Here is a 54,819-nt window from a genome sequence, read left to right on the forward strand (position 1 = left end):
GGTAGCGGCGCGGGAGGCCGTAGCCGTTCTGGCGCTGCTGGCGGCCCGCGGAGTAGGGCGAGGCAGCAAGTACGTGCGCCCAATGATGAGGCCGTTGCGCCTGGTGAGGTTGGCGCGGTTCAGTTGCTGAAACTGGCGCAGGTGCCGGCTCGGGCTCAGGCCGTTGCGGTAGAGGAGCGTGTTTACCCCGTCGCCCCGTTTGGCTACCACCCGCCGGTACCTGCTCTGGCCGAAGGCAAGCGTGGAAATCAGAAAGATCAGGACGAAGAAAGTAACTGAGCGCAAAAGCAGAGAAAATCTGGTGAGAAAAAGAAAAAGCAGCTGGCACGGCTAGCAACGCAGAACCAACGCCCGCTACCCGGCGCAGGAAGCCGCAACGCCCCTGGTACCGGGGCCCGCGCGCTACTACGCTACAAAAAAGGCGCTAAATCCTCAGAGTACGAATAAAAAAGCCGGGCAGCTAGCGTATTACCCCGCGCTAGCCTCATCTGTTAAGTGCTGGCGCGGGGTAAGGCCCTCTGCCGCCGCAAACTTCCGGTACGTGTCTTTTCAGCGCTGGGGCCATGCTGCCGGCGGCTAGCTGAAAAAATAGCCGCGTAACTAGTTGCAGTTTTTTTGCTTCTTCATGGCATGGCAACGACCCCGATTCCGAAGAAACTGCTGGCCCGTCAGCACGAAATAACGGCCGATTTCCTGCGGGCCGTAGACCAGCACCTCGAGGATGTGGTGACAGGCCGCGCCACGGAAATGCTTGAAATCCGGGACCTGGCCGACCAGCTGCATATTCATCCTACCCACCTGAGCAATACCATTAAGCTGACTACCGGGCACCCGCCCTGCTACTATTTTGAGGCGCGCATTATGGCCGTGGCCCGGGAGCAGCTGCGTGACCCCAGCCGCTCGGTAGCCACCATTGCGGCTGGCCTTACCTACGACCCTTCCAACTTCACGAAGTTCTTTAAGCGCTTTGCCGGCTGCACGCCCAAACAATACCGCGAGCAAGTGTGGGCTGCCGAGCGGGCTGCCGCTGCATCGGAAACTCTCACCATTTAAACTGAACTACTCACCATGCTTTCCGGTGCCAGAGGCAGCACTTTTGCACTGTTCACTTCAACCAAGAAAGCAATGAGTACTACCAAAATAGCCCTCGTTACCGGCGGCAGCCGCGGCCTGGGCAGAGACATGGCCCTGAGCCTGGCCCGCAAAGGCACCGACGTGCTGATTACCTACCACAGTCAGAAGGCCGAAGCTGACGCCGTCGTCGCGGAAATTCAGGGGTTGGGGTGCCGGGCCGCGGCGCTGCAGCTGAACGTAGCCGACAGCCACAGTTTCGACGAGTTTTTCGCGCAGGTGCGCACTACCCTGCACGACACCTTCCGGGCCGAGCAGTTTCATTTTCTCGTCAATAATGCGGGGGTAGGGCTACATGCGGCCTTCGCCGACACGACCGAAGCCCAGTTCGACGACATGGTGAACATTCACCTGAAAGGCCCCTTCTTCCTGACCCAGAAAGCGTTACCCCTACTGGTCGATGGCGGGCGCATTATTAATATCTCCTCGGGGTTGGCCCGCTTTGCGCTGCCCGGCTCCTCGGCTTACGCCAGCATGAAAGGCGCCGTGGAAGTGCTGACTCGCTACCAGGCCAAGGAGCTTGGGGCCCGCGGCATTGCCGCTAACGTAGTGGCGCCCGGGGCCATTGCCACCGATTTCGGCGGGGGCCGGGTGCGCGACGATGAGCACTTGCACGAATTTGTGGCCTCGCAAACGGCTCTGGGCCGGGTAGGGCAGCCCGAGGACATTGGCGGGGTAGTGGCCTTTTTGTGCTCGGAGGAAGGCCGCTGGCTGAATGCTCAGCGGCTGGAAGCCTCGGGTGGCATGTTTCTGTAGGAACGCCAGGCGGCCAGCCCCAGGCCAGATAGGCCGTAAAAAAAGCCTCCCAGGTTCACTCCGGGAGGCTTTTTTGCGTGGCTAATTGTGCGCTACACTAAGCGCGGAACAGGGGCCGCTCGGGGTTCCAGATGCCCCAGGGAATCATCACCAGCACAATTAGCAAGGCAATGAGAAACCAGGTGAAGGCTTTCTTGTGCTTTACAAGGGGGTCGGCGGCCTTTTTGGAGAGCGTGCGGCCAATCTGGGCGGCAACCACGGCCAGGACCATACCGGCCAAATGCTCCACGGCAAAAAAGCGGCTGCCAGCATCTTTCATTACGGCGCCTCCGGCCGTTTCAAAGGCTTTCAGGCCGTAGGGGCTCAAGCTGAAATACAGAATCAGGCCCAAGAGCAATTGCAGGTGCATGGAGCCCACAAAAGCGGCGCCCATGCCATTGTCGGCTCCCGTCCAAGGGCGACCCTGCCGGCCCGTAAAGGCGCGAAACACGGCAATCAGCCCGAAAATAAGTACGAGCCAGCGGGTCCAGGAGTGCAGGGCGAGGACGATGGAATAGGCAGTCATAAGCGAAAAAAGGTGAGTTGGAAGCCGTAAAGGTCGTAGCCCGGCCGGAAAATGCAAGCCCGCGCCGCCTTGTCTTGCAAGCAGCGGGCAGCCAACCGCCGAGTCGCCCCGGAGTACCTAGGCCTGCGACTCGAACAGGGTTGGCACCGGCTCGTTTTTGTGCCCTTCGAAGGTGAAAATCTTTTCCGGCACAAAACTCTCGCCCTCCTGGCGCAGAATCGCCAGGTTGTTGATGCTGATTTTCAGGTTGAACGTGTGCTGGTTCAGGTACTGCATAACCGGGCCCAGCAGTTCCGGGGTTGTATCGTGGAGGGCCAGGGAAATATGGGGCAGCCAGCAGTCGGGCCCGCTAAACTTGTCGGTGCGCAGGCACAGCGGCGCCGTGGCCCGCAGCACGCGCTGGTGCAGGTTGTTTAGCGCATCGGAGCGCAGCACCGGAATGTAAATAACCGGGTTCGGACCTGGAAAAACGCCCAGGCCGGTAGTAAACGCGGCGAAGGGCTGGGTGTGGCGTGCCACGTCGCGGAGCGCCTGCTTCAGCATAGACAGCTTGCGCACGCCGGCCAGCTGGTAGGTAATGTGCGGATCAGGGGTGGCCTGCACATCATCGAGGCCAAATTCGGCTTCCAGGTTCTTAATCAGGCGGTTGATCCGTTCCGCACTCTGCGGATTCAGAAGAGAAGTTATGGCCAGCATCGGTTCTTTAACTGAAAGCACTGCGGATTGGTTGGGCCGCGCCGGCACGCGGACATGAATATAATCTGGCCGCCCGGGGTAGGGTAGGCGCGGGGCGGCGGGCGGCGGCGGTGGCCGGACCCGTCAGGAGCGCCAAAATACAAGCCCCGCCAGACATGGCAAGCTGCCCGCCGCAGAAATGCCGCAGCTCACCAACAACTGGGCAGCCGGCAAAACCCTGGTTTTCGAACCTTGCCCTGGTGCTTCGCCGTAAGCCAAGCCGTGCTACTCTCCCGCGAACCAGCCGCTACGCTTGCGCCCGCCGCGCCCCGGCGCCACTGGGGGCGCTGGCTGCTGCTAGGGCTGGGCCTACTGGGGCTGCTTGCGGGCCTGGGTGTACCCTTTCTGCTGGACCCCTGGCTGCGCCGCACCCTGGAAGAGCAGGTATCCAAACGCAGCAAAGGCCGCTACCAACTGCGCGTTACGCAGTTACACACCAGCCTCTGGCGCCGCAGCGCCACCCTGCACGGCCTGCGCCTGCGCACCGCCACTACCTCATCCCCGGATTCACTCAGCCAACCCCGGCTGCAGCTGGCTTTGGGCCGGCTGAGCGTAAGCGGAGTGGGCTTGCTGGCGCTGCTGCAGCGGCATGAAGTCCTGGTTGACAGCATTACGCTTGACTCCCTGACGGTGCACCTGGCTGCCCTACCCCAGAGCAGGAGCCCGCAACCGTTGCATCGGCAGCTTCCCTTTGCGGGGTTGCGGCTCGGTCAGTTGGCCCTCCGCCACGTGCGCGCTACCTATGGCGCGGGCGCCCAAGCGCCGGTGCAGCTGGGAGAAAGTGCGCTGGTGCTTCAGGATGTATGGCTGAGTGCCGCTGGCGCGGCCGATCCGGGCCGGGTGGGTTACGCGAGGGCAGTGGCCGCGCAGGTGGCGGGTGCTGCCGTTCGGGTGCCGGGCCACGAGGTAAAGCTGGTGCGGGCCGCGTTTTCATCCGTCAGCCGGCAGCTGCGGCTTGATTCGGTGCTGGTGCATCCGCAGCAACCCATCAGCAGCACCCGTAGTCCAGCCCTGCGCGTGAGCCTAGCCTTGCCCCGGCTGGTGCTGAGCGGACTAGATGCGGCGCAACTGAGTCGGCGACGTTTCCGGGCTGATACGTTGGAGGTTACCCGTCCGCGTCTGGCCCTTACCTTGCCCGCCCGCCAGCCTCCGGCCCTGCATCAACTCCTGCAGCCTTACATGAAGGAGTGCCGGCTTACTAGCTTGCGCGTAACTGGTGGGCAGCTGCGCGTAGCTGGCCTGGCGCTGGCCCCGGCCCTGGCCGAGGTGGAACTAGCGGCCAGCGGCATTCAGGTGTTGCCGCGCCAGAAAGTACCCACCGATATTTACTATGCCCGTGCCTGGCAGGTGCGTACCGGCGCAGCCACAGCTAGCCTTGATGCGCCCTTCTACCACCTTTCCTGGCAGAGCCTGCAAGCCGACAGCCGGACTGGCCGGGTGCAGATCCGCCAAGTGCTGGCCCTGCCCACCATGAGCGTAGAGGCCTTGGCCCGGGGCAAAAAGCATCAGTCGGCCCACGTTTCCGTGCGCGTGCCGGAGGTGCTGCTCACGGGCCTCAATTTTCCGGCGGCCGCCAACCAGCAGCAGTTGCGCGCCACGGCTCTGCTCATCCGCAGCCCCCGCATCAGCACCCGCAGCGACGGCCGCTTCGCCACAAACCCCAACATTTCTGTGGTAACCCCCGAAATGCTGGGCCGCTTGCCGTTCCGGTTTGCCATTGCCCGCTTCGCAATTCAGAACGCCGCCCTTGCCATGTCCTTTCGCTCCCCGCGCGACCCGCAGCCGGGCATCATGAGCATTGACCGCCTCAGCGTCAGGCTGCGCAACCTCACCAACGACCCGCGCCGCATGCGTGCCGCTACCCCCCTGACGGGCGAGGCGACCGGCTGGCTTCAAAACCAGTGCGCGGCCCGGATTACCCTGCGCGCTAATCTACTGGACGCCAGTGGCCGGCACATGCTAACCGGCGAGTTTGGGGCCGCACCGCTTTCCATACTGAATTCTATGCTTGTACCCACCCGCGGCATTGCCATCCGCAGTGGCACAGTGCGCCGCATCCGGTTTCAGATGCAGCTAGACCGCACGGCCGCCCGGGGTACCATGTGGGGTGAGTACGCCGGCCTGAAGCTGCAGCTGCTCAACCAGCAGGAGCGGCCCGGCGTGCTGCACCGGGTTGGAACTTCGCTGGTTAACGGCATCTTTATCCGCGACAACAACCCGCGCAAGCCCGGCCAGCCCCTGCAAACCGGCACCATTGCCTCGAGCCGGGAGCGGCGCTACTCTGTTTTCTCACTTTGGCGCCAAGGCATGGTCAGTGGCCTGCTGAACAGCGCAGGCGTGCCCGCTGGTATGGCCAAAAAGCTCAGTGAAGCAGAGTAACATGTCAGATAATCTGCTTTCTATCAGCGCGGCTTAACAACGGTAGGCCGCCGCGCTCAGCGGAAGCCCATACGATAGATAGTGTGATATGGCAAATGCAGTGTATGCAAGCTACCGGCTCAGACTTGCATTAGAAATTAGAGTGGTTGTTTGCTAACCTACTGATTAGTATAATTTCACCTCTGTAGCCGGAGCCAGGCGTAAGCCGAGTCTATATCGTCGAATGTGACGACCAGGGGCTTCTCGATGTAGCGCCGCATTTCTTCACTGGCTTCGCGGCCCTGAAAATTGGGGGCGTACACCCAAGCCAGGTAACGCAGCCCGGCCGCATACATGTCGCGCAGCCAGGCAATTCCCCAGGCCGTAAGCTGCATGGCGGCCCGCGTGATGTTGGAGTTATCGTTCAGAATTTTTGCGGTGGGCCACTCACTTAATGCCTGCAAAATCAGGGAGCAGGCCGCCCTGGTAGACTCCTGGTTATGCTCGCCCCACCAGTTCACGTAAAGCCATTGGTTAAGGTAATCGTAGCTGATGGTGATACCCGGTGAATCAACGATAATATGCTGCATACATAAGAAAATAAGAAAGTAAACTACCGCTGCGTGGCAGCGGGCCCATTAACCAGCTAAGGGCAGAAGTGCTGGTATCATCGGCTGTGACCTGGAAAACAGCTAGCTACTACAGGGGTATTTTGAGGATACCAAGCTACGGCGGAATCTAGCCTGCTGGTTCATGTACCGACATAAATTGTTAGTCGCCCTCGATAACGCGCTTTTCGGCTTTTCCTTGTCTTATCAGCTCGTCCGACAGGGTGCGTAGGGCTAATTTTCCGCCGGGCTTGGTCCGGGGCGTACGATGCATTGGATTCCCCTCTATCTTGACGGGCGAAACCCCACTTTCTATGAACCGCCGACTATTTCTGCGCAACGGCTCTCTGGCCGGGCTGGCGCTGTCCTCGTTTTCCCTTGTGGCTTGCTCCGCGGGGTCTGAAAAAAATACTACCCCGGAAGGCGAAGCACCCACCGATGCTGCCGCGGCCACTAACTTTGAACTGCACGAGGCCACAGTAGCGGCTCTGCAGGAAAAAATGAAGAGCGGGCAGCTGACGGCGCGCCGGATTACGGAGCTGTACCTGGAGCGGATTGAATCCATTGATAAATCTGGGCCCCAGCTTCGGTCAGTTATTGAGGTCAACCCTGACGCGCTCAGCATTGCCGACACCCTGGACCAGGAACGCAAAAACGGCAAGCTACGCGGACCCCTGCACGGCATTCCGGTGTTGATCAAGGATAACATCGATACGGCCGACCAGCAGCAGACCACGGCGGGCTCTTTGGCCCTGGCCGGCCACAAAGCCACCCAGGACGCTTTTATCGTTAGGAAATTGCGCGAAGCGGGCGCTATTGTGCTGGGCAAAACCAATTTAAGCGAGTGGGCCAATTTCCGCTCCACCCGCTCGACCAGCGGCTGGAGCAGCCGGGGCGGCCAAACCAAGAACCCGTACATTCTGGACCGCACGCCCAGCGGCTCTAGCGCCGGCTCCGGGGCCGCGGCTTCGGCCAACCTGTGCGCCCTTGCCATTGGCACCGAAACCGATGGCTCCATTGTCTCGCCTTCTTCGTGCAGCGGGCTGGTAGGCTTTAAGCCGACGGTGGGCCTGTGGAGCCGCTCCGGCATCATCCCAATTTCAACCACCCAGGACACGGCCGGCCCCATGACCCGCACCGTGCAGGACGCGGCTATTCTGCTGGGCGCCTTGGCCGGGGAAGACGCCGCCGACGCCGTAACCAAGGAAAGCGCCGGCAAAACCCAGCCCGACTACACGAAATTCTTAGACCCCAGCGGGTTGAAAGGCAAGCGCCTCGGCGTAGAAAAAGGCCACCTGACTGGCGCCTCCGATGCCATTCCGCTGCTCAAGCAGGCAGTAGAGCTACTGAAAGCCCAGGGCGCTACGGTAGTGGAAGTAGAAGTGGAAAAGCTCACCGACCCGCTGGGTGAAGCCGAGTACGACGTGCTGCTCTACGAGTTCAAGGATGGCGTGAACAAGTACCTGGCAACGGCCGGCGCCGGCGTAAAAACCCTCACCGATGTTATTCGCTTCAACACCGAGAACAAGGCCAAGGCCATGCCTTTCTTCCAGCAGGAAATCCTGGAAACCTCCAACAAGCTGGAAGGCCTAAGCAGCGCCAAGTACCAGGCCGCCCTGCGCAAGTCGCACCAGGGCGCCCGCACGGCCATCGACTCGGTACTGCGCGAGCATAAGCTCGATGGCCTCGTGGCCATTACCAACGCCCCCGCCCGCTGCATCGACCTGATTAACGGCGACTCCGGTGGTGGCCCCGGCTTTTCCTCGCCAGCGGCCATGGCCGGCTACCCCCACATTACGGTGCCCATGGGCCAGGTGCACGGCCTGCCCGTTGGCCTGTCGTTCGTGGGCGGCGCCTACCAGGAAGGCCCCCTGCTAACCTTGGCTTACGCCTATGAGCAGGCGTCCAAAAAGCGGGTTGCCCCGGAGTTCAAGGCGCCGTTTGTGGGGTAGTGGTGGGCTGATGCCGGCACGAAAAACCGCCCGGTCCTAGTCGGTTTCGACTAAGGCCGGGCGGTTTCGGTAAAGCAGAATCAGAAGAATCAGGGCGGCCTAGCGCTGCTCTTCTTCCTGGTGCTCACCGCGGCTGGTGCGGGTGTTAGAAGACGTGGCGCTGCCGGAGCCGCCCTCGTCGCCGGCTTCGGCATCCAGGTTCAGCTCGTAGCCGCCGACTCCGTAGGTGGGGCGGCCCGAGGATTGGCCAACTGGGCTGCCGTCTTGCCGTCCTTGGGCGGCGCGCTCAGCGAAGTCGTCGTTTTCAGTCACGTTATTGGTGGGGTCGTTGGTTGCCATAGCAGTGGGTAGTTACATGAACAGATACGGCCTTATACGGTCCTAACTTCCCTGGCAGCCGAAATTCAGCTAAAAACCCGGTACTCGTCTGGCCGCCGTCAGGGCACGTACTGCTCCGTGACGCTGGTTACTACGTTCTGACGGGTCTCGACAATAAAGGGGGCGTAGCGAAATACATCCGTGCCCTGGGCTACTACCTCGGCCGGGGTAGCGTTGTACTGGCGCAGCTCGCCGGTTTTGTTCCAGAGCGTGAGCACGGCCTGGTCGCTGAGGCGGAAAGTGCGCTGGCGCGGATTGTCGTTCACGATGTAGTAATCGTTGAAGACCGAGTAAATCGTGTCGCCGTTCTGCACGTCCACTTGCGCGTCGCCCTTGCGCTGGGCCGCGGCCACGGCATCGGCCCCGTGCAGAAACTGGATATAGTCCACGGTGACGTAGTACTGCCCCTTTTCCTGGTAGAAACGACGGATGTAGCCATGGTTGCGGCCCGTAGCGCCTACCTTTTCTGTCGTCGACATCTCGCCTTTCACGGCGGCCGGCACGTTGTCGCGGGCCTCGGCCACGGAGGTTTCCTGCTCGGAGCGGCAAGCGGCAGTAAGGGTCAGGAGAACGGCAAAGGGGAGGAGGGAGCGAGAGTTCATGCCAGCGTGTACGGGGTAGGAGTGGAGCAGTTGACCGCAAAGAAGAGAAGAAACAGGCCTTCTTTGTACCTTTATTTCTATCCGCTCCCAGATTTTCCCGCGCTATGGCTCCCATCACGCACCTCTCCCAGCTCGACCTCTCCCGCCGCTATACTTACGCCGACTACCTGACCTGGCAGCTTACGGAGTGGGTAGAGCTGATTCGGGGCCGGGTGCGCCTGATGAGCCCCGCACCCAAGCGGCAGCACCAGGATATTTCCCGCAACATTAGCACCCCCATTGCGTGGTTTCTGCGCGGCCGCCAGTGCAAAACATACGTGGCCCCCTTCGATGTGCGCCTGACCCACGCTACCCCCAACGGCGACGCCAGCATTGAAACCGTGGTGCAGCCCGACATCTGCGTTATCTGCGACCCGCAGAAGCTCGACGACCGGGGCTGCCTCGGTGCCCCCGACTGGATTATCGAAATCCTGAGCCCCGGCAACGTCTCCCGCGACACCAAGGAGAAGTTCGACCTCTACGAGGAGGCCGGCGTGCGCGAATACTGGATAGTGACGCCCGAGCAGAAAAACGTGGTGGTGTACCTGCTGGGCGAAGCCGGCCGCTACGAGCTGCGCGGCGAATTCTACACCCCCGGCCTGATTCCAGTGGCCACCCTGCCGGAGCTGCCGATAGAGTGGGCAGAGGTGTTTGAGGAGGTGTAATATTTACACGCAAGTTGAATGTTCAACATTTGTTGAATATTTGTCCAACCTTCCCATCTTTGTAGCAGTTAAACGCAAAAATGGCAGGCAGCCAAACGGGCCACCTGCCACCACTTTACCGGTGTTCGAGCCAGTAGCTGACTACGGCTCTAATTACCGCTCCCAAAGCTGTTTTGCTCAGCTCTAGGAGAACAGGAAACCAACTGGCCTTGCCAGCTTGTTTCCCTTCCGTACGCACCTTCTTCATTTCCGAGTAGAAGTTAGGGTGTGCCAGCACCCGCTTCTTGAAACCCCGGTCTGCTCCAACAGCCGGGGTTTCGCCATTCATAGGCAACCGTGTTGGAGGGGTGTTTTCCGTACGTTGCCGGAAAGATAGAATCCGTCAGTACTGTCTGCAAAGCAAGATGAGCTTTTCATAGAAGCTCCTTCCGGAATACAAATACCCTCCTGGTAAACCCCTACCTTTGCAGCTTCATAGCAAAGTAGGATGATTTCCATTACTGACCTCGACTTTCATTTCGGCTCGCGTACGCTCTACGACAAGGCCAACCTGCATATCAAGCCCAAGGATAAGATTGGCCTCATTGGGCTCAACGGCCGGGGTAAATCCACGCTGCTGCGTATTCTGGTGGGTGAGTACAAGCCCGACGGTGGTAGCATCTCCATGAGCAAGGATGTGAGCCTGGGCTTTTTGAACCAGGATCTGCTCAGCTACGACTCCCACGAGTCCATCCTGGTAGTGGCCATGCAGGCTTTCGCGGAGGCGCTGGAGATTCAGAAGAAGATTGACGAGGTGCTGCTGGAGTTCGAAACTAACTACACCGACGACCTGGTAGAAAAGCTGGCCGCCCTGCAGGAGCGGTTCGAGGCCCTGGGCGGCTACACCATGCAGGCCCGCGCCGAGGAAATCCTGGAAGGCCTGGGCTTTACCACCGAGGAGCTGCAGCGCCCCCTGAAGCTGTTTTCGGGGGGCTGGCGCATGCGCGTGATGCTGGCCAAAATCCTGCTCCAGCAGCCTTCCCTGCTCCTGCTCGACGAACCCACCAACCACCTGGACTTGCCCTCCATCAAGTGGATTGAAAACTACCTGGCCGGCTACGAAGGTGCCGTTATCATCGTCTCGCACGACCGGGAATTCCTGGACCGCACCACCAACACCACCGTGGAAGTGACCGGCGGCAAGCTGGTGCCCTACGCCGGCAACTACTCGTTCTACCTCGAAGAAAAGGAGGAGCGCAACGCCATTCAGAAGGGCGCCTTTGAAAACCAGCAGGCCCAGATTCGGCAGGCGGAGCGCTTTATTGAGCGGTTCAAGGCCAAGGCCAGCAAAGCCAAGCAGGCCCAAAGCCGGGTGAAGATGCTGGATAAGCTGGAGCGCATCGACGACGTGGCCCAGGACGATGCCCGCGTGAACATCAAGTTCAACTTCACCGTCACGCCCGGTCGCCACATCCTGCGCATGGAGCACGTGGGCAAGAAGTACGGCGAGAAAACCATCTTCCGCGACACCCACGTGCACATTGAGCGCGGCGACAAAATTGCCCTCATCGGGGCCAACGGTAAGGGCAAGTCCACGCTGATGCGCTTGGTAGCGGGCTCCGAGGCCCCAACCACCGGCAACCACCAGCTGGGCCACAACGTCATCATGTCGTTCTACGCCCAGCACCAGCTCGAAAGCCTGCGCATTGAGAACGAGATTCTGCAGGAGATGGTAGAGGCTGGCTCGAAGCGCTCGGAAATGGAGCTGCGCTCGGTGCTGGGTTCCTTCCTGTTCACCGGCGACGACGTGTACAAGAAAATCAAGGTGTTGAGTGGGGGCGAAAAAAGCCGCGTAGCTCTGGCCAAAACCCTGATTTCGGAGGCCAACTTCCTGCTCCTCGACGAACCGACCAACCACCTGGATATGCAGTCGGTGAACATCCTGATTCAGGCCCTGGACCAGTACCAAGGCACCTACATCGTGATTAGCCACGACCGTTTCTTCGTGGAGAACGTGGCCAACAAGATCTGGTACATTGAGGACTACCAGCTAAAGGAGTACCCCGGCACCTACAACGAGTACGAGCAGTGGCAGGAAGACCGGGAAAAGGCGGCCAAGAAAGCCGGCCTACCCTCGCCCTCGGCCCCCAAGCCCCTGCCCAAGGAGGAAAAAAAGGTGGAAGCCGCCCCCGCCAAAACCCCCTCGCCCGACCAGAAGAAGGCCCTGAAAGAGCTGGCCGAGGTAGAAAAGAAAATCGACGAACGGGAAAAGGAGCTGGCCCAGTACGAAGCGCAACTGGCCGACCCCCAGATCTACCAGAACGCCGCCCAACTCAAAGACGCTACCCTCAAATTCGAGCAGGTAAAAAAGGAGCTGGCCCAACTCAACGACCGTTGGGAAATGCTGGCGGAAATGTAACCTCCTGGATAATAAGATGAAAGCCCCGCCGGAAGCTAGTGCTTCCGGCGGGGCTTTTGTGTTGCTGGCAGAGTAGGCTGCGTCTGAAAAGTCGCTTGAAACACGTTGAACGTCCTGCTTGATCTGGCGTCCGCGCAGCTGAAGCATCACTACCGCTGGCTAACTCCTAATGCTTGCACAACGAAGCGGTAGAGGTGCTTCGCAGGGCTCAGCATGACCATTTTGGGCTGTTCGGATATGCCCCCCTAGTAAACGGCCGCGGGCGTATCGCTCAACGACTTGATAAAAGCAATAATAGCCTGCTGCTCGGCCGGGGTTAAACCGAGTTTGTCCTCGGCCAGGGTTTGGGTAGGCACGGTAAGGCCCAGGCCGCTACCGCCGCCCCGGTTGTAGAAGTCCAGCACCTGCTCCAGGGTTTGGTAGGCGCCGTTGTGCATGTAGGGCGCGGTAAGGGCAGCGTTGCGGACGGTAGGGGTTTTGAACGCGTGCCGCTGGTGAGCAATGCCATAGAGCCGGAATTTGCCTTGGTCAGCGTCCAGAGAGGGGTGCAGCGTGTCGGCAGTGGCGGGCACGCCCAGTACTTCGCTTTCTGTTTTGTCGTAGAGCGGCGGCACGGTGCCGTTGAACAAGGGCAGGTAGTGGCAGGTGCCGCACTGGGCTTTACCCATAAACAAGTTGAAACCCAGAATTTCCCGGTTGCTGAGTACGGTAGTGTCCCCGCGCAAAAACTGGTCGAAGCGGCTGTTAAGGCGCACCAGGGAGCGGACGTAGGCCGCCACCGCGCGCCGGATGTTGCGCTCAGTTATGGGCTCCCGTTCACTGGTAAAAGCCTGGGCAAACAGCTTGGCATATGCTCCCTTGAGGCGCAGCAGGGCCGAGGCCTCACTGAGCTGACCGCCCATTTCGGCCTTGTTGGCTACCACCGCGTGCACCTGGTCTTCCAGGAAATGCACCCGGCTGTCGTAGAACTGGTCGGGCTGGAGGGCGGCGTTGAGCAGGGTAGGGGTGTTGCGCTCCAGCTCCGCCGAGGCGAGCAAGGAGCGGTTTACGCGCAAGCCGTCGGCGTAAGCCTGGGTGGGTACGTGGCAGCTGGCGCAGGAGCGGCCACTACGGCCCGACAGCACCGGCTCCTGAAACAGGGCTTCGCCCAGGGCCAGCACCGCCGGGGTGGGCGCGGCGGCATCGGCGGGGGCAAAAAAGCCGGGGTCAAAGGCGTCGGCCACGAAAAAGCTGGCCGCTGCAGTTCGCACGGCCCGGCGGGTAGTCAGGAAGGGAATTTGGCGCTGTTGCTGGGCCTGATGCAGGGCTGCCAGGGCCGGGTTGAAGTAGCGCACGAAGAACCGGGCCCGGTCAAAGGAAGTAAAATCCTGCCCAGGAGCACCAACGGCGGTTTCGCAGCGGCGCAGCTGGGTAGTAAGCTCGGCGGGTACGTTGAACAGGGCTACTACCTCCCGGGTGGCTTGCAGCGTTACGGCTGCCTCGGGCAGGGAGGCGCGGGCCGCCGGCGAGTCGAAGCCCGACACGCCCTTGGCCGCCAGCCGGTACAGGTTCAGGCGCACGGCATCGAACACTTCGGCGTCGGAAAATACCAGGTGGGGGGCCTGGCGCTCCAGCTGCTGCACCTGAAACAACAGGTTGTCGATTTCCTGATGAATCAAGTCCCGGTTGGCGCGGGTGTCAGGGGCCGCAAACACGACTTCTTCCAGCACCTGAAACCCGCTGGGCGGAATAACCTCACCCGGCTCGCCCGGCTCGGTTTCGGGCAGGGCGGCCCCGTTGAGGCGGCCCGCCGCGTGGGGGTAGTAGTATTCCACGGCAAACTCCAGGTGCTTGTACTCGCGTCGGCAAGCGGCAAACTCGGCTTGCAAGGCGCTAGCCTTGGCCTGGTAGGTGTGCTGCTGAAAGTGAGTTAGGGCCGCGTGCAGGCGTGCTAGGTGGTCGTTGTAGTATTCCTTGACCTGCTCGGCGGGGGTAGGGCGCAGCACGGCAAACGTAAACAGCCACCCCGCCAACCCCAGCAAGACGAAGCGGACCCCGGCGGCGTAGCGAGTTACATGAAAAGGCATCAGAAGTAGAGGTTAACCCCCGGCAGCGCGGCTTCGGCTTGGCGGCGGGCCGCGGGGGTGAAGGCGTTTTGCTTGACGATGACAGTTTTCAGCTTCTTCAGCTTACGCAGGGAGCGGGGCAGCGCCGTGAGCTGGTTATCGTTGACAATCAGCATTTCCAGGGCTTGCAGCTTGCCCAGGCTGTTGGGCAGGGCCCTGAGCTGATTGCCCGACAGGATGAGCACTTTCAGGTTCTGGCAGCTGCCCAGGCTGGCGGGCAGCTCCTCTAGCTGGTTATTGGAGAGGTTGAGCTCCTCCAGCTGGGTAAGGCCCTCGAGGCGGGCCGGCAGGCGCTGCAGCTTGTTATCGTTCAGGTACACGTAGCGCAGGCGGCGCAGGTGGCCCAGGGAGGCGGGCAGAAACAGGAGCTGATTGTGCGAAATGTCGCAGTACTCCAGCTGAGTTAGCTGCCCTACCTGCTCGGGCAGGGAAGTAAAGTTGTTGTAGGCGCTCATCAGGTAGCGCAGGCTGTCGAGGCCGCCAATGCTGGGTGGTAGCTCCGTGAGCAGGTTCTGCTCGATCTGCAGCTGCCGCAGCCGGCGCAGGTTGCCGATGGCGGGGGGTAAGTCCAGCAGACTGTTTTTATTAACGAACAAGACCCGCAGGCTGTCCAGCTGCGCGAGGTTGTCGGGCAGGTGGCGCAGGTGGTTTTCATGGGCAAACAGCAGCCGCAGCCGCTGCAATTCCTCCACCTTGCCGGGGAGCAGCTCCAGGTTCTGGCCCCGCAGGTTCAGCTCCGTCACGCAGGCGGGCTGCCGCAGGGCGGCCGTGAGGGAAAAGGAAATTTTCGCGGGGCACTGGCCCAAGCACGTGTTGCCCTGCAGAAACTGCAGGGCAACAACTAGGGTAGTTAGTACCAATACTACTGGCTGCTTCACTGCTTGCTGAACGGACGCGTAGTGGTGGTAGTAGCCGTTTTGATGACCAGAAAGTAGTACCCGCTCCGCAGCTTGCCAACGGGCACCTTCAGGGTGTTGGCTCCCGCCGTGAGCGTGGCTGGCTGTTCCAGCACCCGGGCTCCTACGCTGGTCAGTACCTGCAGGGTGGCGGCTTCGCGCTGGGTGTGGGTCAGGTGCAGGGTCAGCTCCCCATCCTCGATGGGGTTAGGATACAGCTCTACTTTCGACAGCTCCGGCTTGCCTTTGGGTGAAGACAAGGCAGTAGCCGTGCCCAGCGTACCCTTGCGACCAATAACCAGGGCCGTCGACTTGTTGAACACAACCGATTGGCCAGCCGCATCCGTCGTGGCCAGCGTGTTCGCCTCATCGGGGCTTTGCATGGAAATAAAGATGAACCGCTCGTCGGGCGAGAAGGTCATGCCGGTCGGCTCGCAGCCCGCGGGCGTCACGGCAAACAGCTCCACGGCGGGTGCGGCCTGGGTGTGGCAGGGCTTAATCAGCCAGATGTGGTTCAGGCCCCCGTCCTGCAACACGTACAGGTTGCCCTGGGAGTCGAAGGTGAGGTTGTCGTTGCCGGTGCGCCAGGGCTCCAGGATAGAGCCCGAGCCGTAGTTGATGGGGTAGGCCTGGTTGGTAACGGTGGGCGAGTTACCGGCAAAAATTTCAAAGTTGCTGACGGTGGTGCCGCTGGCGCCCGAGTCGGTGAAGCGGTAGATGGTGCCGGGCCCTTTGGCCGTAAAGTACACCTGGCCGGTAAGCGGGCTGATTTCCACGTCTTCCACGCCATTGAAGCTGGTAGCCCCCAGGGCCCGGGCCGCTACGGTAGTATTGTTGCACTCGGCGGGCGTGGAGTTTGGTACCGGAATCCAGGTGCCGGTAGTGGCCGTGCCGATGGCCCCGTTCAGCTTCAGCGCGTATAGCGTGCCTGCGCCTAGCTGGCCAGCCGTCGTGGCCACGAACTTATACACGAAGCTGTTGGCCGAGCCGTCGTCGGCGCCCTCGTAGGCCGTGCGCAGGTCGGGAGCCACCACAATGTTCTCGTGCTTCAGACGGCCCATCTGCCACAGCTTGTCGGGCTTGCCGTCGCCGTTTTGGTCTTTCACGGTGTGGGTAGCCGGGTCAATTTCCACGTTCCAGCCCGAGTCCAGGTACCCGTCGTTGTTGGTATCGACGGGGTTGGTGGGGCCCAGGTTTTCCTCGCAGGTGACAACGGTGCTCCAGGGCGTTACGGTGCCCGAGCAGTTATTGATGGTGCCGATGACGGGGGCAAAATTGACGGGGTGCTTGGCCGTCACGTTCCAGAGCTTGGAGGTGGCGTTGAAGTTCAGGCTAAGCATGCTCACGCCCGAGGTAGTGCCGGAGCCTTCGTGGTTGATGGCGAGGTAGCCGTTGGTGCTGCTGCCGCTGATGGGAGCGTAGCCCGTGAAGTCAAAGGCCTCCAGCATGTTGCCGTCGGCGGCGTTGGTGTAGGCGTTGCCGCCCTGGGCCAGCAGCTGGAAGGCGTGGGTGGCGGGCAGCCGCAGGTCCTGGGGCTGGGTGGAGGGCTGCACCGAAGTAAACCGGCTGATGTGGTCGGCGGGCAGCGTGGGGCAGGCCACCTGGGCCAGCGCAGCGGAGGTGCTGCCGCCCAGCAGGGCCAAGGCAAGAAGGGTAGGAGTAGACTTCATACGAGGGGGTTGAGATGCGCCGCAAGTACGAAAGCCACTATTTCCTTTGATTTACGTCCGAATTAACGCTGTGTCAAGTTAGCGTGACGGCAATGTTACGAGCCAGCCCATTCGGGTAGGCGCTGGCTGCGGCTGTTAGGCTGCGGCCTGCTACGGCGCAGCCTGGCTAGCTGACTCACCGGTTCGTGCGTACTCCTTCCGGCTACCCCGCCCCATAAGTGCACGCTAACGCCTACATTCGTCTTTATGCGCTACCGTTTCCTGCCCGCCTTTCTGCTGCTTGCTGCCCCCGCCTGCGTTCCGCTGGGTACGCCCATCACGGACCCCAACGCCGCCCGCCGACCTGCCACGCCTGGGCAGCGCGGCCCCGAGTACTATGCCGATAAAACCCTGCGCTACGAGGACGCCATTTACAACCCCAACGTGCGCACGGTGCAGTGCTACGTGCCTACCGGGCAGGCCAATGAGGTATTCAATCCGCCTATTATTTCCCTGGGCCAAGGCCAGCCGGTGGCGCTGGAGTTCGACGTGCTGGGCGGGCAGGGCGAACGGCTCACGGCCAAGCTTATTCACTGCGACCTGAACTGGCAGCCCTCCGTGCTCACCGACATGCAGTTTCTGTCGGAAATCAACGAGCAGACCATCACCGACTACCGCGCCTCCATCAGCACCAAGGTGCCCTACTACCACTACCGCCTCCAGATGCCGCGGGTCAAGCTCTCGGGCAACTACCTCTGGGTGGTACAGGGGGCGGGCGGCACGCCCTTGCTTTCCCGGCGGGTGCTGGTGTACGAGGAAGGTGGGGTGCAGGTATTTCTGAAGCAGGGCATTCCGGTGGCGGGGCAGGAGCGCTACACCCTGCAGCAGCTCGATTTTGGCATCCGCTATACCATGCAGTTGGTAAACCCGGCGCAGGAAGTGAAGGTAGTGCTGCGCCAGAACTACCGCTGGGACAACGCCCACTACAACCTGCGGCCTACCTTCGTGCGCGACGCCGAACGCCAGCTCGACTACCAGTATTTCAACTTCGAAAACGCCTTTCCGGCCCTGAGTGAATTCCGATTCTTTGACCTACGCACGTTCCGCTCCCTGGGCATAGGCGTGGCCCGCCTGGATGCGGAGGCCGCGCCCCGCACCGCCCTGCTCCAGCCCGAGGCTACCCGCAACGGCCAGGCCTACTCCCAGTACGACGATATTAACGGTCAGCGCGTGATTGAGAGCCGGGAGTACGGCAACGGCGCCACCAATGCCGACTACCTCGACGTCACGTTTCAACTGCGCGCCGCCCAGCCCGCGCCCGGGCCGGTGTACGTTCTGGGGGCCCTCACCGACTGGCAGTTCCGCGACGAGTTCAAGCTCACCTACGATGCGGCGGCTCAGCAGTACACCGGCCACGCCCTGCTCAAGCAAGGCTACTACAATTACCTCTACGCCGTGCAAACGCCCCAGGGACCGAACAGTGTGTACTGGGAAGGTAGCCACCAGGAAACCGAAAACCGCTATGACCTGCTGGTGTACTACCGTCCGCCCGGCACCCGCACTGACCTGCTCATCGGCTACCAGTCCATCGGCGTGAACAGCCGCCAACCGTAGGCCGCGCCCTGGTAAATTCCCGAAGGCCACATAAACACCCAACCAAAGAGCGGCTCCTTGCGCAGGGAGCCGCTCTTTGGTTGGGTAGTCTCGTACCCAAAATTACGGATGGTTCTGCCGGACCACCGTTATGTTGTCGCGGCCGTCTTGCACCACCGTGCTGCTTTGCCCCGAAAGGCCCTGGTAGGTGCGGGCCTGATTGAGGTAGCCGCTCTGGGTTTGGCTGGCGAAGCTGCTCTGGCTGTCCTGGTCGATAAGGGCTTGGTTGCCGCCACTAGGAACACTTGTTCCCTGAGCCTGGTAGGCCCGGTTGTCGGAGCCGGTTTGTTCGATGGCGGCGGCGTTGGCCGTGCCGCCTTGCGCCTGCTCGGCGGTGTTGCGGTTACCGAGCTGCGTGCTGGTAGCTACCTGGTTGGCCCCAGACTGCACCTGCGACAAGCGGTTGTCGTTGCCGAGTTGAGTGCCCGCTGCATTCTGGCTGATGTCCCGCTGCGACTGGAAGGACGTGTTGCGGTTGCCCACGGAAAGCAGGGTAGCCGTGGCCCCCGCACCAACCTGGTCCTGCTCGGCGCTGTTGTTGTTGCCGAGCTGGGTGATGGTAGCCTGCAGCACCCGGCCCAGCTGATTCTGTACGGACGTGTTGCGGTTGCCGACCTGCGTGGAGGCGGCCTCCACTGCCCCCACCTGGGTTTGCGTGGTCCGGTTGTCGTTGCCCGCCTGCGAGGCCGTGGCTTGCCCCCCGAAAAACGTGCCCCGACCCTCCTGCGACTGCACAATAGTATTGCGGTTGCCGAGCTGGGTAGCGGTGGCCTCTGCCCCCCGGTCGTTCTGCGTCTGCGTGATGCCGTTGCTGACCCCGGCCTGCGTGGCCGTTGCGTTATTCCCGTCACCGGCCTGACTGACCGCAAGTACGTTGCGGCTGCCCGTTTGCGTATCGGTGGCCATATTCCCGTCGCCGACCTGCTGCACGGTGGCGCGGTTATTTTGGGCATACGCCTGGCCGCTCAGCAAAAGCCCAAGCGCCCACGCCGCTATTGGTATCGTCTTCTTCATGAGGATGAGTATAAGAGGTGAGAAGTAAGTGTTGTAAGTAGTAAAATAATATTAAATATTGAAATAGTTTAATAAACTAATTTTTCGTGGTGCTTCTGTGGCCACAATACCAAAGCATGCCAACAAAGCCGCATGATTATGGCCCGAAGGAAAATCAGGTTCGGGCGGATGAAGACGCTCAGCTAAAACCGGCACAGAATTAGCCTTAAGGGCTAGGGTACCGTAACCTTCGGGCCCTTGCGCCTCGTTGCAGGCCTATCCCGCCCTTTGGCAACATCACTAAGCTCTCTTCCTTCCCATGCAACCCACTCTCACTACTGTTCTGCACGCCGGTGCCACGCTGGCCCTTTTGCTGCCGCTGAGCGGCTCTCGTCCGGCCCCAGTTGCCCCGGCTCCCCGCCCCGCCGTGCCCGTGCAGGGCGCCCAACCCGACCCCGCCGTGGTGGCCCAGTTTGGCCTGCTCAACGACACCAAGCTCCAGAGCTATATTGATAGCAAAGGCATGCAGATGGGGCAGATTTCCGACCGGCCCGCCGACGTGAAAGGCTTTACCATCGTCGATTCGCCCATTATCAACGCCTTTGCTACCCCCGACGGCCACGTGTACTTCACGCGCGGCATCATGGCCCACTTCAACAACGAAGCCCAGTTCAGTGGGGTGCTCGGCCACGAAATCGGCCACATCACGGCCCGCCACGGCCAGAAGCAGCAAACCCGCTCCACCATTGCCAACGGGGCGCTCATTCTGGGTTCCATCCTCTCGAAGCGGGTAGCGTCCATTGCCCAGCCGGCCTCGCAGGTAGTGGGCCTGGGCCTGCTGAAGTACGGCCGCGACGATGAAAACGAGTCGGATAAGCTGGGCGTGAAGTACTCCAGCAAAATCGGCTACGACCCGGCTTCCATGGCCGATTTCTTCCTGACCCTGCAGCGCACCGAGCAAAGCAGCGGCGCCGCCACCATTCCCACCTTCCTGTCGTCGCACCCCAACTCCGCCGACCGTTACACGAACGTAAAGAAGCTGGCCCAGCAGGCCGAGCAGCAGGCTGGCCGCCAGCTAGCCGTCAACCGCGACCAGTACCTGCGCATGATTGATGGCCTGCCCTACGGCGACAACCCCCGCGAAGGCTACGTAGAAAACAGCGTGTTCTATCATCCTGATCTGAAGTTCCAGTTTCCGGTGCCCCAGGGCTGGAAGTCGCAGAACTCACCCAGCCAGTTCCAGATGGCCGAGCCCAGCGGCAAGGCCGTTATTGTGCTGCTGCCAGCCGGGAGCGGTACTCTGGATGCCGCCGCCCAAAGCCTGGCCCAGCAACTGAAGCTGCAGAATGCCCAGGCCAGCCGCACTACCATCAACGGCTTTCCGGCCGCTGTTATACAGGGCGACCAGGTAGGGCAAGACCAGCAAACCGGCCAGCAGGGCATTACGGCCCGCACGCTCACCTACATCATCCAGGACGGCCAGAACTTGTACGCCTTCGTGGGCCTGACCTCGCCGGCGGCTTTTGAAACCTACGCCCCTCAGTTCCAGCGCACGGCCCAGGGCTACCGCCGCCTCACCGATGCCGCCAAACTCAACCGCCAGCCCGAGCGGGTACGCATCAAAACCGCCAAAGCCGGTCAGACGCTAGCCTCGGCCCTCGCCGCTAATGGCATCCCAAGCAAGCGCTACGAGGAACTGGCCATCCTCAACGGCATGAAAACCACCGATAAAATGACGGCTGGCATGCTGTTTAAAGTGGTGGGGAATTAGAAGAAAATAACCGATTAAAAAAAGGGAGAGACACTTTAGCAGGTGTCTCTCCCTTTTTCTTGATAAGAAGAATGTCATGCCGAAGCGCAGCCGAAGCATCTCGCGTGCTGACGTTGGGGTAGTAGTTCAACATCAGCACGCAAGATGCTTTGGCTGCGCTTCGGCATGACGTTCTGTTGGCTGTTCAGGTCCCTTTTCTTCTAACGGCAGAAGGCATCATGTCCAATTGCTTGCTTTCAACTATAGGAATGATACCTGCAGTGGCTTCTGCATCTGCATAAGGACTATATCTGGATATAAATACAAAAGCGCCCCGGCCGAACCATTCGACCGGGGCGCTTAAGGTACTGTGCGGCTGCAGATGCGGCGCTAGGCTTTCTTCACGAATTCGGTTTTGATAACCAGCATGCTACCCCCGGCTTTGCCTTCAACTTCGGCGGGGGTGCTCGTGAGGCGAATGTTCTTGACCACGGTGCCGCGCTTCAGGGCCTGGGCCATGCCTTTCACCTTCAGGTCCTTGGTAATGGTAACCGAGTCGCCGTCGTTGAGCAGATTGCCGTTGCTGTCTTTAACTTCCATGAGTAGGGTAGGAAATCCGTGAAATCCGACGAATCCGTCTAAATCCGTGATTAAACGTTGAAGCGGAAGTGCATGATGTCGCCGTCCTGCACCACGTAGTCTTTGCCTTCCACGGCCATCTTGCCGGCTTCCTTGATTTTTACTTCGGTCTTGTACTCTTGGTAGTCAGCCAGCTTGATAACCTCGGCCCGGATAAAGCCCTTCTCGAAGTCAGAGTGGATAACACCGGCGGCCTGGGGAGCTTTGTCGCCCTTGTGGATAGTCCAGGCGCGTACCTCCTGCACGCCAGCGGTGAAGTAGGTAATCAGGTTCAGCAGGGAGTAGGAAGCCCGGATCAGGCGGTTCAGGCCCGACTCGGTCAGACCGTACTCAGCCAAGAACATCTCCTTTTCCTCGGGGTCCTCCATCTCGGCAATCTGCGACTCAATAGCAGCTGACACCAGCACTACTTCGGCGCCTTCCTGGGCTACGTGGGCCTGCAACGCGGCCGTGTGGGCGTTGCCGCCCTGAATGCTGGCCTCATCCACGTTGGCCACGTAGATAACCGGCTTAATGGTGAGCAACTGCAAATCGGCTACGGCTTCCAGCTCCTCGGGGGTAGCCTGCACGGCCCGGGCGTTCTGGCCGGCTTCGAGGGCTTCCTTGAAACGCTGCAGGGCCACTACCTCTTTCTTGGCCACGGCATCCCCGCTTTTAGCCGAGCGCTCGGCCTTCGCCAGCTTCTTATCAATGCTTTCCAGGTCCTTGATCTGCAGCTCGGTGTCGATAACGTCCTTGTCGAACACGGGGTCAACGCCGCCGGCTACGTGCACGATGTTGGGGTCATCGAAGCAGCGGATTACGTGAATAATGGCGTCTACCTCCCGGATGTTGGCCAGGAACTTGTTGCCCAGACCTTCGCCCTTGGAAGCACCTTTCACCAGGCCCGCAATGTCCACGAACTCAATGATGGTAGGCAGTACGCGCTTGGGGTTTACCAGCTGCTCCAAAATCTGGAGGCGCTCATCGGGCACGGTAATCACGCCCACGTTCGGCTCGATGGTGCAGAAGGGGTAGTTGGCCGACTCGGCCTTGGCGTTAGAAAGAGCGTTGAACAGCGTGGATTTGCCCACGTTCGGCAGGCCGACGATACCGCAGCGGAGACCCATATGACGGTGAAATAGTGAGTTAGTGAGATGGTGAGTTGGGCCCAAGGCGCAATTCGTGGCGCAAAGGTACGGGGCTTTTCCAAGGAAAGCACGGCCAGTGAGCCCACCGCGCCCCGAACTCTTGGCCCGGCCCTGCAAAGCCGGCCAGTACCTACCCTTCAGCGGGCCTTAAAGCCAACACGGCGCGCCTGAACCGAAGCCAGGCGCGCCGTGCGGTGGGAAGCAGAAAAAATTCAAGTAGTAATGAGTGTTTCGCTAGGCTTCCGGGGTAAGGGTTAGTAGGTCTCGTCGGTGGCGCGGGCCGTGTAGCCACCTTCGCGGCCCTCGTTGTCGTAGGCGGGGCGGGGGCGGTCCAGCTCAGCTACTTCCTCCGGGGTCAGCAGCTCCTCGCGCACGTAGTCCACGGCGTCCTGCAGGGCATCCACAAACTTGAGAAAGTCCTCCTTGTACAGGAAGATTTTGTGCTTTTCGTAAGAGAACGTATCGTCGTCGCGCAGGCGACGCTTGCTCTCCGTAATGGTCAGATAATAGTCCTGGCCGCGGGTGGCTTTCACGTCGAAAAAGTACGTGCGCTTACCAGCTTTAATGCGTTGGGAGTAAATTTCTTCCTGGTCGTGACGGTCTTCCACAGTTCCTTCCGGTAAAGTTTTGTTATTCCAAGATTATTGAAGTTCAGCGCAAAATACGTGCTTTCAACTAGATATAAAAATTTGAAGTCCGGCTTTTTCATTTTCCGGGCCGGTAGGCCTAAAAATCTTGCCTCAGGTAAAAATCAGTGCTTATAAGGGCCTTAGGCCCTGCTTTCGGATGGCTGGTATAAAAGCAAGATAAATATTTAATCAACGCTATATAAAACGTAGCGTCCTTCTTAAGAAACGAGCAGATGTACGAGCCAGAAAAACGCCCACACCTCTGGCTTTGTACGTGGTTTGCTACCTTAGAAAGCAAGGCCAGCGTAGCTGACCCGGCCGAACTGTCAGGGGCTAGCGGCTGTTGCCGCTGCGGGCGTCCGTGTCGACGGGTTTCCTTGTACCTTGGTGCGGGGTTCCGGCCCCGAAAATTACCTTCTGACTACTATGCCGCAACCCCTCGATTTAGCCGCTGTCCGCTCGTTTGAAAACCTGGAGTTTCTGGCTCGCCAGCTGGTGGAAGGCTTTATTACCGGCCTGCACCTGTCGCCCTACCACGGGTTTTCGGTGGAGTTTTCGGAGCACAGCCTCTACAATCCCGGGGAAAGCACCCGCCACCTCGACTGGAAAGTGTTTGCCCGCACCGATAAGCTGTTTGTGAAGCGCTACGAGGAGGAAACCAACCTGCGCTGCCACCTGCTGCTCGATGTAAGCCCGAGCATGTACTACCCGGCGCCCACGCACGATAAGTTGCGGTTTTCGGTGCTATGTGCGGCGGCTATTACCACGCTGCTGCAAAAGCAGCGCGACGCCGTGGGCCTCGTTACCTTCGCCGACCAGGTAGAGCTGCAAACGCCCGTACGCTCCACCAGCACCCACCGCCACACCCTGCTGCTGACTCTGCAACAGCTGCTAGAGCGCCCCGCTACCCCCGGCCGCGCCCGCACCGATGTGTCGGGCGTCATTCACACCATTGCCCAGCAAATCCCGAAACGCTCCTTGGTGGTGCTGTTTTCCGATATGCTGGGCCGGGCCCCGGAGGAGCAGACCGAGACGCTGGCTGCCCTGCAGCACCTGCGCCACCAGCACCACGAGGTGCTGCTCTTCCACGTCATGGACCGCGCCACCGAAGCCGATTTCAACTTTCAGGACCGGCCCTACCTGTTCGAGGACCTGGAAACCGGGCAAACCGTGAAGCTGCAGCCCAGCCAGATTCGGGAGCAGTACCAGACCACCATGCGCCAGTACGAGCACGAGCTGGCGTTGCGCTGCGGGCAGTACAAGATTGATTTCGTGCCGGTTGACATCCGGGAGCCGTTTGACAAGGTGCTGTACGCCTACCTGGTGAAGCGCGGCAAAGTGCGGTAAGCAGGTAGTATGCCGATGGAACCGTGGTATTGCCGGGTGTGCGGCCTTGATTACGATGAGTCGCCCTGGGGCCCGGATGGGCACTCGCCCGATTACACTATCTGCGCGTGTTGCGGCGCGGAGTTTGGCTACCAGGATTACACCCCTGATTCTGCTCGGGAATACCGCGCCCAGTGGCTGGCCGCCGGCGCGGCCTGGTTTTACCCCAACATGAAGCCGCCTAACTGGCACCTGAACGCGCAGCTACAGCAGGTGCCGGCCTTTTACCGGTAGGCTTCTGCGTACTTTTGCTCCATGGATTTCCTCAACCTGCTGTTTTTTGCCCTGCCTGTCTGCCTGTTGTCAGCGGTGATGACCGTGTACATCGCGCACATGTATGGCCGGCGGTTCTGGCCCTGGCTGCTGTTTGGGCTGCTGGTGCCCTTCGTTTCCACTTTCATAGCCATTGGGCTAGGAATTTGGGATGCCCGCCGCAACGAGCGAAACGGCAAAACGGAGGACTAGCCGCTACCCCGGCTCATTATCCAACGACTGCCACAAGTATTTGCTGGCCAGGGTCCGGTAGGGGCGCCAGGGTTCGGCCAGCTCCGTCATTCGTTTGAGCAGGGCCCGGCCGGTTTCCGCTAGGCCGTAGTGGCGACGCATGGCGTTCTGAATGCCCAAATCACCCTCGGGAAATACGTCGGGCTGGTCCAGGGCAAACATCTGTAGCATCTGGGCGGTCCAGCGGCCTACCCCTTTAATCTGGGTAAGGTGGCGGGTGAATTCGTCCGCCGCCAACTGGCTCAGGTGGGCGTGGTCGAGTTGGCCTTGCTGGGCAAAACTGGCAATAGCACGCAGGTAACCCGCTTTTTGGCGCGAGATGCCCGCCGCACGCAAGTCCTCATCGGTGAGCAGAAGCAGGGCCGCCGGCTCGGGGTAGCCATCGGGCGGAAACAGGGCCTGCACTTTACGCCAGATGGCGGCGGCCGCTTTCGTGGAAATCTGCTGGCTGACGATGGCCCGCAGCAAAGCCAGGTACAAATCTTCGTGGGCGGAAGCGGCAATGGGGCGTCCCTGCCGGATGAGAGCAGCCAGCACGGGGTCGGCCTGGGTTAGATGGAGCAGGGCAGGGTCAGGGAGAAGGGGAGAGGCGCTGGCAGACATGGGTAAGAAGCGGCAGGAGTGGGGTTAGGCCAGAACAATATCCAGCAGAGAAGTCGGAATCAGCACTTCGCCCAGCACTTCCCCGCTGAAGGATACGCGCAGGCCGCTGAGGTTATGGCCAAAACAAGCTCCTGTATCATTGTTCAGCACGTTGGCGGCCGCATCAAACGTGGGGACGCCCGCCGGGGTAGGCGTGTGGCCTACTATTTGGCGGCGGCCCATGTTGCGCAGAGGCCCGCGTCGCCAGAGCACCCCATCCATATCTTCGGGGTCCAGGGGCGTGGGCGTATCGGCAAAACCAGCGTGGCTGATGAGCAGGTGGTCGTTTTCCCAGGTGAAGGGCCGCTGCTGCAGCCAAGCCAGGTGCTGGTGCAGCAGTTCGCGCCGGCCCTGGTACTGCTGCACCGTTGCGCGCCCGCCCCAGCCCAGCCAGGCTGGGTTGGGGCCGTCGGGTCCGAAGTGCTTTAGCATTTCGTACTCGTGGTTGCCCAGCAGAAACACCGTGCGGCCCGGGTGCCGGGCTTCCAGCTCAATGGCCAGCTGCACGCATTCCGGCCCGAAGCGGCCCCGATCCACCAGGTCGCCGGTTTGTACCAGCAGCTCTTCCGCTGGCCGCCAGCGCCCTAGCAATTCCCGAAACGTATGGTAGCAGCCGTGTACGTCGCCAATTACGAAAAGGGAAGGGTTCATGGAGAAGAGATAAGTCGGAAGCGGGAGCCGAAAGATACGGGGCTGCCACCGCTAATCTAATGAGCTTGCGTGCCCTGTTCTGGTGTGCTAAGCCCCAGTCTTTTCACCAGTGGGCCAATAGTGAGGCCTTGCACCACAATGCTAAAAACCACCACCACGTAGGTTACCCCCACAATCAGGTCGCGGGGCATGGCATCGGGCAGCGAGAGGGCCAGCGCTACCGAAATACCACCCCGCAGCCCACCCCACGTGAGTACGCGCAGGGTAGGACGGTCAAAGCTATAACGAGACCGTAGCAAGCCCAGCGGCAAAGCAACTGAAACCAGACGGGCTACCAGCACCACCACAATACCAATAATTCCTACCAGCAGGATGGTGCGGTTAATATCTAGCACGAGCATTTCAAGGCCGATAAGAACAAAAAGGACAGCATTTAAAATCTCATCCAGCACTTCCCAAAACTTGTCAACGTATTCCCGGGTCAGGTCCGACATACCTAGTTGCCGGCCTTTGTCGCCCACAATCAGACCGGCCACCACTACGGCCAGCGGCCCGGAGGTATGCAAGGCTGTAGCCAGCGCGGTAAGGCCCATGACCAGGGCCAGGGTCAGCAGTACTTCCACTTTGTAGTTGTCAATGCTGCGCAGGGCCCAGAACGTAAGATAACCCAGTGCTGCGCCCAAGGCTACTCCTCCTACCGCTTCACGCAGAAACAATTCCCCAATAACCCCTGCTGTAGCCCGGTCAGCTCCGTATTGCGCAATCTGAAACAGGCTCACAAACACGACCACCGCAATGCCGTCGTTAAACAACGACTCGCCTACAATCCTGATTTCGAGGTGGGGCGCAATGCGGGCTTCTTTTAAAATACCCAGTACGGCAATTGGGTCAGTGGGCGAAATCAGAGCCCCAAATAGCAAGCAGTAAATGAAATGCGCCGGTAAGCCCACCAGCGGAAGTAGCCAATACATGGCCGTAGCCACCAGCAGGGTAGAAACTAAAGTGCCGGCGGTGGCCAGAGCGGCTACTGCTCCGCGCTCCTGCCCCAGAGCCCGCACGTCAACATGAATTGCTCCGGCGAAAAGCAAAAAGCTGAGCATTACCTGCATCAGCACCGTGTGAAAATCGATGTTGCGCACCAATTCGCTCACGTTCAGCACCCACGAAACCCCTAGGCGGCCCAGACCCACTACGGCCAGCGAGGAAACCAGGGCCAGCACCATAAGGCCAATGGTGCTGGGAAGCCGCAGGAACCGGTGGTTTACATAGCCAAACGTAGCGGCGGCTACCAGCAGCAGGGCGAAGGTGTTGTATAATTCCATCAACAGGCCAGAGGAAAAGGATACCGCAAATAGCTAGAACGCGTTGGTCGGGCCCGGGGTTAGCTCACCCCGGGCCCGACCAACGCGTTTCGTTTTACCATTTGGCTGGGCAGACCAGGGTATTACATAGCCCCCAACGCAGCTTCTACGCGGCTGATCATGGCGTCGTCAATGTCCAGGTGGGTGACAAAGCGAATCATCTGGGGCCCGAAGGAGGTAGCCCGGATGCCCTGCTGGTCCAGGCGAGCCAGGAACTGTTCGGCGGGGGTAGCTTCCTGAAGGCGGAAAATAACCAGGTTGGTTTCCACGGGCAGCACTTCCGCCACGTAGCTTTGGGCCGCCAGCGTGGTGCCCAGCTGCCGGGCCCGGCGGTGGTCATCGGAGAGGCGCTCCACGTTGTTTTGCAGGGCGTAGAGGCCCGCGGCGGCAATGTAGCCAGCCTGGCGCATGCCCCCGCCCATCACCTTGCGGATACGCTTGGTTTTCTGGATGAACGCCTGGCTGCCCAGCAGCACGGAGCCCACTGGTGCTCCCAACCCCTTGCTTAAACACACCGAAATCGTGTCGAAAATGCGGCCGTACTCTTGGGCCGGCTGACCGGTAGCCACCAGGGCGTTGAAGATGCGGGCCCCATCAAGGTGCAGCGGAATCTGGTGGCGGCGCGCTACCTCGGCAATGCTTTCCAACTCCCCCAAGCCGTAGCAGCTTCCGCCGCCGCGGTTGTGGGTGTTTTCCAGCGAAATCAGGGAGGTAGTGGGGTAGTGCACGTTCACGGGGCGAATGGCGGCCTCTACCTGGGCGGCGGTCAGGCGCCCGCGGTTGCCCGGCAGCAGGGCCACCGAAGCGCCCGAGTGAAAGGCAATGCCGCCTACCTCCCAGAGGTAAATGTGGGAATTCTGCTCGCAGATAACCTCCGACAACGGCTCGGTGTGGGCCTTAATGGCAATTTGGTTGGTCATGGTGCCAGAAGGGCAGAACAGGCCGGCTTCCAGCCCGAAGCAGGCAGCAGCTTCCTGCTCCAGGGCCCGCACGGTCGGGTCTTCCTCGTACACGTCGTCGCCTACGCGGGCCTGAAACATGGCCTCCAGCATGGCCGGAGTCGGGCGCGTCACGGTGTCGGAGCGCAAATCAATTACAGAATCAGTCATTGGGTTAGGATAGGAAGGAAATGCGGGAAAGGTTTCCCGGTTTCAAATTTAGTCGTTACTTTTGCCCCTCATTTAGTAGAAGACCTAAACCGACCCGGAAAAATGACCGTTACCCGTCTGAAGCGGAAGCACCGCAAGAACATTGCCCGCGCCAACAACAAGCAGCGCATCATTAAGCAACTGCTCCTCACGCCCGTTCTGAAGAACGTGGACCTCGACGAGCTGAAAGCCCGCTTCACCAAGAGCGAAGCCACGACCGAAGCAGCCGCTTAGTCCGGACGTTACGTCTGGTGCACCTACCCCGGTGTCGGTGGGTATACAACCAGAATTTCCAAAAGCGCCTTTTCCTCCGGGAAGGGGCGCTTTTTTAGTTGGCAAGGATTCGTTCAGGTAGGCGCGGGGCATAATGAAAGGAAAGGCTACTTCGGCCCCAGCTCCACTACCTGCAACTGCTGCACCCGGCCTTCGGCCACGGCAAAGCGCAGCAGGGTCCGGACCTTGTGAAAACCGTGGCGGCCGGCGGCTCCTGGGTTGAGGTGAAGCAACCCCAGCCGCGGGTCGGGCATTACTTTAAGAATGTGGGAGTGCCCGCTGATAAAAAGGCCGGGGCGCTCCTGCTGCACCAGCGGCCGAGCCGCGGGGCTGTAGTGCCCGGGGTAGCCGCCAATGTGCGTCATCAGCACTTGCAGGCCTTCCAGCTCAAAATGCTGCACCAGCGGCTGGGTATGGCGCACCTCGTTGCCATCAATATTGCCGTATACCCCACGCAGGGGCGCTACCGCCGCCAGGGTTTCAACTACTTCCGCCGTGCCAAAATCCCCGGCGTGCCAGATTTCGTCGCAATCCTGCAGGTGGTGCAGAATCCGCTCGTCGAGGTAGCTGTGCGTGTCGGAGAGCAAGCCAATTTTCTTCATGCCGGCGAAGGTAGCAGGCGCGGAGCAGGTTTCCTGCCCGCCAGCGCGGTGGCTTTATGCGGTAGCGGTGCAGCTTTATACAACACAACCGCTGACATCCCGTATCTTGCCCGACCCCGAAGGCTTTCGTTTCCGGGGAAATATGCTGTGCTTTGCAGCAACCCGCCTGAGTCCCCTTTTCGCCCCTCCAGATTACCCCGCGATGAACGTTTTCATCAACGATATTCCGCTGATTATTAAGAAGAACAGCGAGAAGATATACAAGCACAAGTACGACCTGATTCTAAATCCGGAGGATGAGTTCATTTCCAAGGATTTGATTGGGGATGTGCTGGTGCGCGACGTAACGGACGTGTTCGTGGACCGGCTGCTACGTCTGATGGAAGTGAAAAAGCTCAAAAAGCTTACTTCCCTCACCTTGCTGGCGCGCAAGAAAAAGCGGCTTATTCTGCATCTGAAAGATCAGTTTAAGATTGTGAAAGCCGCCGGTGGCCTGGTGGTGAAAGACGGCCAGATTCTGATGATCTACCGGCTCGGGAAGTGGGACTTGCCCAAAGGCAAGCTCAAAAAAGAGGAAGATCCTGCCCTGGGCGCCCTGCGCGAAGTGGAAGAGGAATGCAACATCAAGGTGGAAATTGGGGAAAAGTTGCCCAGCACCTGGCATTCTTACGCCTACAACGGCAACAAAATCCTGAAGAAAACAAACTGGTACATCATGCGCTGCCTGGATGACTCCTTCATGAAGCCCCAGGCTGAGGAGTACATTGAGGAAGTGCGCTGGATGACCCCGCAGGACGCGCTAAACGTGCTGGAGGAATCCTACGCCAGCATTGCGCTGGTTGTGCGCCACTACCTGAGTGAAACCGCGGGCCAGGCCCCCGCCGACCGCGAGTCAGCCAAGTAACTTTACTTTAACGATTAACGATGGTTGAGCCGATGCGCCCATTTCGTTGCCTGCCGTTTGCGTTGCTGCTCCTGGGAATGGCAGCCTGCACCGGCTCTCAAACCGTTTCTGAACCTAACGACCCCAGCACGGGCAGCGTAGAAGCCGGTAGCAAAGCCGCCGTGGATGTGCCGGCCCTGGTAGGCCGCAACATCGACCAGGTACGGCGGGTGCTGGGCACTCCGCAGGAGGCCCGCGACCAGAAAGTAAGCGCTGAGCCCACGGCCGAGCAAATGAAAGCGACCAAGGGCGAAGACTGGATCAACACGTTTGAGCGGAACGGCATCACCATCGTGGCCACGTTCCATGCCCGCACCCGCAAAGTGCGCGACCTAGTACTGGTGGGCACGGATGAAGATGAAATCCTGCGCAACGGCAACCTCAGCCTAACGGCCACGGACTACATTGTGCTACCTGTGGTGAACCCCCAAAACAACCGCGAAATTGTTGGGATGCGCGTGGTGTCCCGGAAGTAGGTCCCGGCTTAAAGCGAACTAAAAAGGCCGCCCTTTAAAGTAGAGCGGCCTTTTTGGTGCTAATGCGCAAGGAGCTACCCCGCTACCGGCGGCAGGTGAAAAGGCACGAAATCATCGACGTTGCCGCCGAAGCGGTGGATTTCGCGGATGATGGTGCTGCTGATGGCTGCCAGGGTGGGCGAGGTAATCAGGAATACGGTTTCCAGGGCCGGGTTAACGTGGCGGTTGGCCTGGGCAATGGTGTTTTCGTACTCAAAGTCGGTGGTGTTGCGCAGGCCCCGCAGCAGGAATCGGGCGCCCACCTCGCGGGCAAAATCGGCCGTTAGCCCCTTGTAAGCCCGCACCGAGACCCGCGGCTCCTCCCGAAAAATCTCCTCAATAAGGCTAATCATCTGCTCCACGGGCAGGTAGCGCTGCTTGCTGCTGTTGTTGCCGATGGCAATAATCACCTCGTCGAACAACGTCGTACCGCGCCGCACTACATCCAGATGGCCGTTGGTAAAAGGGTCAAAGGAGCCGGGGAACAAAGCAATTCGCATGAGGAAGAGGTGATTGGGGAATGTAGTGAGTTTGAAAAAAGCCCGTCGTCCTTCTGAGCCCAGCGAAGAACCTTCTCACGCAAGAACGACGGGCGTAATAACGGCATGTGCTGCCGTGGTAAAGTCCTTTGCCGGACTCAGGAGGACGGGCTTTTTTAAACTCGCTGGGTCACGACCTCACCAAATCACTACATCACCATTTAGCACAGGTGCAGGGCGTACAGCTCGAAGTAACGGTACTCAAAGACGTCGTTAAGGCGGTAACTGTAGCTCAAATCGTAGGGCCGGTTGCCAAAGCGGATGTTGCGGATGTACTTGCGCAGGATGGTAAACAGCTCCGAGTCGTGCATTAAGTCGCCCCACACCGTCACCAGATCCTGGTCGGGGTTGAGCTGCAACTCCTGCATCACCAGAATGGTGTAGTAAATCAGGTCCTCGGGGGTGCTGAAGGGGAAGACGTTGCAGAATTCCGGCTGCTTGTCGCGCATGGCAACCAGCGTAACTTCCTGGTGGCCAATGCTGAGGTAAATGCGGCGGGCGTTGCCTTGTTCATTTTGGTGGGCAACGCCTTCCAGCAGCGTGCTGGTATGGTGCACCAGCCGGCCTTCGGGGTAGGTAGCTCGAAACCATTCGGCCAGCCCACGTTCGGCCGCAAAAACGCTGCTGATTTCCAGGCCCGTATGGGTGTAGTGGTGAACCGACTCGCGCTGCGGGTCCGTGGCGTGGTGCAGGCGCAGGTAGGTGGCCTCGTCGCCGGGGCGAAAAAGGGAGGCCGGCAGCAAGGTAAAGTGTCGGTTCTGGACGGCCAGCAGCACCCGGTTCCAGCCGGTGCGGCCTACCAGCTCGTGCTCGGCGGCCAGGGCCTGCACCTGCCCGGCCAGGGGCATGGCGCCGTCGGGAGCCGCGTAATCTTCCAGGGCCACGAACTTGTTGCGGCGTACATCGGCCACGCCCACGCGCAGGCCGGCCGCGCCGGCAGTCAGGTACAGGTTGTAGGCAGACAGGTTTTCCAGGTCCAGCGTTTCGTCGTGCAAGCGGTGCAGGGCAACCGGGGGCATAAAGACGGTGGTGGACATAGGGGTAGGGCAAAGAGTGGGCACGAACAGGAACAATTGTCCGCTAAAGGTACGTAGGAGCCAGCCGACACAAAAACCGGGTTGCCCAGCAGCTTCCCCGGGCTAAGTAGCCACCCAACAGGCCCAGCAAAAACGGGGACGATTACGAGGGATTGGCCTGAAACCGAATCTGGGGAATGAACACGTCATCGGGGCTGATAATGTCGCGAAGCACGGGGTGTACCTGCGAGGGTAGCAGCTGGCCCAGCTGGCGCGGCGTGACAAACGCCAGTTGAGTGAGCAGCTGGGCGTCGGGGGCGTGTTCCGGGTCGCGGCCGAGGGTAGGCGTGGCGGCTGGGTCGAGGGGGCGCACTTCAAAGAACAACTCCAGGGCCTGCAGCGTCGGGCTCCGAAACTCGTGCAGGTGTAGAAATCGACCTACGCTAACGGCCAAGCCCGTTTCTTCCTCAAACTCCCGGGCCAGGCACTGCTGCAGGGTTTCGCCAAACTGCCAGCCCCCGCCCGGCGGCGACCAGAACGGCAGCTGATTAGGGAGTAGCCCGCGGTGGGCCGTGAGCAGCAAGGTGTCTTCTTGAACCAGCAGGCCGCATACCCGAACCCGGGCAATGCCGGCGTAGGCTTCCAGCAGGGAGGCGGAGGGAGCCGCCGAAGAAAAGTCAGTCATAAAAAAAGCACAGCACCCAGGGCAGGCTAACGCGAAGACGCAAGCTTACGAAGAAAGCAGGTGTGCGGGTTCTACTAACTGCGGACCCTGGATTTTTAGTGTGCTTGGGTGGGGGTTTACTCCAGTCCGCCAGCGGCTAGCTGAGCCCGCCGGGCCGTCCGGCGCTGCCGCCAGCGCCGGAGCCGAACCAGCACCCACACCACCATGCCTACTGCCAGCGCGGCCACCAGCAGCGGCAGCAACAACCCCAAGGCCGTACCCACAAGGGCCAGCAGGTTTTCAACCGTAGCCAGCACCGGGTTGCCCAGCCCGGCCGTGGTAACGGTAGAGCCCGCCCGAAGCAAGGAGGTGCCCGTTTGAATAATGCCCGCCGTGCCGCCCCCTACCAGCACTCCTAGTCCCCAGCGCAGCACCGGGGGCATGTCCGGCAGCGCCGACGTCATGAGAATGGTGCCGGCCAGAAAAGCAGCCGGTCCGGTTATCGTATCCAGCACGTTATCGACTACGGGGAGGTAGTAGCCCAGAATTTCGGCTACGGTGGCCGTGCCCAGCACCGCTACGGCCGGCCAGGTGCCGAGCCACGCGAAGCCCGCGGATGGCGTCAGGTAGCCGGTACGGTAGGCCAGGGAAGCAGCCAGCAGCGGCACGAATACGCGGAAGCCGCTGCAGGCGGCCAGCGCCAGGCCCAGCGCACCGGCCAGAAGATAATCCAGATGTTCCATTGCAAACAGGCTGAGTACGAAGGAAAAACCACGGCCCCTGTGCGGGCCAGCAACCCGCAAAATATACGTAACCTTCCGGGTACCACCGCAACTGCCCCGTCCGGCGCGGGCCGCGGGGCAGCTCTGCGGCCCGCGCCGGTGGTGCTAGCAGGCTTAGCGGGAAAGCGCACGCGGCGGCGGGATAGGGCGGGGCGGAATTTGCTGTTTTCTTCCCAACTTGGCGGGCCGGCCAGGACTTCCCGTGGCGCAGCGCTCAACAGATATGAAGTGGATTATTACCGTGCTGCTGCTGCTGGTAGGCCGGCCTATGGTAGCACAACACGCGTACTGGGCCGCCGACTTTGATTCGCTTTGTCACGTGTTGCAGCGCCCGCAAGCCGATACCGCCCGCGTGCGCACGCTTATCCATATGCTGGATGTGGTGGAGCTAACCGAGGTGCGGCGGCGGGCCCAGGTGCTTCCCCTGCTGGATGAGCTGTTTCGGCTGAATGCCCGCACCCAGCAGCTGGATGATGCTCCTTACCGGGAGCTGCGGGCCGGCGTTAATTTTTGGGTAGAAACCCGCCAGCCCCACCAAGCCCTGGCCGCTCTGCACCAAGCCATTGAACTGTTTGATGAGGCCCAGCACCCCATTCCTCTGCTTCTGATTGATTTGGGCCCGCTTTACAACGAACTGGGCGAGTCTGCCGCCCGCTTTGCTTATTTCAACCGCAAGCTCAAGCAGTACCGGCTTCAGGGGGCCGTAGAAAATCAGGCGGCCTGCTACCTGGTGCTGGGCGGCACCTTTCGCCACCGCGGCGACTATAATCAGGCCATCAGTTGCTACCTGCACGCAGCGGATCTGTTTCAGGGGTTTCACCGCCGCTTATTCACCAACGAGCTGATGGTAGCGGGCACTACCTACGCCGAGTGGGGCAATGTTCAGAAAGCCCTGCATTACCTGGAACAGGCGTCGGTCTTAAACAAAAAATACCGGATTAATGGGCTGCAGCGCCTGTTTGCGCTGCAGGCAGTAACCAAGCTCAACTTGCAGCAGGGCAACCTAGCGGCGGCCTTGCGCTACGCCAACCAAGCCTTGGAAACTGCCCGCCTCGACTCCGTTGATAAGCGGCAGTTTACGGCCTACGGCCTCGTGCTGAAAAGCCAGGTGCTGCTGGCCTTAAACCGCCCCCGGGAGGTAGGGCCGCTGCTTGCCCAAGCCCAGCACATTGCCGATTCCCTGCGCATGCTCATTACTGGCCGCCCCGGCGAGTTTGCCCTCGATGCCACCTGGGCCCAGTATTACACCGCCCGGCAGGACTACCCCCGGGCAGATGCGGCCTGGCAGCGGGCCTATGAGAAAGCCACGGCAGCCAATTTTCAGATGCTGCGCCCCAAATACCTGAAGCAGATCATCCGCTTCCAAGACGCCCGGGGCGCGGCCGAGCCCCTGCGCAGCTACACCCGCATCTACCTGGACCTGCTGGACACCCTGCATGCCGCTCAGGGCAATAACCTGCTGGCCCAGTACGAGGGGGAGCGGATAGAACAGGCTCAAAACAACCAGATTGCGCGTCTGCGCCACGAAAAAAGCCTGCAGGACCTCCGGCTCCGGCAGCGCAATCAACTGCTGGGGGTAGCGGCCGTGGCCATTCTGCTGGTGTCGGGGCTGGGGCTGGCCGTGTACCGGCAGCTGCAGGCGAAGAAGCAGACGTTGGCCCAGCTGCGCGCTACCCAGCACCAGCTGGTGCAGTCCGAGAAGTGGGCCTTTGTGGGGGAGGTATCGGCCGGCATTGCCCACGAGCTGCAGAATCCGCTCAACTTCATGAAGCGGTTTGCCGAGGTCAGTACCACCATGGTCGATACCATTCATGAGGCGGGCAGCAAGCCGGGGCTGGAGCAGGAAATTCTGCTGGGGCTGCGCCAGAACCTGCAGGAAATCAGCCAGCACGGCATTCGGGCCTCCGCCATTATCAAGGACATGCTGGAGCACTCCCGCTCCGGCACCGGGCAGCGGGAAGCCACCGACCTGAACGCCCTGCTGCTGGAGTACCTGCAACTGGCCCGCCAAAGCCCCGAGCTGCGCGACCAAGCCCTACACGTAGCAGTGGAAACCGACCTGGCCCCCAATCTGCCGCTGCTGGCTATGGTGCCTTCGGACATGGGCCGGGTGCTGCTCAACCTGTTCACTAATGCCTTTTACGCCGTAACCCAGCGCCGGCGAGCCGGGGAAGCCACCTACCAACCCGTGGTAAAAATTAGCACCCAGGCCGGGCCGGCTGGGGCTGAAATTCGGGTGCAAGACAACGGCGCTGGCATGTCGCCGGAAGTGCTGGCCAACGTGTTCCAGCCCTTCTTTACCACCAAGCCCGCCGGCGAAGGCACGGGCCTGGGCCTCTCCCTGAGCTACGACATCGTGAAAAGCCACGGCGGAACCCTCCGGGTAACGTCGGAAGAGGGTAGGGGCTCGGAGTTCATTGTAACCCTGCCGGTGGCGTAGCACTGGATGCAGAAAAACGGGATACTTGTTCTACCAGGGTCTTGTAGTAAATAAGCCCGGCGGAACAGTTGCTCAATTACGCAGTGCCACCACCTGGGAGCTTAAACCGGCGTAGCTTTGTTACCCGAATACAGCCTTATGCTCTCCGTTAGAACTCCCTCCGTCCGCGACTATTTCCCCTACGAACCTACCCAGGACCAAGCCACGCTGTTTCGGCAGATGGATGGCTTTTTGGGCGACGCCCTGCCGGGGCGCAAGGCGTTTATTCTACGCGGGTACGCCGGTACGGGCAAAACGACCGTGGTTAGCGCCCTGGTGCAGTGGCTGCACCGCATGGGCCGCAAGTACGTGCTGATGGCCCCTACCGGCCGCGCCGCCAAAGTAATGAGCACCTACTCGGGGGTAGCGGCCAGCACCATTCACAAGAAAATCTACCGCCAGACCAGCGGCTCGCCCAGCCAGGGCCTCTCGTTCCAGCGCCAGCCCAACCGCGCCCAGGACACCCTGTTCATCGTGGACGAAGCCTCCATGATTTCCGACGAAAAGGCCTTCGGTGAAAACGGCCTGCTCGACGACCTGATGAATTACGTGTTCGAGAAAACTTCGAACCGCCTGCTGCTCATCGGCGACACGGCCCAGCTGCCGCCCGTGGGCCAGCTGCTCTCACCCGCCCTCGACCCCGAGCTGTTGCGCCACCGCTTCCGCGCCCAGGTTGATTCCGTGGAGCTGCGCCAGGTGATGCGTCAGGCCGAGCAGTCGGGAATTCTGATGAACGCCACGGTGCTACGGGAGGAGCTGCGCGAGGAACACCCGCAAATCACCTTCTTCACAAAAGGCTACCCCGATATTTTCTCGATGGGCGGCGACAAGCTGGAGGACGGGCTGCGCTGGGCCTACAAGAACTTCGGCCACGAGAACAGCACCATCATCTGCCGTTCCAACAAAAACGCCAACCAGTACAACCAGTACATCCGGCGCATTCTGTTCGAGGCCGAGGATGAAATTGAGTCGGGCGACTACCTGATGGTGGTGCGCAACAACTACTACTGGCTGCCCAAGGATTCAGAAATCGGGTTTCTGGCCAACGGCGACTTTGTGCAGGTAGTGAAAATTGTGCGCCTCACCGAGGAGTTCGGGTTCCGCTTTGCCGATGCCCGGGTGCGCCTCGTGGACTACCCCGACGAGCCCGACATGGAAATCAAGCTCCTGCTTGACACCCTGCACACGGAAAGCCCCGCCCTGCCTGCCGACCGGAACAAAGCCCTCTACGACGCCGTGAGTGCTGATTACGCCCACCTCGAAACCAAGAAGGAGCGCACCGCCGCCCTGCGCAAGGACCCTTTTCTGAACGCCCTGCAAGTGAAGTTCGCCTACGCCCTTACCTGCCACAAAGCCCAGGGCGGGCAGTGGCAGGCCGTTTTTGTAGACCACGGCTTCCTGAAAGAAGATATGGTGAACAGCGAATTCGCCCGCTGGCTTTACACGGCTGTCACGCGCTCCTCGGAGAAATTGTTTCTGCTGAACTTCAACAAAAAGCTGCTCGCCGACGAAACGCCGGAGTAAATCTTGTCATTCCGAACGGAGTGAGGAATCTGGCTCAATCGTCCGGAGGCTAACCCAGATTCCTTGCTTTATTCCTACCGACAGATTTAGGCTGAAAAAAGAACCCAACAACGGCCGCCGTGCGTTGTTCTTCACGTCGGCTTCTGGGGCCAGGGTGAAAACTGGCACGTAACTTGGCCCGGCGCCTGAAACTTGTATTTTTGCTTACTTCCAACGCATTCACGCATTCATCCCATGAAAAAAGCACTTCTTCTGGCTCTTTCGCTGTCCGTCATGGGCTTCGCGGCCCAAGCCCAGACGGCGGCCGTTAAGCCGGCCAATGCCCAGACCAAAGTAGCCGGTCCGCAAATTCAGTTTGAGGAAATGAAGTACGACTTCGGCTCCATCAAAACGGGTGATGTGGTAGAACACACCTTCAAGTTCAAGAACGTAGGCACCCAGCCGCTGGTGATTTCCAACATTGGCGTGAGCTGCGGCTGCACTACCCCCGACTGGACCAAGGAGCCCGTCATGCCTGGCAAATCGGGCACGGTTACGGCCAAGTTCAACTCGGCCGGCAAAATGGGCATGCAAAACAAAGTGCTGACTATTGAGTCGAACTCGGCGGGTGGTAACGCCATGGTGTCGTTGGTAGGCGACGTGAAGGATGCCGCCGCTGCCATGAACGTGGCCCCCGCTTCCTCCGATGTTTCGGCTCCTGCTGATGCAAAAGAAGCCAAGCAAAAGACCAAAATCAGCGACAACAAAACCAAAGCCAAGAGAAAGGCTTCCTAAGCGCTACGCTTCGGTACAGAAAACCAAAAAGGCTTGCCAGATGGCAAGCCTTTTTGGTTGTAGCAGCTTCCTGGGCTATACTTGACGAGCCGCCAGCAGCAGCACCACCCAGCCGGCAATGAGCAGCACGCCGCCGATGGGCGTGACGGCTCCCAGCTTGGTAATGCCCGTCAGGCAGAGCACGTAGAGCGAGCCACTGAACACGAGTACTCCGCCCAGCCACAGCCAGGCTACCGTGCCGAGGCTGCGCAGCTCGGGCTTTACGTGGAGCAGAATACCTACCGCCAGCAAAGCCAAAGCGTGGTAGAACTGGTAGCGTACAGCGGTTTCAAACGTTTCGAAACGCCCGGAGGCTTCCAGCATTTTCCGCAGGCCATGGGCCCCGAAAGCCCCGATGCCTACGCCCAAAGCGCCGAGCAGAGCTGCCAGTTGAAGAACAAGACGAGCCGTCATAGGAGTCTGGTAGAGAGGTGGAAATGTTGGTTGTCAGCGGGTAGAGGATACGTAGCGGTTGCTCGTTAGGGAGTAGTTATGAGAGCTGTACTTACGACTACCAATTACCACCTGCCCGCTGATAACTACGATGGATCAGCGGGAGCCAAAAATAGCGCTACCTACCCGAATGAGCGTGCTCCCTTCCCGTAGGGCGAGGGGATAATCGGAGCTCATGCCCATGGAAATTTCCCGGAACGCTTCATCCTGAGGGAAGTACAAGGCCTTTAGCTTGTCGAAGTAGCCGCGCAGTTGCCGGAACTCCCGGCGCAGCTGGTCTTCATCCGGGGTGTTGGTGGCAATGCCCATCACGCCGGTCAGGCGCACATGCTGCAGCCCCCGAAATTCCGCTGATTGCAGCATTTCCTCGGCCTCGGGCAGGCTCAGGCCGGTTTTGGTTTCCTCGGCGGCAATATGAAACTGCAGCAGCCCCTCAATCACGCGGTTGTGGCGGGCGGCCTGCCGCTCAACTTCCAGTAGCAGTTTCAGGCTGTCGATGCTTTGAATGGTGTGCACAAAAGCAGCAATGTACTTGACCTTGTTGGTCTGCAGATGCCCAATCAGGTGCCACTGCACATCGGCGGGTAGCTCCGACTGCTTGGCCGCCATTTCCTGCACCCGGTTTTCGCCGAAAAGGCGGGCCCCGGCCTCATACGCTTCGCGCAGCCGCTCCACCGGATGCGTTTTTGTGACGGCCACCAGCCGAGCGGCCGTGCCGGAGAGGTCTTGCTGAATGCGGTGCAGGTTGTCGCGGATCACGGATTTAGACGGATTTTTCGGATTGTAAACACGGAAGGCAGATCTTGCCGGAGCAGTTGCCGATTGGAGCTCCTCAAAGGCAAGAGCGCAAAGGTCGTGTGCGGGTAGCTAGCAAACCGCAAATTCCAGGAATCGGCCAAACAAAATTCATGAAATCCAATAAATCCACCTACACCAAATTGAGCACTACTACGCCGAAAAGGCGACCACCAGCATCCGTGAAATCCGATGCATCCGTCTGCATCCGTGATTTAGTCCTCCAAAGCATTGGTCAGAAACGTGTTTTTCAGGCCCAGCCACACTAGCCACAGGCCCAGGCACCAGAACAGGTAGATGCGGTAGTAGTCGCGGGTGTTGCGGTAGCGCGTCTGCTTGATTTCGGACTTTTCGTAGCGGTTGATCTGGGTGAAAATCTGGCGTAGCCCGGCGTTATCGGTAGCGCGAAAGAAGCGGCCCTCGCCGGCCTGGGCTATTTGCCGCATGGTGGTTTCATCCAGGCGCGTTGTAACGTAGGTGGGGCGGCCCGTTTCGTCGGTGCCGTAGGGCACTACGCCGTCCTGGCCCAGCCCGATGGTGTAGAGCTTCAGGCCGTAGGCGTGGGCCAGTTGGGCGGCCGTAAGTGGGTCGAGGGAGCCAGCCGTGTTTTCGCCGTCGGAAATCAGGATGCACACCTTGCTGCGGGAGCGGGAGTCGCGCAGGCGGTTGGTGGCCACGCCCAGGGCCGTGCCAATGGCCGTACCATCGTTGGCAATCATACCCAGGCGCAAACTCTGCAGGTTGTCGCGCAGCAGGTCGTAGTCGGTAGTGAGCGGGGCCAGGGAGTAGGCGTCGCCGGCAAACACCACCAGCCCGATTCGGTCGCCCTGGCGGCCATCAATAAACCCGCGGGCTACCCGTTTGGCTGCTTCCAGGCGGTTAGGCCGCAGATCCTGCAGCTCCATAGAACCTGATACGTCCAAAACGAGCAGAATATCAATGCCTTCGCCGCTCTGTACTACCCGCTCATCGGTACGCTGGGGGCGGGCCAGAGCCAGAATGGCAAAACCCATGCTCAGGGCCAGCACCACGTCGGGCAAAAAGCGCAGCACCGTGCTCCAGTCGCGCGGGAGTTGCCCGGCCACGAAGGCTACTCCCAGCTTGGCCCGGTGCCGGCGGGCCAGGGCCCAGCGCAGCACAAACAGCAGCGGCACCAGCGGCAGCAGCAGCAGCAGGCGGGGCTGCTCCCAGCTGTAGCTGGCCAGGGTAGCGTAGCGCACGCTATCCAGCACGGGAGCCAATACATCGGGCCAGAGCTGCGGCATGGGGCAAAAGTAGTGATTCGGCGGCGGCCGACGCTAGGCCACCGGGGTTGTTGGCCGCCGCGCGGCGCCTAAGGCCGCTGGCTCGCCCAGCTGACGCAGCACATGGGTATACTGCCGCTCGGCAAAGTTGCGTAGGAGCTCAAAGGCCAGGTCGGTTTCTGTGTCGTCTTCCGAAAACTGGTTGCCATAAATAACCCGGTCGGCCAGGCGCAGGGCCAGGCTTACGTCGGCGTCATTCTGGTAGTGAGCCACAATTTCGCGGGTGGTCAGGCTCGTGATATTGTCGTCTTCGAGGGTGGAGAGGTAGTTTTTCCAGAGCGTGATGGCGCGCTCCATGTTGGTCAGGGAGCGGGACAACGTAAAGCGCTCCACGTGGCGGGCATACTGGGCCAGAAAGTAAGCGTGGTTTTTCCGCAGGCGGTAGCGGCGGTAGCGTTGGCGCAACCCCCGCCGGAAGCCCAGCACCACCGCGCCCACCAGCAGGAGCAGCAGCCCCGTACCGGCCAGCCAGTAGGGGTAGTTGAACTGCGGCTCCACCGGCATCAGCTGCAAATTCTGGCGCAACACCGGAGCCTCGCCGGCGCTGGTAGGGGCAGTGCGCACCAGCCTGATTCGGGCTGGGGCGGTGGGTAGCAGCAGCGTGTCGCGGCCACTGAGCACCGTCACGGGCAATACGAGCGTCTGCACCGAGTCCAGGGCGAAGGTGCGCAGGCGGTACACGGCCCGGTCGAGGCTGCGGCCCTGGCGGGTGCGGGTGAGGTAGTAGCGCCGGCCCACGTATTCGAAGGGGCTGAAATCGGCGGCCGAATCGGGGAAGATAACCTCCAGGGTAGCTCCGTGCCGGTAGGAAAGCTCGTAGTCAACTACTTCGCCCACGCGCACGGTGGGCCGCTGAAACCGGCCGGTCGGGGCTTCGGAGGCTACTAGTTCAGACTGGGCCACAGCTAATTGCGTCAACAGCATCAGACTTAGCAACGCGGCCCAGGCAGCCTCTCTTTGCCGCTCGTAAAGCCAGCCTAGCGCCTTACCCACGACCCCCGCGCTGGTTGCGCCGCCGGAACAGATGCACCAGCTGCGGTACAAAATCCGTGTCGGTGGCAATGGACAGATACTCGGTGCGGTGGCGGCGGCAGATCTGGCCAATTTGTTCCCGGTTCAGCTCGTAGGTAGCGCGGTAGCGGGCCCGAAACGCGGCCGAGGACGTATTCACCCACACGGTGCGCCCCGATTCCTGGTCGTGAAGCGGGATGATGCCCAGGGGCGGAAACTCCCGCTCCCGCTGGTCCAGCAGCTGCAGCACAATCAGGTCGTGCTTGCGGGCCAGCATGGTCAGCTCCCGCTCGTACTCGGCATCAATGAAGTCGGAAATCAGCAACACAATGGTACGGCGCTTGAGCAGCCCCAGCGCCTGCTTAATACCGCCTGCCACGGCCGTGTGGCGGCTGCGCGGGCTTAGCTCAAACAGGCGCTTAATCAGGGAATAGGCGTGCCGAATGCCCTTGCCCGGAGCCAAGTACAATTCTTTCTGGTCGGAAAAAGCCAGAATTCCCAGTTGGGCGTCCTGGCGGGCGGCGGCCAGGGCCAGCACTCCGCAAATTTCCCGGCCCACATCAATCTTGCGGCGGGCGGCGGCCCCTACCTGCTGGGAAGCGCTGACGTCGAGCAATAAAAGCACCTGCTGCTCCCGTTCTTCCTTGTACGTTTTTACGAAGGTGCCGTGGCCTTTGCTGGAAACGGCCCAATCAATGGCGCGCACCTCGTCGCCGTACTGATACAGCCGTACATCATCAAACTCCAGGCCCGTGCCTTTGAAAACGGAATGAAAATCGCCCTGCAGCTGGGCATCCACGGCCTTCAGAATGCGGATTTCCATCTGCCGAAGCTTGCGGACGAGGTGCTGGAAAGGCGAATCGGCGGGTTTCATTTCGCCTAAACTACGGGTTCCTCCTAACTTTGCCGCTGTGAAAAAATATTCGTTTCGTGTGATGACGTGGCTGGGCGCTTTGGCCCTGCTGGTTACGGCCTGCCAGAAGCCGGATGAAGTAGCGCCCCCGCGCCAGCTTATTCCGCGCGAAAAGATGGTGAGCCTGCTCATTGAGCTGCACACGCTGGAAGCCCGCGCCGACGCCGCCGGCCTGCCCACCGACTCGGCGCGGGCCCTGTTTCACGCGGCCCAGAAAAACCTGTACTGGCGCTACGAGGTCAACGATTCCTCGTTCACGCAGAGCTACCGCTACTACGCCATTCACGAAAAGGACCTGGACGAAATTTACGCCGCCGTAGTCGACAGCCTGGCCCTGCGCGAAGCCAAGCTGCAGCCCGCCGGGGCGCCCCAGGGGCCAGTTGCTCCGCAGAACTAAACCAGGCGGCTGCCATTGGGCACGGGCCCGGCTACGCTGGCCAGCACAATGTGCCCTTCGGCGTCGGCAAAACCGGTAACGAGCACCTCCGAAAGAAACTTGCCGATTTGCTTGGGCGGAAAATTCACCACGCACAGCACCTGCCGTCCGACCAGCTCGGCCGGTTGGTAGTGGTGGGTTATCTGGGCGCTGGATTTCTTCTGCCCGATTTCGGGGCCCAGGTCCAGGAGCAGCTGGTAGGCCGGGCGCCGCGCCGCCGGAAACTCGCGCGCCTCCAGAATCGTCCCAACCCGCACATCAACACGTTCAAATTCAGCCCAGGTTAGCATAAGGTTAACTAGTGAGAGGGGGATTTTGTGAGGGAGGTGTCGGGCTATTGTGGCGAGCCGCACAAGGGCGCCACCTGTCGGGTGTAACCTCCTCTTTCCTCCTAAACAAAGTGATACATCCTCTATACTGTATAAACGGTAAAAAAGAACGTCATGCCGAGCGGAGCGAAGCATCTCGGGTGCTGACGTTGGGGTAGTAATCCTGCATCAGCACGCGAGATGCTTCGCTCCGCTCGGCATGACGTTCTTTTAATCAGCTCAGGGCAATGCGCACGGAGTCAGTGCTTCATTGTCTACTTCGCCAAGGCAAAGGCTTGCAGCTGCTGTAGCTTCTGCTGGACTTGCTGCTCCCAGGCTTGCTGGCGAGGGAGGTTCAGGCCGTGGTTGGTTTCCTGGTCGTAGCGGGCTTCTTCGCGCTGCCAGGTCAGGAAGGCCATTTTGGTGATGTTGCTGAAGGCCGGCTGTAGCTTCTCACAGTCGAATTTGACGAGGCTGAGCTTCTGGCGCAACAGGCGGGCGTGCACCTCCGTCAGGTCGAAGTGTACCTGCTCGTGGCGCAAAAGCGCGGGAGTGGCCCGCTTGGGGTCACGCACCCACGACTCAGTGGGCACAAACACGGCCTGCACCTGGGCCGAGAAAACGTAATCGACGCAGCCTACTTTGGCGTCAATGGTGGAAGAGGTAAGCGCCGCCAGCCGGTCGGTGGTGGGGCGGCTCTTGAAGTCGTCCCAGGTAAGCAGCCGGTCGGCCCGCCACTCAATTTTAGCCGGGGCTGGCTTTGCGGCCGGGGCCGCCGCGGCCGGGCCCTGCTCGGCGGTAAACAAACCCAGCAACAAGGGCAGCGACAGAGGAAACAGCATGTAGCGCTAAAGAAGCTAACGAGAAAAGATAAATCAGCCAGCAAGGCCCCGCCCGGCACCTACGCTGCAGATACGCAGGTACTAGGCTTCTGGGGCGCTGCCGGTTGGGCAGTGGCTTGGGGCTGTGCTGCTTAACGCGCGGTGAGGGCCGCTTCGTTCACCGGAGCGGCGGTTAGTACGGGCCGGCGGCGGAAACGCAGCAGCAGGACGCCGGCCACCAGCGTTAGGCCCGTAAGCAGGCCTACCCACACGCCCGTAGCCCCCCAGCCCAGCCGGAAGCCCAGTACGTAGCCCAGGGGTAGGGCCGCGGCCCAATACGCCAGCAGAGCTACCACGGAGGGTACTTTTACATCTTCCAGCCCCCGGAGCGCGCCCAGCCCTACCACCTGCAGGCCATCGGAAACCTGGAAGGCGGCGGCAATGAGCAGCAGCGAAGCCGCCTGCGCTACCACGGCGGGGTCGTGGTTGTAGTAGAGCGGAATGGAGTGACGACCCAAAACCAGCAGCACCCCCATCAGGCTCATGAAGATAAACGTGAGCAGGTACGCCGCCAGCCCAGCCTGCCGGGCCCCGTGGGCATCTTGGCTGCCCAGGTGCTTGCCCACCCGGATAGTAGCCGCCGCCGCCAGGCCGCTGGCCGCCATATAGGTGACGGATGCCACGTTAATAGCAATCTGGTGGGCAGCCAGGTCCGTAGCGCCCAGCCAGCCTATCATGATGGCCGAAAAGCTAAAGGCGCCCATTTCAAACATCATCTGGACCCCGATGGGCGAGCCTAGCCCCACCAGGCGCTGCAGGCCGGGAGCATCGGGGCGCAGGTTGCGGGCGGCGGCCTCGCGGTAGGCTTGTAGGCGCACGGCGCGCAGCACGTAGGCGGCCATTAGTACGGCCATGAGCACGCGGGCCAGCAGGGTAGCCCAGGCCGCGCCCATCATGCCCATTTCCGGCAAACCCAGCTTGCCAAACACCAGCCCGTAGCAGAGCACCGCGTTCAGCACGTTGGCCTGAATGGAAAGCAGCATGGCCTGGCGGGTCAGCCCGAGGCCTTCGGCAAACTGCTTGAAGCCCTGAAACACCATCAGGGGCAATAACGACAAAAACATCACCCGCACCCAGGGGGTAGCCAGCGCCACTACTTCGGCGGGTTGGTTCAGGTAAGGCAGAATTTGCGGCACCAGCAAACCGCACAAGGCCAGCACCACGCCGGCCGCTAGGCTTAGCCACACGCCGTTTACCAGCAACCGACCCAGGCCGGCCACGTCGCGGCGCCCGTCGGCGGCGGCAACCAGCGGCGTGATGCCCATGGTCAACCCCAGCCCCAGCACCATGACCACGGTGTTGACGCTCACGCTCAGGGAAACGGCCGCCAGCGGCACCTTGCCCGTCTGCCCGACCACCATACTGTCGCAGACGTTCACCAATACGTGGCCCAGCTGGCTGAGCATCACGGGGTAGGCCAATGCAAGGGTGGGCAGCAGGTGGGAGCGAAGCGTGGAGCGGGAAGACATACAGCAGCAAAGAGAAGCCGCAAAGGTACAACCTCCCGCCCCCGAACCCCGCATACGTGCCCCGGTTAGTACAGCAGAGCCGGGGCTGCCGTTACCGTTTAGGCCGCCGAAAACGGAGTGCTCAGCCCGGCGCGCAGCCGCTCCAACGCCGGCTCAAGTTGGGCCATGGGCACCGCATACGACAGCCGCACGAAGCCCGGCGCGCCGCACGTAGCCCCATCTACCACGGCCACGCCAGTCGCGTGCAGGCGGGCAACCAACTCGGCGGAGGCAGCGACGGGTTCCAGCTCGGGGCGGAGGTAGGCGCGCAAATCGGGAAAGAAATAGTAGGTCGCTGCCGCCTGGGGGGCTGGCACCTGGGGGAGTAAGGCCAGCTCCGTTTGCATACGGTGGCGGGTAGGCTGCAAGCTCTCAATTAAGCTGCGGGCAATAGCAGAAGCGTGACGGGTGGCGGCCACGGCAGCGTGCTGCTGCAGCACCGGCACGGCGCTGCCCGTAGCGTGCAGCCCAGCTGCGCAAATCTGGGCAATAGGCAGCGGAGCCACTAGGTAGCCAATGCCCCAGCCAATCAGGGCCAGCGACTTGCTGTAGCCATTTACCACCATATGCCGCTGGCGTGGGTCGGGAAAGCTGAGCAGGGTAGGCACTGGCTCGGGGCTAAACGTAATGCCGTTATAGATTTCGTCGCTGAGCACAAACAGGTCCGGGAAATCCTGCGTTACGCTGAGCCAGCCGGCTATTTCCGCCCGGGAATATACCCGGCCCGTAGGGTTGTTCGGGTTGGAAAAAAGCACCACCCGAGTGTGGGGCGTGAGGGCGGCCCGCAACGTTTCCGGTGCCAACGCATAGTTGTCGGCTGCACTCAGGGGCAGGGCCCGCACGGTGCCCCCGGCCCGGACGACCAGCTCCCAGAAACCAAACCAGTTGGGGGTGGGCAGCAGCACCTCATCGCCGGGCCGAAGAACGGCTTGCAGCAGGGCAAACAGCGCCGCTTTGGTGCCGCCCGTTACGACCACATGCTCAGGCTGAACGCCACTGGCTCCGGCTTGTTGGTACGACTCGGCCAGCGCTGCCCGCAACTCGGGTAAACCAGCCACCGCCGCTACGGGCAGCGGCCCGGCCGCTTGCAGTACGCGCGTGGCGGCCGCCGTAGCAACAAGTGGAGGCGCAAAGGAACCGTAGCCGGAGGCCAGACTAATAACAGCAGGAGCAGACGCAGCAGGCATAGCGGAGTTAAGCTGCCCTTCACCACTCAGGCGAGGGCACAATCAGCGGATGGGTTGCAGAATGACATCCGCAAAATAGTCCTGGGCATCGGTAAAAAATGCCTGGACTGTGAAGCCCGCCGCTTCCGCAGTGGCCGCAATGCTGGGGCGAGTAAACTTGTAGGAGTTTTCGGTGTGAATCATTTCCCACGCGGCAAAGTCCACGGCCCAGTCCAGGGCGGCAAACCGGACCGTCTGGGCCCGGCAACTTACCAGGAAGGACCGCACAGCCCCGCTGAGCGGGTCGTAGTCGGTGTAATGCTGCCACTGAGCCAGGTCGAAATCAGCTTCCAGCTCCCGATTCAGGCGGCGCAGTAGGTTCAGGTTGAAGCGGGCCGTTACGCCCTGGCTGTCGTCGTAGGCCGCCCGAATCAGGCGCGGATCCTTTTGCAGGTCGAAGCCCACTAGTAGCCGGTCGTCGGAGGTAAGGGGTAGGGCCAGGTTTTGCAGGAAGCGGTGCCGGTCCTCGGGCAGGAAATTGCCAATGTTGGAGCCCAGAAACAGCACCGCCTTGCGGCCCGGGCGGCTGGCCATGAGCCGCAAAGCATCGGCATAATCGGCCACTACAGGCTCTACGTGCAGGGTAGGCAGTTCAGTGCGCAGACTGGCCGCTAACCCCGCCAGGGCAGCCTCCGAAATATCCACGGGCACATAGGTGAACTGGGCGCCCGTTTCCAGCAGGTGGCGCAGCAGAATCTTGGTTTTCAGCCCGTCGCCGGCCCCCAGCTCCAGCAGAAAAAATGGCTCCGTGGGCTCCTGGGGGCGCAGAGCCGCACCAATAGCAGCTTGGTGTTGGGTCAGCAGGGCAAACTCGGTGCGGGTGGGGTAGTACTCCGGCAGGGCCATAATCTGCTGGAACAGGCGGCTGCCCTCGTCATCGTAGAAATACATGGACGACAAGGCTTTGAACGGCCGACTTAGCCCCGCCCGCACGTGCTGCTGCAGGGCACTAGCCGGGGTGAGTGCACCGCCGGCTGGCGCGGGGCTGGAAGTATGGGTCGGGGGTAGGGCGAGGGCAGAGCCGGAAGCCGAAGCAGAGTCGGGGCGCATAGGAGAGACGAGAGGAAGGGGAAGCCGGGAGCCGGCCGCCGGGCACAAAGTAGAACAATGCGCGTGAGAGGTAGCGGATCGGCCCGAGTAGGGCATTGTTTCAGGTAGCCGCGTTTAGCGCGCCAGCCGGATGCCAGTGAACTGCCAGCGTTTATCGGCGTGAAAGAAGTTGCGGTACGTAAGGCGGATGTGGCTTTCGGGGGTAGCGCAGGAGCCGCCCCGCAGCACCAGCTGGTTGAGCATGAACTTGCCATTGTATTCGCCCAGGGCGCCGGCCGCGCGCTGGTAGCCGGGGTAGGGGTGGTAGGCCGAGTAGGTCCACTCCCAGGCGTCGCCGAGAAGCTGGTGGCACTGGTCGGCGGGGGCATCAGGGGGCAGCGGCTGCGGGTCGTAGAGGGCGCTTTCCAGGAAAGTGCCGGTGGGCGCGGCGCCAAACTGCCGGGCCGCAATTTCCCATTCCTGCTCCGTGGGCAGGCGGCAGCCCCGCCAGTGCGCATAGGCATCGGCCTCGTAAAAGCTGATGTGGGTAACGGGAGCGGCCATATTCACGGCTACCAGGCCGTGGTGGCTGAAGCGGTGCCACTGCCCGTCGCGCAGCACCCAGTAGAGTGGCGCCTCCCAGCCCTGCTGCTGCACCAGCTCCCAGCCCTCGCCCAGCCAGTAGCGAAAGTCGCGGTAGCCGCCGGCCTCCATGAACGCCAGGTACTCAGCGTTGGTGACCAAGCGGTTTTGTAGCTCAAAATCAGCTACGTAGGTATCGTGCGGGGCTTGTTCATTATCAAAGCAGAACCCTTCCCCATCAAATCCGATGCGGTGAACTCCACCCGTAACCGGCAGCCAGCTCACGGGCGGTGCCGGTTGAGAAAAGGCGGGCAAGGCCGGCGTCGGCAGGTAGGCCGGGGCCAGCGGACTGGTGCTTAGAATGTACTTGATGTCGGTGGCCAGCAGCTCCTGGTGCTGCTGCTCGTGCTGGAGGCCCAGTTCAAACAGCTCCTGAAACGCGGCCGGCAGCGTGTCTTGCAGGGCCAGCAACTGCTCCATGTGCTTATCTACGAAAGCCCGGTACGCATACACTTCCTGCAAGGGCGGGCGCGACAAAGTGCCCCGGTCGGCGCGGTTAACCCGGGAGCCCAGGGAGTTGTAGTAGGAGTTGAACAGAAAGGCGAAATCGGGGTGGTAAACTGCGTAGCCCGGCAGGTATTCGCGCAGCAGAAATGTCTCAAAAAACCAGGTGGTGTGGGCCAGGTGCCATTTCGGCGGACTCACATCAATGACGGGCTGCACCACGGTGTCTTCAGGCAGCAGGGGACGGCACAGAGCCTCAGTTTGCTCACGCACGGCGCGGAATCGGCTGAACAGGGCCGGGGCGGCGGTAGCGGCGGCAGAAAATACGGGGGCAGAAGTCGGGTTCATAAGGCAAAAGTGAAAAGCAAGCACCCAGATAAACGGCAAACCAGGCGGGTAGTTTTGCGCCAAGTTGTAAGCAAGCTCAGCGGTACGTGTTTGACGTAACCTCCACGTATAATTACGGGCAGCTCCTCAGTACAAAGCGGTATTTTACAATTATAAATTGGTTTTTGGCCATTGCTCCGACATCTTCGGTTACCTCAGGTCGTAAGAAGAACACTTCTCGACCTGAGGATTCCTTTCCACACTTACCCCACGAGCTATGAACACCAAATCTGCCAATCGTACGAACTCCACCGAAGCACCCGTGCTGAAGCGTCCACGCGGCTTTGCCGCCATGGACCCCGCTACCCAGCGCCGCATTGCCAGCGAAGGCGGCCGCGCCTCGCACCAGAGCGGCCGGGGCCACCGGTTTACCTCAGAAGAAGCCCGGGCTGCTGGCCGCAAGGGGGGCCAAGCTAGCCGCGGCCGCGGCACTCAGGGCACTGCCGCCGAATAAGCTGACAACTGAGGATAACGACGGAGCTGGTTTTGCCAGCTCCGTCACGTTTACAGCGCCGCTCCCGCATCGGGTTTCCGATGCGGGAGCGGCGTTTGTCGTTGGGGCCGCCCTGCCGCCGGACGCACCGTATATTGCCGCTCCTAGCCTTTCAGTACCTGCTACCCCGTTTGCTTTTCCATGCTCCAGCTCCGCCTTTCCCGCCGTGTGTTGCACTTCAATTTTCCCGCCCGGACCTCTCGCGGAGCCCTTACCGAGCATGTAGTACACTACGTGCACCTGTACGATTCTGAAAACCCGCAAGTGGAAGGCTTGGGCGAAGCCGCCCCGCTGGCCGGCCTCAGCCCCGACTACCGCCCCGACTTTGAGGCCACCCTGGAAGGGTTCGTGCGGGAGTTCAACCGCCGCCAGCTGCGGGAGCTGCTACCCCAGGAAGCCACCGAGCTAGTTGGACCCGAGTGGCCGGCCCTGCGTTTCGCCCTGGAAACCGCCATCCTCGACCTGCAGCACGGCGGCCGGCACCTGCTTTACGATACGGCCTTTAGTCGGGGCGAGGCGGGCGTACCCATCAACGGGCTGATTTGGATGGGCGATGCGGCCTTCATGCGCGGGCAAATCGAGAAAAAGCTGACCGAAGGCTACACCTGCCTAAAGCTGAAAATCGGCAGCCTCGACTTTGCCACGGAGCTGGACCTGCTGCGGGAAATACGGATGGTGGCGGGCCCCGAGCGCCTGACCCTGCGCGTGGACGCCAACGGAGCCTTTGCCCCCGCCGAAGCTTTGCCCAAGCTGGAGCAGCTGGCCCGCTTCGAGCTGCACTCCATTGAGCAGCCCATCCGGGCCGGGCAGTGGGCCGCCATGCGCGAGGTTTGCCGCCACTCGCCGGTGCCCGTGGCCCTGGATGAGGAGCTGATTGGCCTGACCGAGGCCCATCAGCAGGAAGCCTTGCTGGCGCAAACCTGCCCGGCCTACCTGATTTTGAAGCCTACCCTGGTCGGAGGCCTGCAAGCCAGCCAGGCCTGGGCTACGTTGGCCCAGGCCCAGGGCATCGGGTGGTGGCTTACCTCGGCCCTGGAATCGAACGTGGGGCTGAACGCCGTGAGCCAGCTGGCCAGCTGGTGCGCCCAGCCCGGATTTCCGCAGGGCCTAGGCACCGGCCAGTTGTATCATAACAATGTGGCCGCGCCCCTGCGCATTCAGGACGGCCAGTTGCACTACAACCCGCGGGGCGAGTGGGAGGCGCCGGAGGGCTGAGTTTTTGTTGAGAACAAAGGGCCGGTAGCGGGTGCGCCGACTAAGAATTTTGGTTAACTTACCAGGCCCACCTGCCCACCCCTATGTTCGTGCCTGTCTGCGCTTTTCTGCTGTTTTCGAGCCGCGCTCGGGCGGTTGGAATCGGTATGCTGCTGGCCCTGCTGCTGGGGTGCGGCTTAAGTGCCCGACCGGCGCAAGCCCAGTCCGCGGCGTTTCACTTTGAGGGCAAGCACAAGCACCGGGTGCAGCTACCTTTTTTCCTGCAGCGCAACCTGATGGTGCTGCAAATCTGGCTGAATGGAAAAGGGCCCTTTAATTTTGTGCTGGACACGGGCATCAACACTTCCCTGATAACCGACCCGCGCCTGCGTCAGGAACTGAGCTTGCCAGTAGGTCGGCGCTTTCTGGTAGCGGGGGCCGGGGAGGAGAATCCACTGGAGGCTTTTCACATACCGGCCGTAGCCGTGCGCCTGCCGGGCAAGGTAGAGGCGCCAGCTCTGCCCTTCCTGATGCTTTCCGATGATGTGCTGAACCTGTCAGGCTACGTAGGCATTCCCATTCACGGACTCCTGGGCTCCGACGTTTTCCAGAGCTTCGTGGTGGAAGTAAACCCCGAGGAAGAGGTGATTACTCTGCATAATCCGGCTTCCTTTCAGGCTCCGCGCGGCCGGCGCTGGGCCCGTATCCCGCTGGACATGGAAGGGCGCAAACCCTACGTTACCCTACCCGTCCAGCTTAATGATTCCCTGAACCTACCCCTGAAACTAGTACTCGACACCGGAGCCGGCCATGCTCTGTCGGTTGAAACCACTTCTGATGTGCGGCTGGGCCTGCCGACTATCCGCATGCGCACCCAGTTGGGGCGCGGACTTAACGGCAATATCAACGGGTATTTGGGACGTGTGCCGGCCCTGCAGCTGGGCCGCTACCGAGTGCCGGCCCTGCTAACTTCTTTTCCGGATGCGGCCGACGTGGCCATGCGGGCCGATGTGCCCCGCAACGGCAACCTGGGCTTTGAACTGCTCAAGCGCTTTACCGTCATCATCGACTATGCCCACAACCAGCTGCTGCTCCGGCCCAACAACACTTTCCGCGACCCATTTGAACACGATATGTGCGGGTTCGAGGTGCTGGCTACGGGTACTAACTACCGGCAGTACCGCGTGTTGCGTGTAGACGCCAGCGGCCCGGCGGCCGAAGCGGGCATCCAGCCCGGCGACGAAATCCTGTCCGTTAATCTGTTGCCCAGTGATGCCATCAGCTTAACCCAGCTGAGCCGGCTGCTGCACTCGCAGGATGGCCGCACGTTGTTGTTTGTGGTGCGCCGCTCCACCGGGGCCCTGTTCACGACGGCCGTACGCCTGAAACGCCAGATTTAGCCCCCAGCCGTCCCAGCGGGAGGCACTGAATGGGCCTTATGTAGTCCCACTGCGTAGCCATCTGTTCAGATGAGGCGTAAACGCTACGGGGCTGGCCGCCTGCTTGCGTCGGCTTCGCTCGTCAAAATCCTTACCTTAGGAGCAGCCCTTGTTCCGGTTGCTTTCCCACCCCCGCCCATTTCTCCCGCATGGCTTTCCCCTTGTCTGCCGCGCAGCTTCAGGTGCCACCCGCCATCCAGGCGAATCAGCATATCTACTCTGATTATTTCGACGCAAATTTTGTCGAAACCCTGGACCGTAACATTCTGCAGTTGCTTGACCGGGTCTGGTTTCGCTCAAAATTGGTGGGGTTTGAGCACTTTCCGCAGCGCAACCGGCCCGACCGCCCCCTGATTTTTGCCTCCAACCACTCGGGCATGGCCTTTCCTTGGGATGCCATGGTGGCGCTGTCCCACTTGTGGCGCCGCCTGCCCAGCCTCTCCGATTTGCCCCGGCCTTTGTCGGCGCCCATGCTCTCCCAGTCGGTGCTGATGAATCCGTTCCTGGTGAAAAACTTCTGGAAGAAGTGCGGCTGCGTAGACGCTACCACGCTCAACTTCGAGACGATGATGTACTATCAGGAGCACAACCTGATGTTGTACCCCGAGGGCGTGGCGGGCATTGGCAAGGGCTTTAACCGAAAGTATCAGCTCCAGCGCCTGGCCACCAGCATGGTGCGCCTGGGCATCGAGCACCGCACCGATATTGTGCCTTTTTACACCATCAATGGCGAGTACCTAAACCCTCATGCCTATAGCTGGGATTGGGTGAACCGCCTGAGCAAGAAAATCGGCATTCCCTTTATCCCAATGGGGCCAATTTTGCTGCTGGTGCTGTTGCAGCCGTGGTTTTTCTACATGGCCTTTCCCGCCAAGCTTACTTT

General features: G+C 60.9%; 56 protein-coding genes (2 of these 56 running past the window's edge). 22 read left to right on the forward strand and 34 right to left on the reverse strand.

The annotated features are described in order from the left end of the window. Window positions 1-285: the 5' end (the start) of an N-acetylmuramoyl-L-alanine amidase family protein gene (locus IEW18_RS12505; RefSeq protein ID WP_229728725.1), read on the reverse strand. The gene continues 759 nt to the left of window position 1, outside the view; 285 of the gene's 1,044 nt are visible here — the first part of the coding sequence; it begins with the start codon at window positions 283-285; its stop codon lies beyond the left edge, outside the window. A gap of 345 nt (window positions 286-630) precedes the next feature. Between IEW18_RS12505 and IEW18_RS12510 the strand changes: the two genes are divergently transcribed. Further along, window positions 631-1,053 (forward strand): helix-turn-helix domain-containing protein, encoded by a 423-nt coding sequence (locus IEW18_RS12510; RefSeq protein WP_188558197.1) that lies wholly within the window; start codon window positions 631-633, stop codon window positions 1,051-1,053. Window positions 1,054-1,125: 72 nt separating this feature from the next. After that, window positions 1,126-1,887, forward strand: a complete 762-nt coding sequence (locus IEW18_RS12515) for an SDR family oxidoreductase (protein WP_188558198.1) — start codon at window positions 1,126-1,128, stop codon at window positions 1,885-1,887. A gap of 97 nt (window positions 1,888-1,984) precedes the next feature. On the opposite strand, the gene IEW18_RS12520 is transcribed toward IEW18_RS12515, so the two are convergent. Together IEW18_RS12520 and IEW18_RS12525 are read right to left on the reverse strand one after the other, a co-directional pair. Further along, a complete protein-coding gene (locus IEW18_RS12520) occupies window positions 1,985-2,452 on the reverse strand; it encodes a hypothetical protein (protein WP_188558199.1) in 468 nt (155 codons plus the stop codon). A 117-nt stretch (window positions 2,453-2,569) separates the two neighbouring features. Next, on the reverse strand, window positions 2,570-3,148 hold the full coding sequence (locus IEW18_RS12525; RefSeq protein ID WP_188558200.1) for a 2'-5' RNA ligase family protein: 579 nt from the start codon (window positions 3,146-3,148) through the stop codon (window positions 2,570-2,572). A gap of 231 nt (window positions 3,149-3,379) precedes the next feature. Here IEW18_RS12525 and IEW18_RS12530 point away from each other — a divergent pair, with 231 nt between their 5' ends. Beyond that, on the forward strand, window positions 3,380-5,566 hold the full coding sequence (locus IEW18_RS12530) for a hypothetical protein (protein WP_188558201.1): 2,187 nt from the start codon (window positions 3,380-3,382) through the stop codon (window positions 5,564-5,566). Window positions 5,567-5,742: 176 nt separating this feature from the next. Here IEW18_RS12530 and IEW18_RS12535 read toward each other — a convergent pair whose 3' ends face one another. Continuing rightward, window positions 5,743-6,135: a hypothetical protein gene (locus tag IEW18_RS12535; protein ID WP_188558202.1), complete on the reverse strand. Its 393-nt coding sequence runs from the start codon at window positions 6,133-6,135 to the stop codon at window positions 5,743-5,745. Window positions 6,136-6,467: 332 nt separating this feature from the next. On the opposite strand from IEW18_RS12535, the gene IEW18_RS12540 reads away from it, so the two are divergent. Then, window positions 6,468-8,105 carry an amidase gene (locus tag IEW18_RS12540; RefSeq protein WP_188558203.1) on the forward strand — a complete coding sequence of 546 codons (1,638 nt, stop codon included), beginning with the start codon at window positions 6,468-6,470 and terminating at the stop codon, window positions 8,103-8,105. Between the two features lie 99 nt (window positions 8,106-8,204). Here IEW18_RS12540 and IEW18_RS12545 read toward each other — a convergent pair whose 3' ends face one another. Further along, complete coding sequence (locus tag IEW18_RS12545) at window positions 8,205-8,444, reverse strand: hypothetical protein (RefSeq protein WP_188558204.1); 240 nt, start codon at window positions 8,442-8,444, stop codon at window positions 8,205-8,207. A 98-nt stretch (window positions 8,445-8,542) separates the two neighbouring features. Next, window positions 8,543-9,085, reverse strand: a complete 543-nt coding sequence (locus tag IEW18_RS12550; RefSeq protein ID WP_188558205.1) for a hypothetical protein — start codon at window positions 9,083-9,085, stop codon at window positions 8,543-8,545. Between the two features lie 104 nt (window positions 9,086-9,189). On the opposite strand from IEW18_RS12550, the gene IEW18_RS12555 reads away from it, so the two are divergent. After that, window positions 9,190-9,789: a Uma2 family endonuclease gene (locus IEW18_RS12555; RefSeq protein WP_188558206.1), complete on the forward strand. Its 600-nt coding sequence runs from the start codon at window positions 9,190-9,192 to the stop codon at window positions 9,787-9,789. Window positions 9,790-9,904: 115 nt separating this feature from the next. Here IEW18_RS12555 and IEW18_RS12560 read toward each other — a convergent pair whose 3' ends face one another. Next, complete coding sequence (locus IEW18_RS12560) at window positions 9,905-10,117, reverse strand: hypothetical protein (RefSeq protein WP_188558207.1); 213 nt, start codon at window positions 10,115-10,117, stop codon at window positions 9,905-9,907. Between the two features lie 159 nt (window positions 10,118-10,276). Here IEW18_RS12560 and IEW18_RS12565 point away from each other — a divergent pair, with 159 nt between their 5' ends. After that, window positions 10,277-12,187 carry an ABC-F family ATP-binding cassette domain-containing protein gene (locus tag IEW18_RS12565; protein ID WP_188558208.1) on the forward strand — a complete coding sequence of 637 codons (1,911 nt, stop codon included), beginning with the start codon at window positions 10,277-10,279 and terminating at the stop codon, window positions 12,185-12,187. 245 nt (window positions 12,188-12,432) lie between these two features. Here the strand turns inward: IEW18_RS12565 and IEW18_RS12570 are convergent, their stop codons facing one another. The 3 genes from IEW18_RS12570 to IEW18_RS12580 are packed head-to-tail and all read right to left on the reverse strand — an operon-like array spanning window position 12,433 to window position 16,858. Continuing rightward, a complete protein-coding gene (locus IEW18_RS12570; RefSeq protein ID WP_188558209.1) occupies window positions 12,433-14,253 on the reverse strand; it encodes a cytochrome-c peroxidase in 1,821 nt (606 codons plus the stop codon). Further along, window positions 14,253-15,170, reverse strand: a complete 918-nt coding sequence (locus tag IEW18_RS12575) for a leucine-rich repeat domain-containing protein (RefSeq protein WP_188558210.1) — start codon at window positions 15,168-15,170, stop codon at window positions 14,253-14,255. The genes IEW18_RS12570 and IEW18_RS12575 overlap by 1 nt, the downstream gene beginning before the upstream one ends. Further along, window positions 15,167-16,858, reverse strand: coding sequence for a PhoX family protein (locus IEW18_RS12580; RefSeq protein ID WP_188558211.1), 1,692 nt, complete (start codon window positions 16,856-16,858; stop codon window positions 15,167-15,169). Before IEW18_RS12580 ends, IEW18_RS12575 begins: the two co-directional genes overlap by 4 nt. 246 nt (window positions 16,859-17,104) lie before the next feature. Here IEW18_RS12580 and IEW18_RS12585 point away from each other — a divergent pair, with 246 nt between their 5' ends. After that, window positions 17,105-18,451 carry a type IX secretion system plug protein gene (locus IEW18_RS12585; protein ID WP_188558212.1) on the forward strand — a complete coding sequence of 449 codons (1,347 nt, stop codon included), beginning with the start codon at window positions 17,105-17,107 and terminating at the stop codon, window positions 18,449-18,451. A gap of 102 nt (window positions 18,452-18,553) precedes the next feature. Here IEW18_RS12585 and IEW18_RS12590 read toward each other — a convergent pair whose 3' ends face one another. After that, window positions 18,554-19,504, reverse strand: coding sequence for a hypothetical protein (locus tag IEW18_RS12590; protein WP_188558213.1), 951 nt, complete (start codon window positions 19,502-19,504; stop codon window positions 18,554-18,556). A gap of 298 nt (window positions 19,505-19,802) precedes the next feature. On the opposite strand from IEW18_RS12590, the gene IEW18_RS12595 reads away from it, so the two are divergent. Beyond that, on the forward strand, window positions 19,803-21,254 hold the full coding sequence (locus IEW18_RS12595) for a M48 family metalloprotease (protein WP_188558214.1): 1,452 nt from the start codon (window positions 19,803-19,805) through the stop codon (window positions 21,252-21,254). Window positions 21,255-21,623: 369 nt separating this feature from the next. Here the strand turns inward: IEW18_RS12595 and IEW18_RS12600 are convergent, their stop codons facing one another. The 3 genes from IEW18_RS12600 to IEW18_RS12610 all read right to left on the reverse strand — a co-directional run bounded on the left by IEW18_RS12600 (window position 21,624) and on the right by IEW18_RS12610 (window position 23,610). After that, on the reverse strand, window positions 21,624-21,833 hold the full coding sequence (locus tag IEW18_RS12600; RefSeq protein WP_188558215.1) for an alkylphosphonate utilization protein: 210 nt from the start codon (window positions 21,831-21,833) through the stop codon (window positions 21,624-21,626). 50 nt (window positions 21,834-21,883) lie between these two features. After that, window positions 21,884-22,981, reverse strand: coding sequence for a redox-regulated ATPase YchF (gene ychF / locus IEW18_RS12605; RefSeq protein WP_188558216.1), 1,098 nt, complete (start codon window positions 22,979-22,981; stop codon window positions 21,884-21,886). A gap of 275 nt (window positions 22,982-23,256) precedes the next feature. After that, complete coding sequence (locus IEW18_RS12610) at window positions 23,257-23,610, reverse strand: DUF3276 family protein (protein ID WP_188558217.1); 354 nt, start codon at window positions 23,608-23,610, stop codon at window positions 23,257-23,259. 447 nt (window positions 23,611-24,057) lie between these two features. On the opposite strand from IEW18_RS12610, the gene IEW18_RS12615 reads away from it, so the two are divergent. The 3 genes from IEW18_RS12615 to IEW18_RS12625 are packed head-to-tail and all read left to right on the forward strand — an operon-like array spanning window position 24,058 to window position 25,482. Further along, on the forward strand, window positions 24,058-24,978 hold the full coding sequence (locus tag IEW18_RS12615; RefSeq protein WP_188558218.1) for a DUF58 domain-containing protein: 921 nt from the start codon (window positions 24,058-24,060) through the stop codon (window positions 24,976-24,978). Between the two features lie 9 nt (window positions 24,979-24,987). Further along, window positions 24,988-25,251 carry a hypothetical protein gene (locus tag IEW18_RS12620; protein WP_188558219.1) on the forward strand — a complete coding sequence of 88 codons (264 nt, stop codon included), beginning with the start codon at window positions 24,988-24,990 and terminating at the stop codon, window positions 25,249-25,251. A 21-nt stretch (window positions 25,252-25,272) separates the two neighbouring features. Continuing rightward, entirely contained in the window at window positions 25,273-25,482 is a 210-nt protein-coding gene (locus tag IEW18_RS12625) for a hypothetical protein (RefSeq protein ID WP_188558220.1), read from the forward strand. Window positions 25,483-25,485: 3 nt separating this feature from the next. Here IEW18_RS12625 and IEW18_RS12630 read toward each other — a convergent pair whose 3' ends face one another. From IEW18_RS12630 to IEW18_RS12645, 4 genes are all read right to left on the reverse strand, one after another. Beyond that, a complete protein-coding gene (locus tag IEW18_RS12630; RefSeq protein ID WP_188558221.1) occupies window positions 25,486-26,124 on the reverse strand; it encodes a DNA-3-methyladenine glycosylase family protein in 639 nt (212 codons plus the stop codon). A gap of 24 nt (window positions 26,125-26,148) precedes the next feature. Then, the gene (locus tag IEW18_RS12635; protein ID WP_188558222.1) at window positions 26,149-26,814 is read right to left on the reverse strand and encodes a metallophosphoesterase; all 666 of its coding nucleotides are present in this window, start codon (window positions 26,812-26,814) and stop codon (window positions 26,149-26,151) included. Window positions 26,815-26,870: 56 nt separating this feature from the next. Next, the gene (locus IEW18_RS12640) at window positions 26,871-28,136 is read right to left on the reverse strand and encodes a cation:proton antiporter (protein WP_188558223.1); all 1,266 of its coding nucleotides are present in this window, start codon (window positions 28,134-28,136) and stop codon (window positions 26,871-26,873) included. Window positions 28,137-28,258: 122 nt separating this feature from the next. Further along, the gene (locus IEW18_RS12645; RefSeq protein ID WP_188558224.1) at window positions 28,259-29,284 is read right to left on the reverse strand and encodes a threonine aldolase family protein; all 1,026 of its coding nucleotides are present in this window, start codon (window positions 29,282-29,284) and stop codon (window positions 28,259-28,261) included. A gap of 102 nt (window positions 29,285-29,386) precedes the next feature. Between IEW18_RS12645 and IEW18_RS12650 the strand changes: the two genes are divergently transcribed. Next, entirely contained in the window at window positions 29,387-29,557 is a 171-nt protein-coding gene (locus IEW18_RS12650; RefSeq protein ID WP_188558225.1) for a hypothetical protein, read from the forward strand. A 146-nt stretch (window positions 29,558-29,703) separates the two neighbouring features. Here the strand turns inward: IEW18_RS12650 and IEW18_RS12655 are convergent, their stop codons facing one another. Further along, window positions 29,704-30,198 (reverse strand): metallophosphoesterase family protein, encoded by a 495-nt coding sequence (locus IEW18_RS12655; protein WP_188558226.1) that lies wholly within the window; start codon window positions 30,196-30,198, stop codon window positions 29,704-29,706. A gap of 202 nt (window positions 30,199-30,400) precedes the next feature. Here IEW18_RS12655 and IEW18_RS12660 point away from each other — a divergent pair, with 202 nt between their 5' ends. Both IEW18_RS12660 and IEW18_RS12665 read left to right on the forward strand, forming a co-directional pair. Further along, entirely contained in the window at window positions 30,401-31,102 is a 702-nt protein-coding gene (locus IEW18_RS12660; RefSeq protein WP_188558227.1) for an NUDIX hydrolase, read from the forward strand. 32 nt (window positions 31,103-31,134) lie between these two features. Continuing rightward, a complete protein-coding gene (locus tag IEW18_RS12665; protein WP_188558228.1) occupies window positions 31,135-31,617 on the forward strand; it encodes a hypothetical protein in 483 nt (160 codons plus the stop codon). Between the two features lie 74 nt (window positions 31,618-31,691). Here the strand turns inward: IEW18_RS12665 and coaD are convergent, their stop codons facing one another. The 4 genes from coaD to IEW18_RS12685 form a co-directional block, all read right to left on the reverse strand. Beyond that, entirely contained in the window at window positions 31,692-32,156 is a 465-nt protein-coding gene (coaD, locus tag IEW18_RS12670) for a pantetheine-phosphate adenylyltransferase (protein WP_188558229.1), read from the reverse strand. Window positions 32,157-32,356: 200 nt separating this feature from the next. Then, window positions 32,357-33,232, reverse strand: a complete 876-nt coding sequence (locus tag IEW18_RS12675) for a DUF3822 family protein (protein WP_188558230.1) — start codon at window positions 33,230-33,232, stop codon at window positions 32,357-32,359. Between the two features lie 142 nt (window positions 33,233-33,374). Next, on the reverse strand, window positions 33,375-33,896 hold the full coding sequence (locus tag IEW18_RS12680; RefSeq protein WP_188558231.1) for an NUDIX domain-containing protein: 522 nt from the start codon (window positions 33,894-33,896) through the stop codon (window positions 33,375-33,377). 116 nt (window positions 33,897-34,012) lie between these two features. Then, window positions 34,013-34,618, reverse strand: coding sequence for a DUF4126 domain-containing protein (locus tag IEW18_RS12685; protein WP_188558232.1), 606 nt, complete (start codon window positions 34,616-34,618; stop codon window positions 34,013-34,015). A gap of 262 nt (window positions 34,619-34,880) precedes the next feature. Here IEW18_RS12685 and IEW18_RS12690 point away from each other — a divergent pair, with 262 nt between their 5' ends. The 3 genes from IEW18_RS12690 to IEW18_RS12700 all read left to right on the forward strand — a co-directional run bounded on the left by IEW18_RS12690 (window position 34,881) and on the right by IEW18_RS12700 (window position 39,434). After that, complete coding sequence (locus IEW18_RS12690) at window positions 34,881-37,097, forward strand: tetratricopeptide repeat-containing sensor histidine kinase (RefSeq protein ID WP_188558233.1); 2,217 nt, start codon at window positions 34,881-34,883, stop codon at window positions 37,095-37,097. A 138-nt stretch (window positions 37,098-37,235) separates the two neighbouring features. Continuing rightward, on the forward strand, window positions 37,236-38,660 hold the full coding sequence (locus IEW18_RS12695; RefSeq protein WP_188558234.1) for an ATP-dependent DNA helicase: 1,425 nt from the start codon (window positions 37,236-37,238) through the stop codon (window positions 38,658-38,660). A 234-nt stretch (window positions 38,661-38,894) separates the two neighbouring features. After that, entirely contained in the window at window positions 38,895-39,434 is a 540-nt protein-coding gene (locus tag IEW18_RS12700; RefSeq protein WP_188558235.1) for a DUF1573 domain-containing protein, read from the forward strand. Between the two features lie 75 nt (window positions 39,435-39,509). Here the strand turns inward: IEW18_RS12700 and IEW18_RS12705 are convergent, their stop codons facing one another. From IEW18_RS12705 to IEW18_RS12725, 5 genes are all read right to left on the reverse strand, one after another. Further along, a complete protein-coding gene (locus IEW18_RS12705) occupies window positions 39,510-39,887 on the reverse strand; it encodes a DUF423 domain-containing protein (RefSeq protein ID WP_188558236.1) in 378 nt (125 codons plus the stop codon). Between the two features lie 135 nt (window positions 39,888-40,022). Further along, window positions 40,023-40,685 carry a YggS family pyridoxal phosphate-dependent enzyme gene (locus tag IEW18_RS12710; RefSeq protein WP_188558237.1) on the reverse strand — a complete coding sequence of 221 codons (663 nt, stop codon included), beginning with the start codon at window positions 40,683-40,685 and terminating at the stop codon, window positions 40,023-40,025. 251 nt (window positions 40,686-40,936) lie between these two features. Beyond that, window positions 40,937-41,986, reverse strand: coding sequence for a vWA domain-containing protein (locus IEW18_RS12715; RefSeq protein ID WP_188558238.1), 1,050 nt, complete (start codon window positions 41,984-41,986; stop codon window positions 40,937-40,939). A gap of 33 nt (window positions 41,987-42,019) precedes the next feature. Continuing rightward, window positions 42,020-42,949, reverse strand: coding sequence for a hypothetical protein (locus IEW18_RS12720; protein WP_188558239.1), 930 nt, complete (start codon window positions 42,947-42,949; stop codon window positions 42,020-42,022). 61 nt (window positions 42,950-43,010) lie between these two features. Further along, window positions 43,011-43,910: a DUF58 domain-containing protein gene (locus IEW18_RS12725; protein ID WP_188558240.1), complete on the reverse strand. Its 900-nt coding sequence runs from the start codon at window positions 43,908-43,910 to the stop codon at window positions 43,011-43,013. A gap of 37 nt (window positions 43,911-43,947) precedes the next feature. On the opposite strand from IEW18_RS12725, the gene IEW18_RS12730 reads away from it, so the two are divergent. After that, window positions 43,948-44,346, forward strand: coding sequence for a DUF4296 domain-containing protein (locus tag IEW18_RS12730; protein ID WP_188558241.1), 399 nt, complete (start codon window positions 43,948-43,950; stop codon window positions 44,344-44,346). On the opposite strand, the gene IEW18_RS12735 is transcribed toward IEW18_RS12730, so the two are convergent. From IEW18_RS12735 to egtB, 6 genes are all read right to left on the reverse strand, one after another. Next, window positions 44,343-44,675 (reverse strand): tRNA-binding protein, encoded by a 333-nt coding sequence (locus IEW18_RS12735; RefSeq protein ID WP_188558242.1) that lies wholly within the window; start codon window positions 44,673-44,675, stop codon window positions 44,343-44,345. The two genes, IEW18_RS12730 and IEW18_RS12735, sit on opposite strands and share 4 nt — an antisense overlap. Window positions 44,676-44,968: 293 nt before the next feature. After that, window positions 44,969-45,535, reverse strand: a complete 567-nt coding sequence (locus IEW18_RS12740) for a DUF922 domain-containing protein (protein WP_188558243.1) — start codon at window positions 45,533-45,535, stop codon at window positions 44,969-44,971. 131 nt (window positions 45,536-45,666) lie between these two features. Continuing rightward, window positions 45,667-47,043: an MATE family efflux transporter gene (locus tag IEW18_RS12745; protein ID WP_188558244.1), complete on the reverse strand. Its 1,377-nt coding sequence runs from the start codon at window positions 47,041-47,043 to the stop codon at window positions 45,667-45,669. Window positions 47,044-47,141: 98 nt separating this feature from the next. Further along, complete coding sequence (locus IEW18_RS12750) at window positions 47,142-48,269, reverse strand: pyridoxal phosphate-dependent aminotransferase (RefSeq protein ID WP_188558245.1); 1,128 nt, start codon at window positions 48,267-48,269, stop codon at window positions 47,142-47,144. A gap of 42 nt (window positions 48,270-48,311) precedes the next feature. Further along, window positions 48,312-49,358: an L-histidine N(alpha)-methyltransferase gene (gene egtD / locus IEW18_RS12755; protein WP_188558246.1), complete on the reverse strand. Its 1,047-nt coding sequence runs from the start codon at window positions 49,356-49,358 to the stop codon at window positions 48,312-48,314. A 114-nt stretch (window positions 49,359-49,472) separates the two neighbouring features. Beyond that, window positions 49,473-50,771, reverse strand: a complete 1,299-nt coding sequence (gene egtB, locus IEW18_RS12760; RefSeq protein ID WP_188558247.1) for an ergothioneine biosynthesis protein EgtB — start codon at window positions 50,769-50,771, stop codon at window positions 49,473-49,475. Between the two features lie 256 nt (window positions 50,772-51,027). Here egtB and IEW18_RS12765 point away from each other — a divergent pair, with 256 nt between their 5' ends. The 4 genes from IEW18_RS12765 to IEW18_RS12780 all read left to right on the forward strand — a co-directional run. Next, window positions 51,028-51,264, forward strand: a complete 237-nt coding sequence (locus IEW18_RS12765; protein ID WP_188558248.1) for a KGG domain-containing protein — start codon at window positions 51,028-51,030, stop codon at window positions 51,262-51,264. Between the two features lie 180 nt (window positions 51,265-51,444). Continuing rightward, a complete protein-coding gene (locus tag IEW18_RS12770; RefSeq protein WP_188558249.1) occupies window positions 51,445-52,518 on the forward strand; it encodes an o-succinylbenzoate synthase in 1,074 nt (357 codons plus the stop codon). An 83-nt stretch (window positions 52,519-52,601) separates the two neighbouring features. Further along, the gene (locus IEW18_RS12775; RefSeq protein WP_188558250.1) at window positions 52,602-53,897 is read left to right on the forward strand and encodes an aspartyl protease family protein; all 1,296 of its coding nucleotides are present in this window, start codon (window positions 52,602-52,604) and stop codon (window positions 53,895-53,897) included. Window positions 53,898-54,085: 188 nt separating this feature from the next. Continuing rightward, a protein-coding gene (locus tag IEW18_RS12780) for a lysophospholipid acyltransferase family protein (RefSeq protein WP_188558251.1) crosses the window boundary here: on the forward strand, window positions 54,086-54,819 show its 5' portion. Its footprint extends 421 nt past the window's final position; only the first 734 of its 1,155 coding nucleotides appear in the window; it begins with the start codon at window positions 54,086-54,088; its stop codon lies off the right edge, out of view.

The organism is Hymenobacter glacieicola, assembly GCF_014640315.1.
GTDB classification, from domain to species: Bacteria; Bacteroidota; Bacteroidia; order Cytophagales; family Hymenobacteraceae; genus Hymenobacter; species Hymenobacter glacieicola.

Coding starts and splice junctions, on each gene's coding strand:
- IEW18_RS12645 (WP_188558224.1), bottom strand. CDS start 29,284: ATGACTGATTCTGTAATTGATTTGCGCTCCGACACCGTGACGCGCCCG.
- IEW18_RS12720 (WP_188558239.1), bottom strand. CDS start 42,949: ATGCTGTTGACGCAATTAGCTGTGGCCCAGTCTGAACTAGTAGCCTCC.
- IEW18_RS12620 (WP_188558219.1), top strand. CDS start 24,988: ATGCCGATGGAACCGTGGTATTGCCGGGTGTGCGGCCTTGATTACGAT.
- IEW18_RS12535 (WP_188558202.1), bottom strand. CDS start 6,135: ATGCAGCATATTATCGTTGATTCACCGGGTATCACCATCAGCTACGAT.
- IEW18_RS12715 (WP_188558238.1), bottom strand. CDS start 41,986: ATGCCGCAGCTCTGGCCCGATGTATTGGCTCCCGTGCTGGATAGCGTG.
- IEW18_RS12735 (WP_188558242.1), bottom strand. CDS start 44,675: ATGCTAACCTGGGCTGAATTTGAACGTGTTGATGTGCGGGTTGGGACG.
- IEW18_RS12740 (WP_188558243.1), bottom strand. CDS start 45,535: ATGCTGTTTCCTCTGTCGCTGCCCTTGTTGCTGGGTTTGTTTACCGCC.
- IEW18_RS12595 (WP_188558214.1), top strand. CDS start 19,803: ATGCAACCCACTCTCACTACTGTTCTGCACGCCGGTGCCACGCTGGCC.
- IEW18_RS12770 (WP_188558249.1), top strand. CDS start 51,445: ATGCTCCAGCTCCGCCTTTCCCGCCGTGTGTTGCACTTCAATTTTCCC.
- IEW18_RS12675 (WP_188558230.1), bottom strand. CDS start 33,232: ATGTCCACCACCGTCTTTATGCCCCCGGTTGCCCTGCACCGCTTGCAC.
- IEW18_RS12765 (WP_188558248.1), top strand. CDS start 51,028: ATGAACACCAAATCTGCCAATCGTACGAACTCCACCGAAGCACCCGTG.
- egtD (WP_188558246.1), bottom strand. CDS start 49,358: ATGCGCCCCGACTCTGCTTCGGCTTCCGGCTCTGCCCTCGCCCTACCC.
- IEW18_RS12560 (WP_188558207.1), bottom strand. CDS start 10,117: ATGAATGGCGAAACCCCGGCTGTTGGAGCAGACCGGGGTTTCAAGAAG.
- IEW18_RS12725 (WP_188558240.1), bottom strand. CDS start 43,910: ATGAAACCCGCCGATTCGCCTTTCCAGCACCTCGTCCGCAAGCTTCGG.
- IEW18_RS12580 (WP_188558211.1), bottom strand. CDS start 16,858: ATGAAGTCTACTCCTACCCTTCTTGCCTTGGCCCTGCTGGGCGGCAGC.
- IEW18_RS12515 (WP_188558198.1), top strand. CDS start 1,126: ATGAGTACTACCAAAATAGCCCTCGTTACCGGCGGCAGCCGCGGCCTG.
- IEW18_RS12525 (WP_188558200.1), bottom strand. CDS start 3,148: ATGCTGGCCATAACTTCTCTTCTGAATCCGCAGAGTGCGGAACGGATC.
- IEW18_RS12590 (WP_188558213.1), bottom strand. CDS start 19,504: ATGAAGAAGACGATACCAATAGCGGCGTGGGCGCTTGGGCTTTTGCTG.
- IEW18_RS12655 (WP_188558226.1), bottom strand. CDS start 30,198: ATGAAGAAAATTGGCTTGCTCTCCGACACGCACAGCTACCTCGACGAG.
- IEW18_RS12550 (WP_188558205.1), bottom strand. CDS start 9,085: ATGAACTCTCGCTCCCTCCTCCCCTTTGCCGTTCTCCTGACCCTTACT.
- IEW18_RS12565 (WP_188558208.1), top strand. CDS start 10,277: ATGATTTCCATTACTGACCTCGACTTTCATTTCGGCTCGCGTACGCTC.
- IEW18_RS12600 (WP_188558215.1), bottom strand. CDS start 21,833: ATGGAAGTTAAAGACAGCAACGGCAATCTGCTCAACGACGGCGACTCG.
- IEW18_RS12615 (WP_188558218.1), top strand. CDS start 24,058: ATGCCGCAACCCCTCGATTTAGCCGCTGTCCGCTCGTTTGAAAACCTG.
- IEW18_RS12570 (WP_188558209.1), bottom strand. CDS start 14,253: ATGCCTTTTCATGTAACTCGCTACGCCGCCGGGGTCCGCTTCGTCTTG.
- egtB (WP_188558247.1), bottom strand. CDS start 50,771: ATGAACCCGACTTCTGCCCCCGTATTTTCTGCCGCCGCTACCGCCGCC.
- IEW18_RS12750 (WP_188558245.1), bottom strand. CDS start 48,269: ATGCCTGCTGCGTCTGCTCCTGCTGTTATTAGTCTGGCCTCCGGCTAC.
- IEW18_RS12745 (WP_188558244.1), bottom strand. CDS start 47,043: ATGTCTTCCCGCTCCACGCTTCGCTCCCACCTGCTGCCCACCCTTGCA.
- IEW18_RS12540 (WP_188558203.1), top strand. CDS start 6,468: ATGAACCGCCGACTATTTCTGCGCAACGGCTCTCTGGCCGGGCTGGCG.
- IEW18_RS12520 (WP_188558199.1), bottom strand. CDS start 2,452: ATGACTGCCTATTCCATCGTCCTCGCCCTGCACTCCTGGACCCGCTGG.
- IEW18_RS12635 (WP_188558222.1), bottom strand. CDS start 26,814: ATGAACCCTTCCCTTTTCGTAATTGGCGACGTACACGGCTGCTACCAT.
- IEW18_RS12510 (WP_188558197.1), top strand. CDS start 631: ATGGCAACGACCCCGATTCCGAAGAAACTGCTGGCCCGTCAGCACGAA.
- IEW18_RS12625 (WP_188558220.1), top strand. CDS start 25,273: ATGGATTTCCTCAACCTGCTGTTTTTTGCCCTGCCTGTCTGCCTGTTG.
- IEW18_RS12585 (WP_188558212.1), top strand. CDS start 17,105: ATGCGCTACCGTTTCCTGCCCGCCTTTCTGCTGCTTGCTGCCCCCGCC.
- IEW18_RS12660 (WP_188558227.1), top strand. CDS start 30,401: ATGAACGTTTTCATCAACGATATTCCGCTGATTATTAAGAAGAACAGC.
- IEW18_RS12705 (WP_188558236.1), bottom strand. CDS start 39,887: ATGACGGCTCGTCTTGTTCTTCAACTGGCAGCTCTGCTCGGCGCTTTG.
- IEW18_RS12775 (WP_188558250.1), top strand. CDS start 52,602: ATGTTCGTGCCTGTCTGCGCTTTTCTGCTGTTTTCGAGCCGCGCTCGG.
- ychF (WP_188558216.1), bottom strand. CDS start 22,981: ATGGGTCTCCGCTGCGGTATCGTCGGCCTGCCGAACGTGGGCAAATCC.
- IEW18_RS12700 (WP_188558235.1), top strand. CDS start 38,895: ATGAAAAAAGCACTTCTTCTGGCTCTTTCGCTGTCCGTCATGGGCTTC.
- IEW18_RS12690 (WP_188558233.1), top strand. CDS start 34,881: ATGAAGTGGATTATTACCGTGCTGCTGCTGCTGGTAGGCCGGCCTATG.
- IEW18_RS12650 (WP_188558225.1), top strand. CDS start 29,387: ATGACCGTTACCCGTCTGAAGCGGAAGCACCGCAAGAACATTGCCCGC.
- IEW18_RS12695 (WP_188558234.1), top strand. CDS start 37,236: ATGCTCTCCGTTAGAACTCCCTCCGTCCGCGACTATTTCCCCTACGAA.
- IEW18_RS12665 (WP_188558228.1), top strand. CDS start 31,135: ATGCGCCCATTTCGTTGCCTGCCGTTTGCGTTGCTGCTCCTGGGAATG.
- IEW18_RS12685 (WP_188558232.1), bottom strand. CDS start 34,618: ATGGAACATCTGGATTATCTTCTGGCCGGTGCGCTGGGCCTGGCGCTG.
- coaD (WP_188558229.1), bottom strand. CDS start 32,156: ATGCGAATTGCTTTGTTCCCCGGCTCCTTTGACCCTTTTACCAACGGC.
- IEW18_RS12630 (WP_188558221.1), bottom strand. CDS start 26,124: ATGTCTGCCAGCGCCTCTCCCCTTCTCCCTGACCCTGCCCTGCTCCAT.
- IEW18_RS12680 (WP_188558231.1), bottom strand. CDS start 33,896: ATGACTGACTTTTCTTCGGCGGCTCCCTCCGCCTCCCTGCTGGAAGCC.
- IEW18_RS12555 (WP_188558206.1), top strand. CDS start 9,190: ATGGCTCCCATCACGCACCTCTCCCAGCTCGACCTCTCCCGCCGCTAT.
- IEW18_RS12640 (WP_188558223.1), bottom strand. CDS start 28,136: ATGGAATTATACAACACCTTCGCCCTGCTGCTGGTAGCCGCCGCTACG.
- IEW18_RS12545 (WP_188558204.1), bottom strand. CDS start 8,444: ATGGCAACCAACGACCCCACCAATAACGTGACTGAAAACGACGACTTC.